Source organism: Arthrobacter sp. GAS37 (assembly GCF_044908325.1).
In the GTDB taxonomy this organism is placed as follows: Bacteria; Actinomycetota; Actinomycetes; order Actinomycetales; family Micrococcaceae; genus Arthrobacter; species Arthrobacter ramosus.
In genome coordinates this window covers 56,906-112,267 of sequence record NZ_JBIYDB010000013.1, presented here as the reverse complement: position 1 = coordinate 112,267, position 55,362 = coordinate 56,906, and the positions used below count along the sequence as shown (strand labels likewise).

Annotated in this window: 57 protein-coding genes and 1 pseudogene (2 of these 58 only partly in view); 17 read left to right on the top strand and 41 right to left on the bottom strand. The window is 63.9% G+C overall.

Annotated elements, in window-relative coordinates; translation table 11 throughout:
• The 4 genes in view from ABH924_RS12885 to ABH924_RS12870 are tightly spaced (each overlapping or abutting the next) and all read right to left on the bottom strand, a layout consistent with a single transcriptional unit that may run on beyond the window.
• On the bottom strand, nt 1-217 hold the beginning of the coding sequence (locus ABH924_RS12885) for an ABC transporter permease (protein WP_234753287.1). 512 nt of this gene lie to the left of the window's left edge; 217 of the gene's 729 nt are visible here — the first part of the coding sequence; the start codon lies at nt 215-217; its stop codon lies off the left edge, out of view.
• The gene (locus ABH924_RS12880) at nt 214-864 is read right to left on the bottom strand and encodes an ABC transporter permease (protein ID WP_059389395.1); all 651 of its coding nucleotides are present in this window, start codon (nt 862-864) and stop codon (nt 214-216) included. Before ABH924_RS12880 ends, ABH924_RS12885 begins: the two co-directional genes overlap by 4 nt.
• Nucleotides 861-1,967 (bottom strand): ABC transporter ATP-binding protein, encoded by a 1,107-nt coding sequence (locus ABH924_RS12875; RefSeq protein WP_404499326.1) that lies wholly within the window; start codon nt 1,965-1,967, stop codon nt 861-863. The genes ABH924_RS12880 and ABH924_RS12875 overlap by 4 nt, the downstream gene beginning before the upstream one ends.
• Complete coding sequence (locus ABH924_RS12870; RefSeq protein ID WP_372460972.1) at nt 1,964-2,695, bottom strand: IclR family transcriptional regulator; 732 nt, start codon at nt 2,693-2,695, stop codon at nt 1,964-1,966. Before ABH924_RS12870 ends, ABH924_RS12875 begins: the two co-directional genes overlap by 4 nt.
• A 201-nt stretch (nt 2,696-2,896) precedes the next feature.
• Between ABH924_RS12870 and ABH924_RS12865 the strand changes: the two genes are divergently transcribed.
• The 3 genes from ABH924_RS12865 (at nt 2,897) to ABH924_RS12855 (ending at nt 6,004) form a co-directional block, all read left to right on the top strand.
• Nucleotides 2,897-4,096 carry an allantoate amidohydrolase gene (locus ABH924_RS12865; protein ID WP_404499324.1) on the top strand — a complete coding sequence of 400 codons (1,200 nt, stop codon included), beginning with the start codon at nt 2,897-2,899 and terminating at the stop codon, nt 4,094-4,096.
• Complete coding sequence (locus tag ABH924_RS12860; RefSeq protein ID WP_404499322.1) at nt 4,093-5,439, top strand: formimidoylglutamate deiminase; 1,347 nt, start codon at nt 4,093-4,095, stop codon at nt 5,437-5,439. The genes ABH924_RS12865 and ABH924_RS12860 overlap by 4 nt, the downstream gene beginning before the upstream one ends.
• Before the next feature lie 142 nt (nt 5,440-5,581).
• The gene (locus ABH924_RS12855; RefSeq protein WP_404499320.1) at nt 5,582-6,004 is read left to right on the top strand and encodes an aldolase/citrate lyase family protein; all 423 of its coding nucleotides are present in this window, start codon (nt 5,582-5,584) and stop codon (nt 6,002-6,004) included.
• 10 nt (nt 6,005-6,014) lie between these two features.
• Here the strand turns inward: ABH924_RS12855 and ABH924_RS12850 are convergent, their stop codons facing one another.
• The 15 genes from ABH924_RS12850 to ABH924_RS12780 form a co-directional block, all read right to left on the bottom strand.
• The gene (locus tag ABH924_RS12850; RefSeq protein WP_404499318.1) at nt 6,015-6,734 is read right to left on the bottom strand and encodes an aspartate/glutamate racemase family protein; all 720 of its coding nucleotides are present in this window, start codon (nt 6,732-6,734) and stop codon (nt 6,015-6,017) included.
• A 124-nt stretch (nt 6,735-6,858) separates the two neighbouring features.
• Entirely contained in the window at nt 6,859-8,418 is a 1,560-nt protein-coding gene (locus ABH924_RS12845) for a helix-turn-helix domain-containing protein (RefSeq protein WP_404499316.1), read from the bottom strand.
• Nucleotides 8,415-9,482 carry a DUF917 domain-containing protein gene (locus ABH924_RS12840; RefSeq protein ID WP_404499314.1) on the bottom strand — a complete coding sequence of 356 codons (1,068 nt, stop codon included), beginning with the start codon at nt 9,480-9,482 and terminating at the stop codon, nt 8,415-8,417. Before ABH924_RS12840 ends, ABH924_RS12845 begins: the two co-directional genes overlap by 4 nt.
• Nucleotides 9,483-9,534: 52 nt before the next feature.
• Entirely contained in the window at nt 9,535-10,602 is a 1,068-nt protein-coding gene (locus tag ABH924_RS12835; RefSeq protein WP_404499312.1) for a DUF917 domain-containing protein, read from the bottom strand.
• A complete protein-coding gene (locus ABH924_RS12830) occupies nt 10,595-12,154 on the bottom strand; it encodes a hydantoinase/oxoprolinase N-terminal domain-containing protein (RefSeq protein WP_404499335.1) in 1,560 nt (519 codons plus the stop codon). The genes ABH924_RS12835 and ABH924_RS12830 overlap by 8 nt, the downstream gene beginning before the upstream one ends.
• Nucleotides 12,155-12,224: 70 nt before the next feature.
• Nucleotides 12,225-13,568: a purine-cytosine permease family protein gene (locus ABH924_RS12825; RefSeq protein WP_404499310.1), complete on the bottom strand. Its 1,344-nt coding sequence runs from the start codon at nt 13,566-13,568 to the stop codon at nt 12,225-12,227.
• 260 nt (nt 13,569-13,828) lie between these two features.
• Nucleotides 13,829-14,758, bottom strand: coding sequence for a carbohydrate ABC transporter permease (locus ABH924_RS12820; protein ID WP_404499308.1), 930 nt, complete (start codon nt 14,756-14,758; stop codon nt 13,829-13,831).
• A gap of 11 nt (nt 14,759-14,769) precedes the next feature.
• The gene (locus ABH924_RS12815) at nt 14,770-15,726 is read right to left on the bottom strand and encodes a carbohydrate ABC transporter permease (RefSeq protein ID WP_404499306.1); all 957 of its coding nucleotides are present in this window, start codon (nt 15,724-15,726) and stop codon (nt 14,770-14,772) included.
• Between the two features lie 31 nt (nt 15,727-15,757).
• Entirely contained in the window at nt 15,758-16,720 is a 963-nt protein-coding gene (locus ABH924_RS12810; RefSeq protein WP_404499304.1) for a phosphodiesterase, read from the bottom strand.
• Between the two features lie 44 nt (nt 16,721-16,764).
• Nucleotides 16,765-17,544, bottom strand: coding sequence for a tyrosine-protein phosphatase (locus ABH924_RS12805; protein WP_404499302.1), 780 nt, complete (start codon nt 17,542-17,544; stop codon nt 16,765-16,767).
• Between the two features lie 45 nt (nt 17,545-17,589).
• Nucleotides 17,590-18,945, bottom strand: coding sequence for an ABC transporter substrate-binding protein (locus ABH924_RS12800; protein ID WP_404499300.1), 1,356 nt, complete (start codon nt 18,943-18,945; stop codon nt 17,590-17,592).
• A gap of 67 nt (nt 18,946-19,012) precedes the next feature.
• The gene (locus ABH924_RS12795) at nt 19,013-20,164 is read right to left on the bottom strand and encodes an ABC transporter ATP-binding protein (RefSeq protein ID WP_234753302.1); all 1,152 of its coding nucleotides are present in this window, start codon (nt 20,162-20,164) and stop codon (nt 19,013-19,015) included.
• Between the two features lie 160 nt (nt 20,165-20,324).
• Nucleotides 20,325-21,215 carry a MurR/RpiR family transcriptional regulator gene (locus ABH924_RS12790; protein ID WP_404499298.1) on the bottom strand — a complete coding sequence of 297 codons (891 nt, stop codon included), beginning with the start codon at nt 21,213-21,215 and terminating at the stop codon, nt 20,325-20,327.
• Nucleotides 21,216-21,307: 92 nt separating this feature from the next.
• On the bottom strand, nt 21,308-21,781 hold the full coding sequence (locus tag ABH924_RS12785; RefSeq protein ID WP_234753304.1) for a sensor histidine kinase: 474 nt from the start codon (nt 21,779-21,781) through the stop codon (nt 21,308-21,310).
• A gap of 148 nt (nt 21,782-21,929) precedes the next feature.
• Complete coding sequence (locus ABH924_RS12780; protein ID WP_234753305.1) at nt 21,930-22,766, bottom strand: alpha/beta fold hydrolase; 837 nt, start codon at nt 22,764-22,766, stop codon at nt 21,930-21,932.
• Between the two features lie 164 nt (nt 22,767-22,930).
• On the opposite strand from ABH924_RS12780, the gene ABH924_RS12775 reads away from it, so the two are divergent.
• The 5 genes from ABH924_RS12775 (at nt 22,931) to ABH924_RS12755 (ending at nt 28,706) form a co-directional block, all read left to right on the top strand.
• Nucleotides 22,931-24,664, top strand: a complete 1,734-nt coding sequence (locus tag ABH924_RS12775) for an ABC transporter ATP-binding protein (RefSeq protein ID WP_404499296.1) — start codon at nt 22,931-22,933, stop codon at nt 24,662-24,664.
• Nucleotides 24,661-26,631 carry an ABC transporter ATP-binding protein gene (locus tag ABH924_RS12770; RefSeq protein WP_308193879.1) on the top strand — a complete coding sequence of 657 codons (1,971 nt, stop codon included), beginning with the start codon at nt 24,661-24,663 and terminating at the stop codon, nt 26,629-26,631. The genes ABH924_RS12775 and ABH924_RS12770 overlap by 4 nt, the downstream gene beginning before the upstream one ends.
• Before the next feature lie 171 nt (nt 26,632-26,802).
• Nucleotides 26,803-27,636: a DUF559 domain-containing protein gene (locus tag ABH924_RS12765; protein ID WP_404499294.1), complete on the top strand. Its 834-nt coding sequence runs from the start codon at nt 26,803-26,805 to the stop codon at nt 27,634-27,636.
• A gap of 226 nt (nt 27,637-27,862) precedes the next feature.
• Complete coding sequence (locus tag ABH924_RS12760) at nt 27,863-28,195, top strand: ArsR/SmtB family transcription factor (RefSeq protein ID WP_404499292.1); 333 nt, start codon at nt 27,863-27,865, stop codon at nt 28,193-28,195.
• Nucleotides 28,196-28,208: 13 nt separating this feature from the next.
• Nucleotides 28,209-28,706 (top strand): SRPBCC domain-containing protein, encoded by a 498-nt coding sequence (locus ABH924_RS12755; RefSeq protein WP_234753309.1) that lies wholly within the window; start codon nt 28,209-28,211, stop codon nt 28,704-28,706.
• A 95-nt stretch (nt 28,707-28,801) separates the two neighbouring features.
• Here ABH924_RS12755 and ABH924_RS12750 read toward each other — a convergent pair whose 3' ends face one another.
• The 12 genes from ABH924_RS12750 to ABH924_RS12695 form a co-directional block, all read right to left on the bottom strand.
• Entirely contained in the window at nt 28,802-29,014 is a 213-nt protein-coding gene (locus ABH924_RS12750) for a hypothetical protein (RefSeq protein ID WP_404499290.1), read from the bottom strand.
• A gap of 151 nt (nt 29,015-29,165) precedes the next feature.
• Nucleotides 29,166-30,050, bottom strand: a complete 885-nt coding sequence (locus ABH924_RS12745) for a BadF/BadG/BcrA/BcrD ATPase family protein (protein ID WP_234753311.1) — start codon at nt 30,048-30,050, stop codon at nt 29,166-29,168.
• The gene (locus ABH924_RS12740; RefSeq protein ID WP_404499288.1) at nt 30,050-31,129 is read right to left on the bottom strand and encodes a hypothetical protein; all 1,080 of its coding nucleotides are present in this window, start codon (nt 31,127-31,129) and stop codon (nt 30,050-30,052) included. The genes ABH924_RS12745 and ABH924_RS12740 overlap by 1 nt, the downstream gene beginning before the upstream one ends.
• Before the next feature lie 100 nt (nt 31,130-31,229).
• Nucleotides 31,230-33,335, bottom strand: coding sequence for a hypothetical protein (locus ABH924_RS12735; RefSeq protein WP_404499286.1), 2,106 nt, complete (start codon nt 33,333-33,335; stop codon nt 31,230-31,232).
• A 54-nt stretch (nt 33,336-33,389) separates the two neighbouring features.
• Complete coding sequence (locus tag ABH924_RS12730; protein ID WP_404499284.1) at nt 33,390-34,472, bottom strand: glycosidase; 1,083 nt, start codon at nt 34,470-34,472, stop codon at nt 33,390-33,392.
• 5 nt (nt 34,473-34,477) lie between these two features.
• On the bottom strand, nt 34,478-35,233 hold the full coding sequence (locus tag ABH924_RS12725; RefSeq protein WP_234753454.1) for a carbohydrate ABC transporter permease: 756 nt from the start codon (nt 35,231-35,233) through the stop codon (nt 34,478-34,480).
• A 217-nt stretch (nt 35,234-35,450) separates the two neighbouring features.
• The gene (locus ABH924_RS12720; protein ID WP_234753315.1) at nt 35,451-36,413 is read right to left on the bottom strand and encodes a carbohydrate ABC transporter permease; all 963 of its coding nucleotides are present in this window, start codon (nt 36,411-36,413) and stop codon (nt 35,451-35,453) included.
• Nucleotides 36,414-36,426: 13 nt separating this feature from the next.
• Nucleotides 36,427-37,737 (bottom strand): extracellular solute-binding protein, encoded by a 1,311-nt coding sequence (locus ABH924_RS12715; RefSeq protein WP_404499281.1) that lies wholly within the window; start codon nt 37,735-37,737, stop codon nt 36,427-36,429.
• 122 nt (nt 37,738-37,859) lie between these two features.
• On the bottom strand, nt 37,860-38,885 hold the full coding sequence (locus ABH924_RS12710; protein ID WP_404499280.1) for a LacI family DNA-binding transcriptional regulator: 1,026 nt from the start codon (nt 38,883-38,885) through the stop codon (nt 37,860-37,862).
• 193 nt (nt 38,886-39,078) lie between these two features.
• Nucleotides 39,079-39,858, bottom strand: a complete 780-nt coding sequence (locus ABH924_RS12705) for a type 1 glutamine amidotransferase domain-containing protein (protein WP_404499278.1) — start codon at nt 39,856-39,858, stop codon at nt 39,079-39,081.
• A gap of 152 nt (nt 39,859-40,010) precedes the next feature.
• On the bottom strand, nt 40,011-40,502 hold the full coding sequence (locus tag ABH924_RS12700) for an RpiB/LacA/LacB family sugar-phosphate isomerase (protein WP_404499276.1): 492 nt from the start codon (nt 40,500-40,502) through the stop codon (nt 40,011-40,013).
• Entirely contained in the window at nt 40,499-40,810 is a 312-nt protein-coding gene (locus ABH924_RS12695; protein WP_404499274.1) for a DAK2 domain-containing protein, read from the bottom strand. The genes ABH924_RS12700 and ABH924_RS12695 overlap by 4 nt, the downstream gene beginning before the upstream one ends.
• A 133-nt stretch (nt 40,811-40,943) precedes the next feature.
• Between ABH924_RS12695 and ABH924_RS12690 the strand changes: the two genes are divergently transcribed.
• The 3 genes from ABH924_RS12690 to ABH924_RS12680 all read left to right on the top strand — a co-directional run bounded on the left by ABH924_RS12690 (nt 40,944) and on the right by ABH924_RS12680 (nt 42,984).
• Nucleotides 40,944-41,150, top strand: coding sequence for an antitoxin MazE family protein (locus ABH924_RS12690; protein WP_234753327.1), 207 nt, complete (start codon nt 40,944-40,946; stop codon nt 41,148-41,150).
• On the top strand, nt 41,147-41,473 hold the full coding sequence (locus tag ABH924_RS12685; protein ID WP_404499272.1) for a type II toxin-antitoxin system PemK/MazF family toxin: 327 nt from the start codon (nt 41,147-41,149) through the stop codon (nt 41,471-41,473). The genes ABH924_RS12690 and ABH924_RS12685 overlap by 4 nt, the downstream gene beginning before the upstream one ends.
• A gap of 110 nt (nt 41,474-41,583) precedes the next feature.
• Nucleotides 41,584-42,984, top strand: a complete 1,401-nt coding sequence (locus ABH924_RS12680; RefSeq protein WP_404499270.1) for an MFS transporter — start codon at nt 41,584-41,586, stop codon at nt 42,982-42,984.
• A 17-nt stretch (nt 42,985-43,001) separates the two neighbouring features.
• Here ABH924_RS12680 and ABH924_RS12675 read toward each other — a convergent pair whose 3' ends face one another.
• Complete coding sequence (locus ABH924_RS12675) at nt 43,002-45,392, bottom strand: ATP-binding cassette domain-containing protein (RefSeq protein ID WP_404499268.1); 2,391 nt, start codon at nt 45,390-45,392, stop codon at nt 43,002-43,004.
• Between the two features lie 56 nt (nt 45,393-45,448).
• Nucleotides 45,449-45,808 (bottom strand): VOC family protein, encoded by a 360-nt coding sequence (locus ABH924_RS12670; RefSeq protein ID WP_234753331.1) that lies wholly within the window; start codon nt 45,806-45,808, stop codon nt 45,449-45,451.
• A gap of 215 nt (nt 45,809-46,023) precedes the next feature.
• Between ABH924_RS12670 and ABH924_RS12665 the strand changes: the two genes are divergently transcribed.
• Entirely contained in the window at nt 46,024-46,455 is a 432-nt protein-coding gene (locus tag ABH924_RS12665; RefSeq protein ID WP_234753332.1) for a DUF4440 domain-containing protein, read from the top strand.
• Here ABH924_RS12665 and ABH924_RS12660 read toward each other — a convergent pair.
• Both ABH924_RS12660 and ABH924_RS12655 read right to left on the bottom strand, forming a co-directional pair.
• Nucleotides 46,452-46,922, bottom strand: coding sequence for an NUDIX domain-containing protein (locus ABH924_RS12660; RefSeq protein ID WP_404499266.1), 471 nt, complete (start codon nt 46,920-46,922; stop codon nt 46,452-46,454). The two genes, ABH924_RS12665 and ABH924_RS12660, sit on opposite strands and share 4 nt — an antisense overlap.
• Before the next feature lie 19 nt (nt 46,923-46,941).
• Complete coding sequence (locus tag ABH924_RS12655) at nt 46,942-47,589, bottom strand: TetR family transcriptional regulator (protein WP_404499264.1); 648 nt, start codon at nt 47,587-47,589, stop codon at nt 46,942-46,944.
• Nucleotides 47,590-47,655: 66 nt separating this feature from the next.
• Here ABH924_RS12655 and ABH924_RS12650 point away from each other — a divergent pair, with 66 nt between their 5' ends.
• The gene (locus ABH924_RS12650; protein WP_404499262.1) at nt 47,656-48,435 is read left to right on the top strand and encodes an SDR family NAD(P)-dependent oxidoreductase; all 780 of its coding nucleotides are present in this window, start codon (nt 47,656-47,658) and stop codon (nt 48,433-48,435) included.
• Between the two features lie 23 nt (nt 48,436-48,458).
• Here ABH924_RS12650 and ABH924_RS12645 read toward each other — a convergent pair whose 3' ends face one another.
• From ABH924_RS12645 to ABH924_RS12635, 3 genes are all read right to left on the bottom strand, one after another.
• The gene (locus ABH924_RS12645) at nt 48,459-49,148 is read right to left on the bottom strand and encodes an ATP-binding cassette domain-containing protein (protein WP_404499260.1); all 690 of its coding nucleotides are present in this window, start codon (nt 49,146-49,148) and stop codon (nt 48,459-48,461) included.
• 27 nt (nt 49,149-49,175) lie between these two features.
• Nucleotides 49,176-51,122, bottom strand: a complete 1,947-nt coding sequence (locus tag ABH924_RS12640) for a hypothetical protein (RefSeq protein WP_404499258.1) — start codon at nt 51,120-51,122, stop codon at nt 49,176-49,178.
• A 151-nt stretch (nt 51,123-51,273) separates the two neighbouring features.
• Complete coding sequence (locus tag ABH924_RS12635; RefSeq protein ID WP_404499256.1) at nt 51,274-51,567, bottom strand: lactococcin 972 family bacteriocin; 294 nt, start codon at nt 51,565-51,567, stop codon at nt 51,274-51,276.
• Between the two features lie 292 nt (nt 51,568-51,859).
• Between ABH924_RS12635 and ABH924_RS12630 the strand changes: the two are divergent.
• A pseudogene (locus tag ABH924_RS12630) lies at nt 51,860-51,967 on the top strand (short-chain dehydrogenase); the annotation flags it as partial.
• Nucleotides 51,968-52,033: 66 nt separating this feature from the next.
• On the opposite strand, the gene ABH924_RS12625 reads toward ABH924_RS12630, so the two are convergent.
• Entirely contained in the window at nt 52,034-52,285 is a 252-nt protein-coding gene (locus tag ABH924_RS12625) for a DUF2630 family protein (protein WP_234753344.1), read from the bottom strand.
• Between the two features lie 159 nt (nt 52,286-52,444).
• Between ABH924_RS12625 and ABH924_RS12620 the strand changes: the two genes are divergently transcribed.
• Nucleotides 52,445-53,056 carry a DUF1992 domain-containing protein gene (locus tag ABH924_RS12620; protein WP_404499254.1) on the top strand — a complete coding sequence of 204 codons (612 nt, stop codon included), beginning with the start codon at nt 52,445-52,447 and terminating at the stop codon, nt 53,054-53,056.
• A gap of 7 nt (nt 53,057-53,063) precedes the next feature.
• On the opposite strand, the gene ABH924_RS12615 is transcribed toward ABH924_RS12620, so the two are convergent.
• Both ABH924_RS12615 and ABH924_RS12610 read right to left on the bottom strand, forming a co-directional pair.
• Complete coding sequence (locus ABH924_RS12615) at nt 53,064-53,867, bottom strand: SDR family NAD(P)-dependent oxidoreductase (RefSeq protein ID WP_404499252.1); 804 nt, start codon at nt 53,865-53,867, stop codon at nt 53,064-53,066.
• Nucleotides 53,864-54,625, bottom strand: a complete 762-nt coding sequence (locus ABH924_RS12610) for a hypothetical protein (protein ID WP_234753349.1) — start codon at nt 54,623-54,625, stop codon at nt 53,864-53,866. The genes ABH924_RS12615 and ABH924_RS12610 overlap by 4 nt, the downstream gene beginning before the upstream one ends.
• 94 nt (nt 54,626-54,719) lie before the next feature.
• Between ABH924_RS12610 and ABH924_RS12605 the strand changes: the two genes are divergently transcribed.
• A complete protein-coding gene (locus tag ABH924_RS12605; protein WP_404499250.1) occupies nt 54,720-55,205 on the top strand; it encodes a MarR family winged helix-turn-helix transcriptional regulator in 486 nt (161 codons plus the stop codon).
• Nucleotides 55,206-55,346: 141 nt separating this feature from the next.
• On the top strand, nt 55,347-55,362 hold the beginning of the coding sequence (locus ABH924_RS12600) for a DUF4193 domain-containing protein (protein WP_059389433.1). It continues 287 nt past the right edge of the window; 16 of the gene's 303 nt are visible here — the first part of the coding sequence; the start codon lies at nt 55,347-55,349; its stop codon lies beyond the right edge, outside the window.

Genomic DNA, 55,362 nt, shown 5'->3' with positions numbered 1-55,362 from the left:
TCAGCAGGCCAACGCTGGGGAGGGCGCGGAGGGCGTTGGCCAGGCCTGCGATCATGAAGACACCCTTGCCTGTGACTCCGATGTAGATGCCGAGCGGAACTGCGATGATGGCCGCGACGACGAGGGCGATGAGGGAATAGAGGAGGTGCTCCCCGATCAAGGTGGGGATGCCGTCGGCGCCGCTCCAGTGCGCGGGATTGAACAAATAGTTGATCATGATGCCACCACCTTGGGGGTCCACGGTGTCAGCCACCGGTTGAGGAGGATGATCAGTCCGTCAAGGATCATTGCCAGGACCACGCAGAGGATGATGCCGGCGATGATCGGGGTGAAGAACCGCAACTGGAAGCCTTGGGTGAAGAGCGAGCCGAGCTGCGGGATACCTAGCAACGCTGCCACGGAAACGAGGCTCACGTTGGAGACCGCCGCGACGCGGAGCCCTGCGCTGATGACCGGGACGCCTACAGGAAGCTCCACTTTCACCAGGCTCTGGTACCCCCGGTAGCCCATGGCCTTGGCGGCTTGGACTGTGTCTTCCGGTACGGAATCGAGGGCATCAGCCACGACGCGTACCAGCAGCGCCACGGTGTAGATGGTCAGTGCTGCCACGATGTTGAGCGGGTCCAGGATCTTGGTGCCAAGGACCAGCGGCAACAAGACGAACAGGGCGAGGGAAGGGACCGTGTACAGCAGGCCCGCCACGCCCACCAGAAGGGGATAGATCCGGCGGCTGCGGTGCGCCCACCAACCAAGGGGGAGTGCGATCAGCAGGCCCAGGATGAGGGGAGTGACGGCGAGCAGCACATGCCAGCCGAGGAGGAAGACGATGTTGTCGGACTGGCGGCCCAGCCATTCAAAGTTCATCGCGCCGTCTCCAAGTGTGGTTCCGCCTCGATCGCCTTGACGACGTCGGTGGCCGTCACTGTGCCGATGAGCTCGCCGTGTTCATTGACGACGACGCCGCGCCGGCTGGGGGAGGAAAGCGCTGCGTCGAGCAACTGGCGCATGGTCCCGGACGATGATGCGGAGGTGCCGCTGAGGTTAAGGTGCTCCCTGTTGAGTTCGCCCTTGATGAGGTCGGCTTGTGCCCAGCCGAGCGGTTTCCGGCCGCCGTCGACCACCAGCACCCAGGCTCCTGTGGCCTTGCTCTGTGCCTCGGCGGCGGAGGCGCCAAGGGCGACCACAGCTTCTTCGGCAACAGCTACCGTGCCGGCCGCGTTGGTGAAACCGAGGGAGCGGTAGCCACGGTCACGTCCGACGAAGTCGGCCACGAATTCGTCCGCCGGGGAAGTCAGGAGCTCCGACGGCGTCGCCATCTGGGCGAGCTTTCCGCAGACGCGCATAACGGCAACCTGGTCGCCGAGCTTGAGAGCCTCGTCGATGTCGTGGGTGACCATGATGATCGTCTTGCCGATCTCGCGCTGAAGCCGGAGGAATTCCTCCTGGAGCTGCGCGCGGACTACCGGGTCAACGGCGCTGAAGGGTTCGTCCATGAGCATGAAGGCCGGATCCGAAGCCAGGGCCCGGGCCACGCCCACGCGTTGTTGCTGTCCGCCCGACAACTGCCACGGGTAGCGCTTGGCGAAGCTCGCGGGGAGTCCGACGCGCTCCATGAGTTCGAGGGCTTTCATGCGGGCCTTCTGCCTGCTCTCGCCGAGAAGTACAGGCATTGTTGCCACGTTGTCGACGATGGTGCGGTGTGGGAAGAGGCCTGCATGCTGGATGACGTAGCCGATCCGGCGGCGCAGCAGCGCTGCGTCCATGCCCGACGCCGGCTGGTCATCAAGGTAGATGGTTCCGCTGGTGGGTTCGATGAGGCGGTTGATCATCCTCAGCGAAGTGGTCTTGCCACACCCGGACGGGCCAACCAGGATGGTCAACTTGCCGGTGGGCGCTTCGAGGTTCAGGCCGTCGACGGCGACCGTCCCGTCCGGGTACGCCTTGGTGACATTTTCGAACTTGATCATTTCTTTTCCATGCTTTCCTGGGGCACTTCATGGTTTCCGGAGGGTTCCACGAGGATGTTGTTCGCCACCCTCGCCAGTTCCTCGCCAAATGTCTGGGCCTTCGCCTCGTCCAAGCGGTAGCTCGGCACGACAATGCTGAGGGCTGCCACGGTGCGGCCGCCGATCACAATGGGTGCGGCGACGGCCGTGATGTCGTCTTCTACGCCGCTCCGCACGATGGCGAAGCCGCGGCCGTTCTGCCCGCCGGTAAGGACCTTCCCAGCGGCGGATCCTTCCAGCGGAATGCTCCTGCCGACCCAGCTGGTGTGCCGGACAGAGCGGGTTCCTTCGACTATGGCGATGTAGATTCCGGTTTCCCCAGGACCAGGAATGCTCAAATAGCAGGACTCGCCTGTTTCGGCCACCAGCCTCTTCATATGCGGCGCGCACAGAGATACGAGGGATTCCTGTCCCAGCGCGAGTGCTCCCAACTGGATCACGCTGGCACCGGGACGGAAGTTTCCGCTCGGGTCCCGCTTCACGAAGCCGCTGCCCTCCAGCGTGCGGAGAAGGCGGAGTGCGGTGCTGGCCGACAAGTCAACAACGCGTGCGGCGTCACTCAAGCTGATGGCGCCATCGGTACAGACCGCGCTCAGGAGGGCCAACGCCCTTTCGACCGTCCGGGTGGAAGAGTCTGCTGCCACTGACTGACCTGCTTTCAAGTGGTCTGGATCACCATGTCTTGCCACTAAGTAAAAATGAACTTTCATCGAATGGCAAGAGATTTCGTGAAATTACCTGAGATTCCGGGATTTGAGACGCCCAATGGGAACAAGCCGTTTCGGCCGTGTTTCAGGACTGTTAATTGTCCCGGTTCTACGCTCAGGGTCTTGTCATTGGATGACATGTGGTTTTTACTTGGTGGCAGTCTTCATTAATCGGAGGAACACGTGGAAACCGTCAATCAGCTCCTTGACTCAATCAAGGACGTGGGCCGCGATGCGGTGCGCGGAGGATACTCAAGGGCTGTCTACTCGACGCCCGAGCTCGACCTCAGGCACTGGTTCATCGAACAAGCCCAACAGCGCGGCCTCGGAGTCGAAACCGACCGCAACGGCATTATCTGGGCCTGGTGGGGAAAGCCCCGGGACGGTGCGCTTGTCACTGGCAGCCACCTCGACTCCGTCCCGGGAGGAGGGGCCTTTGATGGGCCGCTTGGCGTCGCGTCCGCACTCACCGCCGTCGATGTCCTCGTTTCCCGCGGTCTCGAGCCGGGGCGTTCCCTGGCCATCACGGTCTTCCCGGAAGAGGAAGGATCCCGCTTTGGCGTGGCCTGCTTGGGCTCGCGGCTCCTGACCGGTGCCATCGACGTCGACAAGGCGCTGAACCTGCGCGACGTCGACGGCAACACTTTCGCCGACGTCGCCCGGCGCAATGGTCTGGATCCCCGGCACGTCGGTCCAGATCCGGAAGCCATGGCCCGAATCGGCGACTTCGTCGAACTGCATGTGGAACAGGGAAAGGGGCTGGGCCAAGGCGGGCCGGCCATCGCCGTCGGAAGCTCCATCCTGGGCCACGGCCGCTGGAAGCTCAGCGTCAGCGGCCAAGGCAACCATGCCGGGACCACTCTCATGGCCGACCGCGCCGATCCGATGGTCGCGGCCGCGCAGATCGTTGTTGCCGTCCGCGACACTGCGGCGAGGCAACCGGATGCCAGAGCCACAGTCGGGCGCTTGACTCCGGTTCCCGGCGGCACCAACGTGATTGCCTCCCGCGTCGATCTGTGGCTTGACGCCCGCCATCCCGACGACGCCGTGACGGCGCAACTGATCGAATCGATTTACAGCGCGGCCCGGGAAATCGCGGCAGGGGAGGGATGCGCCGTTACCCTCACTGAGGAGTCCTACAGCGATACCGTGCATTTTGATCCCGTCCTCAGCCGACGCATCGGGGAGCTTCTGCCGGGCGCGCCGGTGCTGGCAACCGGCGCCGGGCACGACGCCGGAGTCTTGGCTGGACATGTCCCCTCGGCGATGCTTTTCGTCCGCAACCCGAGCGGAATCTCGCATTCCCCGGAAGAATACGTGGCCGACGAGGACGTCTCGGCCGGCGCCGCTGCCCTCGCGGACGTTCTGGAGGGACTCCTGTGAGCGGGTTCTGGTGTGAGACCGCCTTGGTGAACGCCGACGGCGGTAGCGCTGTTGTAGCCGCCGGTGTTCGGCTGGAAGTGCACGAGGGCCGCATCTCTGCGATCTCCACCGCGGTCCAGCCCGAAACCGGTGACCAGACATTGAACGGCGTCGTCTTCCCCGCCGCGGCCAACGCCCATTCGCACGCTTTTCACCGGATCTTGCGCGGACGGACGCATGACGGGCGCGGCGACTTCTGGGTCTGGCGGGAGCAAATGTACCGGAGCGCTGCGGAACTGACACCAGAGAAATACGAGAAGCTCGCCACGGCAGTCTTCACCGAAATGGTGGTCTCGGGCTTCAGCAGCGTGGCCGAGTTCCACTACGTCCACCACCGGCCAGAAGGAACGCCGTACCGGGAGCCGCACGCGATGGAACTGGCATTGGCCAGGGCAGCCGTGGCGGCAGGGATTCGTCTGACATTGCTGGACACCCTGTACCTCGCGGGAGGCATTGGGACGCCGCTCAGCCCGGAACAAGCACGGTTTGGCGACGCCGATGCCCAAGCCTGGTTGGATCGGCTCGCGTCACTGCGGGCCGAGGTGGTGCGGACCTTTCCGCCGGAAATGGTTGGTGTGGGGGCCGCACTGCATTCCGTCCGCGGGGTGCCCGAGGAGGCGCTCAAGACCGTCGCACAGCAACTGCCTGCCGATATCCCGCTCCACATCCACCTCAGCGAACAACCGGCCGAGAACGAGGCGTGTCTGCAGGCCTATGGCGTCACCCCTGCTGGACTCCTTGACCGGCACGGCCTGGTGTCCCGGCGGCTCTCCGCCGTCCACGCGACCCACCTGACGCCGGAAGACATCCAGCTCCTCGGGGATGCGGGAGCCACGGTGGTGATGTGTCCCAGCACTGAAGCCGATCTCGCCGACGGGATCGGACCGGCACGCGCACTGTCCGACGCCGGCTCGACCATCGCGTTGGGCACCGACCAACACGCCGTGATCGATCCCTGGGTTGAAATGCGCACCTTGGAACACGGAGAACGCCTCGGCTCCGGCCAGCGGGGCAGGTTCTCACCCCAGGAACTGCTGCACGCGGCCACCATCGGCGCAACCGCATCCATGGCCACGCCCATTGCGTCGGCGCTGGAAGTCGGCGCAATCTGCGACCTCATGGCCGTGGCTCCGGATTCGGTGCGGACCGCCGGTTCCATGCCCCAGCAGTTTGCGTTCAGCGCGACGGCGAGCGACGTCACCGCCGTCGTGATCGCTGGCGAACTGGTGGCTTCGAACGGCGTCCATGTTCGGCTGGGTTCTCCGGGGAGCCTGCTCACCGAGGCGTTGAAGGAGTTCTCCTGAGGCGCTTTCCTCAGGCGCCACGCCTGGGCGTCACGCTGAGCAAGTTTTTGGAGGCGCCGCCGGCGCTCCACCCCGGAATTCCGGGGCGCTTGGATGCCGAAGCCGCCAAAAGATTGCGTGGCGTGACAGCCACGCGGCCCCTATGCCCAGCCAACTGACGAACCGCCTTGGCGCTTGGCTCACTTTTCTGGATGCGCACGGCATAGAAGGCTTGTCCGGCAGTGGATTCGACTGGATCGGCATCGACCTGCAACTCGGCACTGCCACCCTGGACGGACTTCCGGGGTTGCTCCGCGCGTGCGAACTCAACCGGACGCCTGCTCTGGTGCGCACGTCCGGGCACAGCGCGGCGGAGATCGGCCGTGCCCTCGACGCCGGAGAGGCCGGCGTCGTCGTCCCCATGGTCGAGTCCGCGGCCCAAGCCGCGGCGATTGCCGCTGCCTGCACCTTTCCGCCAGCGGGTGTCCGCAGTTCCGGGGCTTCACGATCTGCGATCGCGGCGCCTTCGCTGCTTCAGCCCGAAGGGAAAGTGCTGTGCCTGGCGCTTTCGCTCGGACCGGAATAGGCTCACCGACTCAGACGCTGCGGGCCTTCACCGGCGGACGCATGTATGTGGTGCGGCTTGGCCGCACGCCCAGCCGGACGCTGCTTTCGAGCCAGGTGACAGCGGCACCGGTGGGATCCACCACCGGTACGTACGTGCCGTTCTCTTCCAGCCGACGCTGAAGTGCAGCAGCCACCCCAAGCATTCCGGTGCAACCGAGCACAATGACATCGGCCTCGCCCTTGGCCACGGCCTCGGAGGCCTCCGCATGGAGGCGGTCCAGGAGCAGTTCGTGGTCCTCCAGACCGAGCACCGGCAAGTCCACAACGCGGATGCAGCCGATCCGCTCGCTCAAGCCGTACCGCCGGGTGAGGCTGCGCAGCATCGGCAAAACGTTGGGGAGCACAGTGATGATGCCGACCCTTTCGCCCAAGCTCAATGCGTGGAGGACTGCCGGTTCGAAGCCGCCAACCACCGGGTAGTCCGCAATTTCCCGCGCCGCGTGCACCGCCGGATCGCCGAAGCAGGTAACAAACACGGCATCGACGCCGTCGATGCTTGCCTCGTCGATCCGGTCGAGGATGCCCGGTGCGGCGAGGGCTTCGTCGTACTCGGACTCGATGCTTGCTGTACCGCGGGCCAGGGCGACGACGTCGAAGGTCGTCCCGTGAGAAACCCAGGCGGTGATCTCAGCCCCGACCGACTGGGCAAAGGTGTCGCCGATGACGGGAACTATGACTCGAAGATGCATGACAGATCCTCCTGTAGGGGTACATGTGCTGGCAACACTAGGTCCCCCGTTCACAACCCGGAACGGGCAGCGAGCACTGCGAATACGGGATGACTGTGCGGGTTGCCCTGAACTGTCGGAGCCCTTAACCGTGCTCGGTCTCGATGCTGCGGCAGGCCAATTGAAGTGCCAGCCGCTGGTTGGGATCATCCAGATCCACGCCCAGGCGCTCGCGGAGGCGGTGCAGGCGTGCCGTGACGGTGTTGCGGTGTAGGCCCAGAACGATGCTCGTGGTGGACACCGAGCCCCCGGCCTCAAGGTAGGCCTGCAAGGTGCGCAGGAGTTGGCCGCCGTCCACGCCTTTGAGCGGGGCCAACGCGGTCTCGGCGAAAGCCCGCAAGATCTCGGAATCCTGCCACGCAGCCAGGAGCCTCGCGACCCCCAGTTCATCAATGTGTTCGGCCGCAGGACGGTATTCGTGCGTCCTTGCCAATGTTGCTGCGTCGCGTGCTTCCAGGAGGGTACTGGCCAACCCGCCGGGTCCGTGATGAACGCGCCCCACTCCGGCCACCACCTCCCAGTGCGCGGGCAGTTGAGCCAGCATGAGGCGCACCGAACGCAAGACCCGGCGGCCATCCGACGACGGCGGTTCGGTGGCGCTGCTGATCCAAACTGTCCACCCATCACCGCGGTCCACCACGGGGCCAATGAGTTTTTGGGCCTCAAGGGCGTTCCGAAGCTTCCTCATCGACGTGACCGGATCATCCCGCAAAGGATCCGACACCCTGGCGGTCCGGACCAAATGAATTCCCACGTGCCAGTCCTGGAGCCGCCAACCTGCGGACAGCGCGCGTTCCACGACATCCTGGCTGACTACGCCTTGCCCAGCGATCAGGTCCGCGAGAAGGCGGCCGTGGAACACGGAATCCCTTTCGGCTGCTACCCGCTGGCTAATGAGCCATGCTCGGACATAAGGTTCGGCAACCGCCAGGGCACTGGCGGTGGCAATGCGCTCGTGTTCGTTGCTGCCGGCTGTGTGGGACGCGAGCCAAGCGGCGGCCTGAGTGGAGCCTGGCTCGGTCACGGGATGGATCAGAATCTGTCCGTCGGCGGAGGGATCGCTGTGCTGCGGGACGGTCAGGTCCAGCCTGAGCGTGGAAGGCAGGCTGATAGGTTCGCCGTGGATCGCACTCCCGTCTGATGAGAGCAACCAGACCGATTGGGACAACGCCAAGCCCAACGCGGCCAGAATGTCTTCTGCCGTTGTCTTAGTGCTGAGGCGGCGGACCACGTCCTCGATAAGCCTGGCCCTCTGCACTTCCGGTGCACGGACCCGGATGGTGAGCCGGTGGAGCAGGTCCACGAGGTCGGCTCCCACAACGGACAGCACGGGGATGCCAAGACGGTCGGCAAGGCGGAGAGTGGAGAGCAGGGGTGGTTGTTCCTCGGAGGCGATCAGCAGGGCGGCGACTCCAGCCGATTCGGCCCGCCGGACGAGGGCCTCCAGGCGGTAGGACGGCGTCACCGCTGCCGCGGCGCACACCATGAGGTGACCGTTCGCCGTCGTCGGGAGCTCCCCGCTGTACCAGCTCAAGTCCCGGACGGGACGATCGAGTCCTTGCCTGCCGGCGACGACGACGGCGGCGGCGAGCACCGTTTCGGTGAGGAGATCCCGCACGCTGACCGGCGCGTACCCGGCGGTCATCGGGTGGCCTCCGGCTGGCCGGCGTCGATCCCGAAAGCGGTGAGTCCGATCAGTCCTTCAGCGCCGTCCGGCCAACCCGGAATCGGCGGGAGCCGCAGCAGGGCGATGGATTGTCCCGAACGGAGCCTGTCCGGCGGAACGGGAACAAAGGTCACGGGGTCCAGCACCGCCAGGACGTCGGGTGCGGACGCTCGGGAAACGCCGTCGATGGCCACGTTCAGGTATTCGTCGAGCATGTCCAGCCTCAGGATGTGCCCGGCTGAGCGATCCGTGAGTGTGAGGCTGCCGGGGACGTCGCCGCGCCGGGGCCGGATCTCGTCCACCCTGCCCTCGCACAGCAGCTCGCCACCCAGCCGCTTGGCGAGCTGCGAAACGCTAAGTCCGGCCGAGGCAACCAGGGCCTGCCCAAGGGCAAGGCAGCCGCTGAGCGAGCCGGGGAGGCCAAGTGCTGCCAAGGTGCCGGCCCGGCACGGGTAGAGAGCCACCGCGGCGGCCCCACCGAGGGCGGCAACGTTGGCGCGCATGATCCGGTCCGCCGCATCGATGGAAGCGGATTCAATAATGACGGAGTCTCCAGCCGGCCCCACCACTGCCATGGGCGTGGCCGGGTGGCCTGCGGCGGCGAGGGTTGTCTGGCTGATCCGGGGGAAAGCCCGGCCCATGAGGTCGCCGTCCACCACGGGAAGCCCGAGCACTTGCGCGGCAACCAAAGGGATAAGGGCGTTCAGTCCGCCAATTTCGATCACGCCAATGGCACCAACGCGTTGGCGCAGGGCACCTGCCAGCGCGGTAACAGCGTTGGCAAAGTCTTCCCCGCCCGGTGGCCGCTCCGCGACGACGTCCGGCGCCCCGGCGAGCCCGACATGGACCACCACCGTGTCCGGCGGCAAATCACCGGCCGCCACCAGGCGGGCGCGCCCTCTGCTTTGGAGCGCATGCCGCAAAAGCCGGGCCCCGACGGCGACGTCCCCGCCGCCGCCGGACCCCAGCAGACCTGCTCCCGCGGCCAGCGCGGATACGTCGTCCGCGCTCAGATAGCGTTCCACCGGTACTCGTTGCGTCACGGCAGAACTGGCACGGGATAGGTCCTCATGGTGATCATTGTGGCACGCTGATTCAGCCGATTGCCACGTACTCGTGGTCGTAACCGAAGTAGCCCGGTCCCACCAGATCGAGCGCAGCATCGGTGCGCCAGCGGGGGTCGCACGGGGCAGCGAGGACCGTGACCCGGACACCGTAGCGGAGCATCTCCGTGGTGACTGGTTCGCCGGAATCCGTGTCCAGGACACAGATGAGATCCGGGACGCTGGCTACCATTTCGCCGTCGCGCCGCGCCACGAGGTGTTCGTTTTGGAAGGCGAGTTCGAAGCGCGAGCCTAGGTCCTCGCCAACGCCATCCAAGTGTGCCTCGCCTCGTGCGAAACCGGCCTCCGTCTTGCGCTGGATGTTCACGATCTTGCCGGTGAACAGCTTCTTGCCGCGCAGCAGCTCCGTGGCCACCGCGACGGGATCCCGGTGCTGCTCGCGGGCTTCTCGGATGCCGGTTCCCAGCCGTTCGCACAAAGTGATGGTTCCGGGAACCATGAGCTCCTTGATTTGCCTACCGGTCAAAACATAAAGGCTGACGGCGGCCGTGCAGCCCATCTCCACTGTGATTGCGCGGGCCAAGCGCTCGGCCCAGGCATTGTCAACGGTCTGCAAGGTAATCGCGTTGCCGCGTTCGTCCGCCATGGTCATGGGGCTGGCATGAACGCCGCTCAGCGTGGGCAGGACCATCTGGAGCTCGGGGAAGGCTCGGCCCATGGCATCGGCGTCAACCAAGGGCAAACCCAGTTCTGCCGCGGCAATAAAGGGAGTCACGGAGTTCAGGCCGCCAGCCTCGATGGACACGGTGTGCGTGACGCGCTTGCCGATCAACTGCTCGACGGCGCGGAGGGCGTTGGTTGCTTCGTCGCCTGCTGGCATTTTCTCCAGCATCACGGTGGGAGCGCCCATGAGGGCAACAGGGACGACGACGGCGTCGTCCGGCAACTCGTCGACGTCGAGCAGGGTCACCGGACCGTGCTGGCGCAGTGCCTGTTCGGCCAGGAGACGGCCCACATAGGGATCGCCGCCCCCTCCCGTGCCCAGCACCGCGGCACCGCGGGCGATATCCGACATTTGGGTTTCATCAATTTCACGCATTGTTGCCTCCAAGAGCCAGGTTGCCGACTGCCTTGACCCGGATACGCGTGGCGTTGCCGGGCAAGTACGCCAGGGGAACTTCTTCGATGTCCACGATCGAGACCGAATCGGGGCGCGCACCGGCGGCGATGGCACGGTCGGTGGCTTCCTGCCGCGCGGCGTCGAGCACTGAATCGCGGCTGCCGGGATCCACGGAGAAGACCCGGTCCACTTCGCCGCCAACCTGCGCAATAGCCGCACCAATCGCATTGGCAACGGAACCATGCTCGGGCCGCAGGACTGCCGAGGCACCGGCCAGGTTGTCCGGAACCAGGAAACCACCGCCGCCGACGACCACCACGGGCACAGGTTCGGCCGAGGTCCGCATGCGGTCAACGGTTTCAGCAGTCCGCGTAGCGATGCTTTCCAAGGCGGCCCGCACCATTGCGGGGTCAAGCCCTGCCACGCGGTCCTGGTCGCCGAGCCGGATCAGGCCAGCGGCCGCGGCAACGTCGGTGGCCGTCAGGGTGTCTCCGCCGAACAGCAGGGCCCGTTCGGTCAGCGCGTAGCCGACGCTGCCCGGACCCACTTCGACCTTTCCGTCGAACGAACGGACCAGGCTGCCGCCGCCGATCCCAATGGACAGCACGTCAGGCATGCGGAAGTTCGTCTGGACCCCCGCGACTGCGACGTCGGTGGATGCCTCGCGGGGGAAGCCCGACTGGAGGATGCCGACGTCGGTCGTGGTGCCGCCGACGTCGACTACCGCGCAGTCCTGCTCTCCGGAGAGGAACGCGGCCCCGCGCATGGAGTTGGTGGGACCGGACGCGAACGTGGCCACCGGGTACCTGCGGGCGTAGTCGATGTCCATCAGGGTGCCATCGTTCTGGCTGAGGTATACCGGAGCGCTGATGCCGGCTTCGGCAACGGTGCGGCTCAGGCCCGACGTGACGTGATCCGCAAGGTCGCGGAGTGCCGCGTTGATGATGGTGGCATTCTCGCGGCCGAGCAGGCCCATCCGTCCGATCTCGTGGGAGAGGCTGACGGACAGTTCCGGGTATTCGCTGTCCACGATCTGTGCTGCCCGCAGCTCGAACTCGGCATTGATGGGGGAAAACACCGAGGACAGGGCGATGGAGCGGGCCCCCGCATCCGCGACCTTGTCCAGGACTTCCCGGAACTCGCGCTCGTCGAAGGGGCTGATCTGGCGGCCGTCGTACTCGTGGCCGCCGTGACAGAGGTAGCTGTGTCCGCCGAGGACATCCACCAAGCGGCGCGGCCAGTCCACCAGGGGCGGCAGAGCCCGGGTAGCCGGAAGTCCGAAGCGGATGGCCGCCGTCGGAGTCAGGTTCTTGCCCTCCACGAGTGCGTTGATGAAGTGCGTCGTGCCGATCATGACGGCAACTACGTCGGCGGGATCGAAGCTGGCCGCTTCTCGGAGTTGCCGCAGGGCGCTGACGATTCCGCTGGTGACGTCTTCGGTGGTGTGGGTCTTGGTGGCAGCCAGGACGCTGCTGCCATTCATGAGGACGGCGTCGGTATTAGTGCCGCCGACGTCTATGCCGATGCGCATCATGGTTGATTCTCCTTTGATTTCAGGTTCAGGTTCAGGGGCAGCCGGGTCCGACGTCGGGGGGGCGGCCCTAGGAGGCGGCAGGTTCCGGGACCGAAGCGGGTTCGTGGTCCGGGTAGGTCTTGGTGCTGCCGATGCCCCGGATCAGGCCAAGTCGCCCTGCGACGGCGTAGAGGATGAAGGCTATGAAGAGGGAGTTGATGGACGGCAGTCCCCAAGCCGCGAAGTATCCGATGACGGAGGCGAGTACCCAGATCACGATCGTGGCGGGTACCCAGGCGGGGGCATGCTCAGGCAAACGGCCGATCTTGTGGCTGGATTCTAGTTCAGGGCGCCATTTTCGGACCACGAAATACTCGGCCACCATGATGCCCGCGATGGGCGGGAAGACTACGCCGAGCAGGATAAGGAAGTCCGTGAAGTGTCCCAGGATTCCGGCTGCGCCCAAGACCGTGCCGATGAGGCCGACCGTGAGGGTGACGGCACCGCGATGCAGTTTGCGTTTCATGGTGCGGTCGGCAAAGTTGACGATGCCCAAGGACGCTGCGTAGAGGTTCCAGTCGTTGATCTTGAGCGTCGCGGTGATGACGATCAGCGTGCCGATGAAGCCCGATGTCGATGTCACGATCGCTACGACGTCGTTGGTCTTGAGTGCCAATGCCAGGAGCACGCCGATGAGGCCGATGACGTACTCGCCCAGGGTGATGCCGAGGACGGTCTGTTTGACGACGTCCTTGGCGGAGCGGTTGAAGCGGGACATGTCCGGCGTAATGACCGCGCCAACGATGAAGCCGCCTGCTACGATCGTCGTCCCCTGGATGAGTGTGAGTGTGGGTCCCCCGGGTGGTGCTGTGAGGAGATCGCCCAGGCTGTGCTTAGACAATTCGGCAATGATGGACCAGCCTGCGAGCAGGAGGAACGCCGGTACTGCGACGTACGCGGTCCAGGCCATTGAAGCCATTCCGAACATGACGATCAGGGTGACCAGCACGCCGAATACCAGGGCCCATGCCCACGCGGGCAGGACTCCGACGAGGTTGGCCAACCCCTGCGCGGAGACGGCGTTCTGGATGCCGAACCAGCCGATGGCGCTCAGGCTGATGGCGATGCCGATCAGCGATGAACCGGCTCCGCCGAAGCCTGTCCAGCGGGCAAGCACCGACGTCGACAGGCCTTCGCGCTGTCCGGCGATACCCGTGAAGATGGTGACGATTTCAAGGATGACCGAGCCAAGCGTGATAGCGAGGACCGCGCTCCAGAAGTCCATGCCGAAGCCGAGGGTGGCGCCCAGCAAGAAGCTCGCCAGGGAACTGAGCTGGCCGAAGCGTTGGGTCGCTACGGAGAACCAGTGAAAGCGTGCGGATGCGGGAACCCGTTCAAGTGCATAGTCATCGTGGCCGACTGCTGTTGCCATCGGGACCTCCAAGGATTGTGGTTGGGGAGGTCTTCAAGATATGCCTGAATGTGGGACGCATCACTGGGCGTGATGCCCTGTTTACGAATGGTAACAGGGCATCGCGCATCTGCCGCCACCAAGACGCCCGCTCACTTTTGTGGCCGTTTGTCGAATCCCCCGCTCACTTCTAGTGAGCGAGGGATTCCGAAATTGGCCTTATTTGTGAGCGAGCGTCGGCCGAAACGGCGGCATATGTGAGCGAGCGTTCCGGGGGCGCGCTACTTCAACCCCGAACGGACGAAGGCATCCACCACGTATCGCTGCAGGAAGACGTAGATCAGGAAGATCGGCAGGCACGCTAGCGAGGACGCTGCCATGATGGCGCCCCAGTTGTTGCCTTCGGCGCCAAGGAACCCGCGGATGCCTACCTGGATGAGGGCATCGGACTTCTGCATGATCAGTGAGGGCCACAAGTATTCGTTCCAGGCGCTGATGAACAGCATGATCCCAAGGGCCGCCAGCGCTGGACGGAGGTTCGGAACCACCACTTCCCACAGCGTCCTCCATGACGACCGCCCATCCATCTGGCTCGCGTCCAGGAGGTCCTTCGGGAAGGCCTCGAGGTGCTGGCGCAGCATCATCACCGCGAAGGCCGAACACAACTGCGGGATGACGACGCCGGTGATGGTGTTCAGAAGGCCCATCTGGGACACCAACAAGTAGTTGGGAATCATCGTGACCTGGAAAGGCACCAGCCAGGACCCCACAAACAACAGGTACAAGGCCTTCTTTCCGACAAAGTCCCAACGCGCGAAGCCGTATGAAGCCAGGATGGCCACGAGCAATTGGGACACCGCCAACGTCAGTGCCATGCCGAACGTATTCGCCAGCATGCCCGCGATGGGGATGGTCTTCAGGACGTACTGGAAGTTCTCAAGACTCAGCGGTCCCGGCAACGGGTTGGTGGACAGGGCGTCCGACGACGGCCGGAATGCCGTGACGAACATCCAGTAGATGGGGAAGATCGAGACGATCGCCAAGGCGATCAGGAGAACGTGGCTGGGTACTAACCGCAAAAACCCAAGCCGCATGCGTCCGCGCCCGGCGGCGGGGGCCGTCGTCGTCGGCCCTGAAACTTTCCTCGGCCCTGAAAGCGGAGCATCAGCGGAACCAGGCTGGGCCGGCGGGGCGATGGTAATGAAGGCCATGGTAGTTCTTTCTAGTTGTCGTAGAAGCTGAGTCGCTCCGAGAGTTCCACGAAGACCAGGGCAATCAGCCCGAATCCGAGGAAGAAGAGCGTGCCGGCCGCGGAGGACAGGCCGGCGTCGAAGTTCCTGAAGCCGAACTGGTACAGCAGGTAATAGATGTTGGTGGACGAATTGCCCGGACCGCCCTGCGTCACGAGGTCGATGATGGGATATGTCCACTGCGCGGACAGCAGGATGGTCATGAGCGAGAGGAACACCAGGCTCGGCGAAAGCAGCGGGATGATGATCCGCCACGTGATCTGCCTGCCGCTGGCGCCGTCGATCGATGCGGCGGCGGCATAGTCAGGACTGATGCCAGCCAGTCCGGCAGAAACCACCAGCACGCCGAAGCCGAGCATCTGCCAGCCGACAATCACGATCACCGCGATCATCGAACTGTCGGGATCGCGGAACACGTTGCCCATCGGTGCGCCCAGGGCGGCGGCGATCGCGGGAATAGTTCCGCCTTCAGGAGCGAACAGCCAACGCCAAATGGCGCTGCTGGCCACAGGCGTGATGAGGAAGGGAACGAAGATCAGTGCCTGGTAGGCAGTGCGGGCCTTGCCTTGGACCTTGCGCGACAGCAGCGCGAATACGAGCGGCAAGGCAACGGAAATTCCCAGGAACGCCAGGATGTACAAGCCGGTGTTCATCAGCGCCTGGTGCAGTTCGGGCAGGCTCAGGACCTTCGCGTACTTCTGCACGTCAACATATTGTTTGGGCTTGGTGGGGATCAGGTTCCAGTCGTTGAAGGACAGGTTGACGGTCTGTCCCAGCGGCCAGTACGTCCACACGAGAAGCAGAACCACGGCGGGCAGGATGTAGAGGTAGGGGCTCAGGGCGCGGCGCTTGGGGCGCCGATTAGCCGGGAGCCCTGCCGGGCCGGCAGGGGCTATGCCCGTTGCCGGCCCGGCGGTCTCGATGAACATTCTTTCGGCTTCCTTCCGGTGCTGTGGCTGGTTAGCGAACGCTGCCGGCGAGCTCGCCGTCGGCCGTTTCGGCAACGGTGGAGGGCTCGACGTCGGACTCCTCGCCTGGGGCGGTCATCGCGGCTGTGGCCTCTTCAAGGGTCATCTTCTCGAAGGCGGCCATCTGCTCAGCCGTGACGGAGTACACGGTGGAGAATTCGCCGATCGGCACAACGGTACTGAGCATCTTGTCCTGGTAAAGGTGGATCAGGTTGAACGCCTGCGCGCCGTTCTGGCCGCGCATCGACTTCGGGGCGACGTTGAGGTCCTGCGTGTAGCACGTGGCCGAAGCAACCGTCACGGGAGCGCCGCCGAAGGTGCTGAACGTGGAGTAGTGCAGGTGGCCGGCCAGGATGCCACGGACGTCGGTGCCTTCGATGACCTTCTCGAAGCGGCTCTGCTCACGGAGTTCGAACATGGCCATCATCTCCAGCGGGCTGGGAACCGGCGGGTGGTGCAGGGCGATGAGGGTGCCGTGCGGGGCCGGGGTGGCGAGGACATCGGACAGCCAAGCGAGCTGCTCGTCGGAGATTTCGCCGTGGTGCTTGCCCGGAACCGTGGAGTCCAGGGCGATGATTCGCAGGCCGTTGACGTCGTGGACCATGTCCACGGATTCCTCGCCGGCGTCGGAGTCGAGGAGGCCCGAACGGAAGGCGGTGCGGGCGTCGTGGTTCCCCATGACCCAGATGATCTTGGCGCCGAGTTCCTCGGCCACGGGCTCCACGATGTTGCGGAGGCGGACGTAGGCGTCCGGGCGGCCGGTGTCGGCGAGGTCGCCGGTGAACACCAGTGCTTCGGGCTTGACCTGGGCCTTGACCAAGTCGCGGAACAGCTGGCGCAGGTTCTCGTCGCTGTCCACGCTGCCGTGCAGAAGGTCGTTGTCGGCCACGAAATGGGTGTCGCTGATGTGCAGGATGAAGTGCTCGGGGGCGGGGTGCTGGAGTTCGGTGTTCACGGTCTTGTCTCCTTGTAATTGTCTGCAGTGGGTAGCGGTGGTTCTTAGCGGGTGGAGCTGATGGTCAGGACGTCCCTGAGCCGTTCGAGGTCGGCGTCGCTGAAACCGTGTGCCTGGAGCAGGCCGGTGGCGCTGCCGTACATTTCGTCTACGAGGTCCAACGTGGTTTCCAGGACGGTGGCGGGGCTCGCGGAGATGATTTCCCGGAGTTCCTCGCCGATGCCCGCAAGGCCCGGGTGGCTGGAGGCGGCGGCCATCATGGCCTCGCTCCATTCGCCGCGCAGGTTTTCCTCGCTGGCTGTGTAGTCGAGGATCACCTGCTCGCGGTCCACGCCCGCCGCCAGGAGGGCCAGGGCGATCACGACGCCGGTGCGGTCCTTGCCCGCGGTGCAGTGCACCAGTACGGGGTCCGTTCCGGAGTCGGCAATGAGGCGGACGGCGTCGGCAAGGCGCTGGGCGTGGCTCTGGATCATGAGCCGGTAGATGTGCGCAAGCGTGGTGATCTCCGCGGTACCGGGGACGTTGCCCTCTTCGAAAATCGGGTTGTGCCTCATGTCGACGACGAGTCCGTCAAGGTTGCTGGGCGACTTCGCCAGCTCGGTGCGGTCACGCAGGTCGATGACCAGACGGATGCCGAGCTCGGAGAATTGGCGGCGTCCGGCGTCGGTCAGTCCGTGCAGCGCGTCCGAGCGGTACAGCTTTCCCTCGCGGATGGTCCGTGCGGCGGCGGCATAGCCCGCCGTGCTCCGGAAGTTGTAGGTGCCCTCCACGGGGTAGGGGCGGTTGCGGGTTCCGAAGACTGCGTCCTCGGTAGTGGTTGTCACAGCTGATGTCCTTCCGGATGGGCAGGAGAAAATGGGGCAGAGAAGTTAGGGAATCAGGTCCTGGGCGCGCTTCTGGGCGTCGGCCATGGTGGTTTTTGCGTCCTTGCCGTAGTAGACGACGTTCTCGATCGCCTTGCCGAGGATGTCGTCGATCTGCACGTAGCTGTTTCCCGGGTAGGAAACCCAGGGCTGGAGGCGGTCAAGCTGGGCGAGGTTCGGGGCCAGGAGCGGATTCTTCTGGGCCCAGTCGTAGAGGGAACCACCCGGAGCGGTCAGCGAGGTGCGCAGCGGCAGGTAGCCGATCTTGGTGGAGATCTGCTCGTAGGCGTGGTCGCTGGTCATGAACTTGATCAACTCCCAGCCGGCGCGCTGCTTCGCTGGATCCTGTGAGAGGACGAACAGGGCCGAGCCGGAGTTGGTGGGCACGGCAGGCTTGCTGCCGAAGGAGGGCATCCCCGCTGCCTTGAGTTCCCAGCCGCCCTTCGTGGCTGCCGACATGAATGAGCCTTGGAGCGCTGAGGTAGTAAGGATGAAGGCGGTATCGCCCTTCGGGAGGCCTTCGTATTGTGCGTTGCTGTCTGCGTTGCGCAGCACGCCGTCCTTCGTCAGCTGTGCGAGCTTCGTAACGGTGTCAACGGCCGCGTCCGAGCCGAATCCGATGGTCTTGCGGTCATCGGAGAGAACCTGGGCCCCGTTCGACTTGAAGACGCCCTGCATGCACCAGTTGCCCCCGATGCTTGCGCACGAAATGTCCAGGGACGGCTTTCCGGTCTTGGCGGAAACGGCCTTTGCGGCCGCCTCCACCTTGTCCCAGGTGGAGAGGTCCGGGTTGGTGATTCCGACGTCGGCGAGCTTGGTGGCGTTGTAGAAGAGGACGGGGGTGGAGAAGACGTAAGGAATGCCATAGGTCTTGCCGTTCCAGTCGGCCAGGTGCTTCGCGTTGGGGTGGAACGGGTGGGCGCCGCCGAGGGCGTCGTCGACGGCTTTCTGGCCGACGAGATCGCTGATCGGCTGGGCGCCAAGCTGGGTGGCGGCGAAGTCGAGGGAATCGAACGTCAACTGCGCGACGTCGGGTGCGTGTCCGGCGAGGAGCTGCGTCTGGACGCTGCTGACCGTGTTGGATCCGACGGCGCCCCCGCCCTGCGGTGCCTGCGCGGTGACGTGGATGTTCGGGTGGGCCTTTTCGAAGTCGGCTACCAGGCCTTTGACGGTATCGGTCCAGACGCCGGCTTGGGCCAGGTTGTAGCTTTCGAAGGTGATGTTGACTTGCTGGTCTGCCGTGAGTTCCGGGATGACCTGGTTGCTCACGGTGCTGGCCTGCGAGGTGCCGGAACAGCCTGCGAGGGCCAATGCGGCGGTGCCAGCGGCGATGGTTAGTGCAATTGAACGGAGAGGGCGCACAATATTTCCTTGATTGCTGGGTTGGGTGGGTACTGCAGGTTCCGGTTTGGGGCCGGAGTGTGGGGTGCTAGAGCGAGGCGGCGGGCTGAGCTGAGCTCGCAGTGGAAGGGTGCTTCGCGTCTGCGTGCCATTCGAGGCGCCTGCCGCTTTCGCGGTCAAAGAGGTGGAGGTTTTTGGCGTCGGCACTGAGTACGACGGCGTTACCCGGCCCCCAGTATTGGCCCCGCGGGGCACGGACGGCCACGCGGTTCTCGCCGACCCGGCAGTAGATGACCTGTTCGCTGCCGAGGTTTTCGCTCAGGTCAACGATGCCCCGAAGGGCTGCCCCGGAGTTCGGCGCGGCTGCTGAAGAGCCGGGTGCGTGGATACTCAGGTGCTCGGGGCGGATGCCCAGCACGACGTCCCGCTGGGGTGTTTCCCCGTCCCATAGCACCGCTTCCAGGGAGGGTGCCATGACGGTGATGGAGCCGTTGCTGGTGGAAAGTTCGGCGTCGATCAGGTTGGTGGCCGGGGATCCCAGGAAGCCTGCCGCGAACACGGATGCCGGCTTGTCGTAGAGCTCTTCCGGCGTGCCGAGTTGCTCGAGCTGGCCTCCGTTGAGCAGCGCGATCTTGGTTGCCATGGTCATGGCTTCCACTTGGTCATGCGTGACGTAGATGAAGGTGGCACCGAGGCGCTTGTGTAGTCCGGCCAGCTCTTGCCGGGTCGCGGTGCGGAGCTTGGCATCCAGGTTGGACAGGGGTTCGTCCATGAGGAAGGCCTTGGGCTCGCGCACCAAGGCCCGTGCCACGGCGACTCGTTGGCGCTGGCCGCCGGACAGTTCCTTCGGCTTGCGGTCCAGGAGGTGGCCGATCTCCACCATTTCGGCCACGGCCTCCACGCGCTTCTTGACTTCCTGCTTGTCGGTGCGCCGCACGTGGAGCGGGAAGGCCAGGTTTTTCGCCACGCTGAGGTGCGGGTACAGGGCGTAGCTCTGGAACACCATGGCCAAGTCGCGCTTCTTGGACGGGGCGGTGGTGATGTCCGTTCCGTCCAGTTCGAGTGAGCCCGACGTCGGTTCCAGCAGGCCCGCGATCATGCGGAGCAGGGTGGTCTTGCCGCAGCCGCTGGGGCCGAGCAGGACCAGGAAATCACCGTCTTCGACGGTGAGCGATACGTTCTTTACCGCCGACACGTTCTTGAATGAACGCGACAATTGGTTGAGCACTAGTCGGCCCACGAGCACCTCCGGGGAAACGATGTTTCCTAAATCGAATTATTTAGGAAACGTCTTACCCTTGAAGGGTGGGGCTCGATTATTAACGGTCGGTGCGGAGTTGATGAACTCCCCGTGCGCGGACAGGAAACAATTGAAACCGCCCGCGTTTCATGCCAAAAAGCTATTCGGGGTTTTCCACCATGTGGAGGACTTCTTCGAAGACGGCGGAGCGGGCGCGCTCAACGTCGGGAGAATCTGCCGTCACCGCGGCGTGCAGGGCGGACAGCACCAGCATCTGGACGATATTCCCGATGGGCAGCTGGTCGTTCCACGAATGGAATTCAGCCCCGGCCACGAGCGTGTGGGTCGAGAAGTCGGCGAGTTCGGATTTCGCATAGCTGGTCACCCCGATCACGGTTGCCTTGCGTTCAGCCGCGATCCGCGCAGAACCAATCGTGAAGGAGTTCATTCCGCTGTCACTCACGGCGATGCAGACATCCCCCGCTGAGAGGAGCTTGGCGGAGATGTGCTGCGAGACAATGTCGGATGGCGCCTCGCATTGCACTCCGGCCGACAGGAACCGCAGGGCGAGGGATTGGGCGGGAGCGAGTGATGCTCCGTTGGCCACCACCAGCAGGCGTCCGCCCTGGCGAATCGCTTTCACAGCGGCGTCGAAGGCCTCGAAGTCCAAAGACCCCAATGCTCCGCGGATGTCCTGGGAGGCCCGGGAAAAGATCCCTGAAACCAGGTGTTCGGAGGATCCGGGTTCGCCGGTTGCCCCGGACTCTTCCTGTTGGATGCTGTCCCGTGCCGCGGCGCCCAGATCGCGCAGCAGGACCTGGCGCAGGTGCTGGAATCCGTCAAAGCCCATGCTCTTGCACGCGCGAACGATCGTCGCGGGCGACGTCCCCGTCTGGGTGACCAGATCCGCTACCGACATCCTGGCCACGGTCTCCGGGGAATCAAGGCACAACTGCGCCACCCGCTGTTCGCTGGGAGCCAGCGAGGGGAAAATTGACTTGATATGCGCGCGGGAACCGCCCAGGGGCGGTTCGGATTTGTACGGGGTCATTCGCCTTTCATACCAGATTCACTTGAATAGCGAACCAGCAGCGCCGAAACCGACGACGGCGGGTGCCTGCCGCCGTCGGGCACCGACACGTATCAGTCGAGCGGCAAAGTGACGGTTACGCAGGTTCCGTTGCCTGGACTGGAGACGACGGAGACCTCGCCGCCCACTTCGCTGACGGCGATGGACATGAGGCGGAGCCCGAACCCGTGGTGTGCGCCCGCAGGCGTTGCCTGGCTGTCGAAGCCGCCGCCGTTGTCCGTGACTGTCAGCCGGATCCCGTGGTAGACGGCGGCGAGCCGGACGGTGATGTCGTGGGCATGAGCGTACTTGAACGCGTTGCTGAGTACCTCCTTGGCGGCGTGGTAGAGCAACGAAGCGGAGCCGGACGAGATTTCGACGCCATGGTGCGGCGTCTCCCAGTGGATTTCGGTCCCCTGGCGGCGGAGCGGTGCGGCCAATCGGTCGATGCAGCCAGCGAGCCCCAAAGTGTGGAAGTCCACGGGTTGCTGATCGGTGATCACGCCATTGATGGCGGTAACCTCGTCCAGGGCTGTTGTTGTCTTCATGGCCGGTCCTGCTCCCCTTGCAGCTTTGGTGCTTTCGCCGGCGGATGGGTTCCGCCTGTGCTTGCATTAAGACTGGACCCGAGGAGTTAAGGTTCCCGCGATATTTAGTTAGTTTCGTCCTAATTTTTTGTCAGGAATCTGGATCGCGCTACTTCGCGAGGAAACCGAGCAAGGCCTGGTTGACCTCGGCGCCATGCGTCCACAGCAAGCCGTGCGGGGCGCCGTCGATCTCCACGTACTCGGCGCCGGGGAGCGCTTCGGCGAACCTCCGGCCGGTGACGTCGATGGGGAGGATGTTGTCCGCGGTGCCATGCACAATCAAGGCAGGCACATCGATCTTGGGGATGTCGGCCCTGAAATCGGTGAGCCACGTGGGCTGCGCGGCCACCGAGGCATAGGCGCCTGAATGCGCTGCCAGGTTCCAACTGGCGGTGACTGCTTCGTGGCTCAGGCGATGCGTTCCGAGGAAAGTGGGAGCGTTGAAGAAGTTATTGAAGAATTCGGTGAAGAAGGCGTAGCGATCGGCTGTGACTGCCTCGGTGAGTCCGTCGAACACGGACTGCGGGACGCCTCCGGGGTTGTCCGCGGTCTGCAGGAGGAACGGTTCTAAGGATGCGAGGAACACGGCTTTCGCGACCCGGGCCGAGCCGTAAGTGCCAAGGTAGCGGGCCACTTCGCCGGTACCCATCGAGAAGCCCACCAGTACGGCGTCGTTGAGATTCAGTGCTTCCAGCAGGGTGTTCAGGTCCGCGGCGAAGGTGTCGTAGTCGTAGCCGGCGGTCGGCTTGCTGGACTTGCCGAAGCCGCGGCGGTCGTAGGTGATGACGCGGTAGCCTGCGGCGAGCAGTGCGGCGGTCTGCTTCTCCCAGGACGAACCATCCAGGGGATAGCCGTGGATAAGGACCACTGCCTGGCCGGTCCCGTGGTCTTCGTAGTAGATTTCGATCTCGGTGCTGTTTTCATTTCCGACGGTGATGTAAGCCATGACTACGGTCCTTTCGTAGCGGATCTTGCCGAGCGTTTCCAGCCTACTGTCCGGGCACGACGGCGGCACTACCCCCGCCACGCTTCGCCCTGAGGGGAAGCCCTAGTTGCCCCCAGCAACCAGTCGTAGACTGGCCTTCGAATCACTACGCGCGTTGGAGAACGATGCTCTGGAAACTTCTCGTTCAGTACCTGCGGCCACATCGGCGGCTGCTGATCGCCGTCGTCATTTTCCAGTTGGCGCAGTCCATCGCGTCGCTGTACTTGCCCACACTGAATGCCGACATCATTGACGAAGGCGTGGCCAAGGGGGATACCGGGTACATCCTGGGCACCGGCAGCCTCATGTTGCTCATCACCCTCCTGCAGATCGCGTGTTCGATCACGGCCGTGTACTTCGGCGCGAAAGCCGCCATGGGCTTGGGGCGGGACCTGCGCGGCGCTATTTTCACCAGGGTGGGGGAGTTCTCCGAGCAGGAGGTCACCCGCTTCGGTGCGCCCTCGCTGATCACGCGTTCAACCAACGACGTCCAGCAAGTCCAGCAGCTCGTCCTGATGTCCTGCACGCTCATGGTTGCGGCGCCCATGCTCAGCATCGGCGGGGTCATCATGGCCGTCCGGCAAGATGCCCAGTTGTCCTGGCTGATTGCCGTGAGCGTCCCCGTGTTGCTCGTTGCGGTGGGCCTCATTGTTAGCCGGATGGTCCCGCTGTTCCGCAAGATGCAGGTCCGGATCGACACCGTGAACCGCGTGCTCCGCGAACAACTGGCCGGCATCCGCGTGGTGCGCGCGTTCGTGCGCGAGGACATGGAGACGGAACGCTTCGCCTCGGCCAACCAGGACGTCACGGAGATGGCGCTGCGCGCCGGGCGGCTCATGGCTCTGATGTTCCCCGTGGTGATGCTGGTGCTCAACGTCTCCAGCGTCGCCGTGATCTGGTTCGGGTCGTTCCGGATCGACGACGGATCCATGCAGGTAGGCACGCTAATCGCTTTCCTGAGCTACCTCATGCAGATCCTCATGTCCGTCATGATGGCTACGTTCATGGCCGTCATGATCCCGCGTGCGGCTGTTTCGGCGGACCGCATCGGACAGGTGCTGGAGACCCAATCGAGCGTGCGGCCGCCTGAGAACCCAGTGACGGAGACCGCCGGACGCGGCGAGCTGGAATTGCTCGACGTCGGATTCGCCTACCCGGGTGCCGAGCAGCCCGTCCTGAGCGGCATCAGCTTCCGGGCACGCGCAGGGCAGACGACGGCCATCATTGGCAGCACGGGCGCGGGCAAGACTACCTTGGTGAACTTGCTGCCACGGCTCTTCGACGCGAGCAGCGGCTCGGTGCGGATCGACGACGTCGACGTCCGCGAACTGCACCCTGACCTCTTGTGGGGGCACATCGGACTGGTGCCGCAGAAGCCCTACCTCTTCTCCGGCACGGTTCGCAGCAACCTTCTTTACGGCAAGCCCGACGCCACCGAGGAAGAACTCTGGAGGGCGCTCGCCATTGCACAGGCCCAGGACTTCGTCGAGGAGATGGAGGGCGGGCTTGACGCTCCGATCTCCCAGGGTGGCACCAACGTTTCCGGCGGTCAGCGCCAGCGTCTCGCCATCGCCCGGGCACTCGTGAAGCAGCCCGAGCTCTACATCTTCGACGACTCCTTCTCATCGTTGGACACCGCCACGGACGCCAGGCTCCGCCAGGCGCTCAAGCGCCACACTTCCGGCGCCACCATGGTCATCATTGCGCAGCGGGTATCCAGCATCGCGGATGCTGAGCAGATTCTAGTGCTCGACGACGGGCGGCTGGTGGGGCGCGGAACCCACGAGGAGTTGTTGGAGACTTCAGAAACGTACCGGGAGATAGTTTCCTCGCAATTGGCAGCGGAGGAGGCAGCATGAGCAGCGCACCCAGCACCGCCAACCGCCCGCAGCGTCCCCCGATGGGGCCAGGCCGCGGCGGACCCTTCGCGGGAATGAGCATCCCTGCCGAAAAGGCCATGAACTTCCTGCCCTCCGCCAAGCGGCTCCTGGGCACGCTGCGGCCCGAGCGCTTGTGGCTCACCCTGGTTCTCTTCCTCGCCGTCGCGAGCGTGACCCTGTCCGTGATCGGCCCCCGGCTTCTGGGCCAAGGCACCAACCTGATCTTCTCCGGCGTCGTATCCAAGCAACTTCCCGCCGGGGTGAGCAAAGAACAGGTCATCGACGGACTGCGTGCTTCCGGCCAGGGCTCCAAAGCCGACATGTTGAAGGGCATGGACCTGACTCCCGGCGTCGGAATCGATTTCGGGGCGTTGTCCTCGATCCTGCTGTGGGTGCTGGTCTTGTATATCCTGGCCTCAGCGTTCGGCTGGATTCAGGCCTACGTGCTCAACGGCGTCGTGCAGCGGACGGTGTACCGGCTCCGTGAGCAGATCGAAGCGAAAATCAACCGGCTTCCGCTGCGCTATTTCGATTCGGTGCAGCGCGGCGAGCTGCTCAGCCGCGTGACCAACGACGTCGACAACATTTCGCAAAGCCTCCAACAGTCCATCAGCCAGGCGGTCACGTCCCTGCTCACGGTGGCCGGCGTCATCTTCATGATGTTCCTGCTCTCGCCGATTCTGGCGTTTATCACCCTGGTCACGGTGCCGTTGACGCTGGTGACCACCGTGCTGATTGCCAAGCGGTCGCAGAAGCTGTTCGTGGCGCAGTGGAAGAACACTGGCGAGCTGAACGGCCAGATCGAAGAAACCTACACCGGCCACGCGCTCGTGAAGGTGTTCGGCCGCCAGCGCGAAGTGGAGGAGCGGTTCCGCGAGAAGAACGCAGAGCTGTTCTCAGCCAGCTTCGGCGCCCAGTTCATCAGCGGCTTGATCATGCCGGCACTAACATTCATCGGCAATCTGGTCTATGTCGGGATCGCCGTGGTGGGTGGCCTGCAGGTAGCCTCTGGCGCCATGCAGTTGGGCGATGTCCAAGCCTTCATCCAGTACTCGCGGCAGTTCACCCAGCCGCTCGCGCAGCTTGGTTCAATGGCCAATCTGCTCCAGTCCGGGGTGGCGTCCGCGGAACGCGTCTTCTCGCTGCTCGATACCGAAGAGCAGAGCGCTGATCCTGAGCCCTCGGCTGTTCCCGAAGTGACACGCGGGCGCTTGGTGTTCGAGAACATTTCCTTCTCCTACTCGGCAGACAAGCCGTTGATCCAGAATCTGAGCCTGGTGGCCGAGCCCGGACAGTCTGTGGCGATCGTCGGGCCCACAGGAGCAGGCAAGACCACCCTTGTGAACCTCATGATGCGCTTCTACGAGCTCGACGCGGGGCGGATAACGCTCGACGGCGTCGACGTCGCCTCGATGTCCCGCTACGAGCTGCGCTCCCGGATGGGCATGGTGCTGCAGGATACGTGGCTGTTCGGCGGCACCATCCGGGACAACATCGCCTACGGACGGCCCGACGCTACCGAAGCCGAGATTCTGGAGGCCGCACAAGCAACGTACGTGGACCGCTTCGTGCACTCGCTCCCGGAAGGGTACGACACAGTGCTCGACGACGAGGGCAGCAACGTTTCCGCGGGTGAGATGCAGCTACTCACCATCGCCCGGGCGTTCCTGGCCCGTCCGTCAGTCTTGATTCTTGACGAGGCCACGAGCTCCGTGGACACCCGGACCGAGGTTCTGGTTCAGAAGGCCATGAATGCCCTGCGTTCTGACCGGACGAGCTTTGTGATCGCGCACCGCCTGTCCACGATCCGCGACGCCAACCTCATCCTGGTGATGGAAGCCGGCCAGATCGTGGAGCAAGGGACGCATGCGGAGCTGCTGGCCGCTGGAGGCGCGTACTCGCGGCTGTACGAAGCGCAGTTCGCGGCGCCGGTGGCGGAGGTCTAGGGGTCTGTCACGCCGGGCAACTTTTTGGCGCCTTGGGTCAGGGAGAAGCCCGGAAATCCGGGGTCTTGGTGCTAGCCGGCTGCTAAAAATGTGCCAGGCGTGACGTTTGTTTCTCCACATAGGGCGTGCCGGGGGTGACGCAGACGCGCCGCGGCCCGGCACGATGGCTACATGGATGTCGAAAAGGCGCTTAATCTCTGTGGGGGTGTGGCGCGAAGGCCTGTGCTGGCCCGTCTTGGCATCAACGACGGCCAGCTGAGGAAGGCGGTCCGCCGCGGTGTGGAACAACCCGCGCGCGGCGTTTACGCGCTGGCTTCGGCATTCGTCGATGATGTGGCCCTGGTCCGGAACCGCCAAATACGGACCTGCGTCAGTGCCGCCTCATTCTACGGGTTGTGGGTCATTAACCAGTCCGGCCCGCTGCACGTGCACCACAGGCGCAACCAAGGCGCCTGCGATGTCCTACATCACGGCGGTTTGCTGCTTCCCGCGCATCCGCACAGACCAGTGGCCGCCTTGGCAGATGTCCTGATCCACGCATTGCGCTGCCTGCCCTGGCAGGATTCCTTGGTGATGGTGGAGTGTGCTGTGGCCCGGGGTGACATGACGGTGGGATTCCTGCGGGAGCGGCTGCCGGGAAAGCGAAACGGCAAGGCACGCGAGGTTCTACGCTGGGTGGATCGCGGGGCTGAATCGATGTTGGAGACGCTGGCCCGGACCTACTTCCGGAGGGCCGGAATCCATGTCCAGCCGCAGTTCTATCTCGACGGCGTGGGCTACATGGACCTGTTGCTGGACGATTGGCTGTTGGTGGAACTCGACGGCCGCAGCCATGCGGATTGGCGGCAGGTAAAGAAAGACCATCGCCGTAACAACTCGTCCGTGGTTCAGGGCTATACGGTGCTCCGCTACTACTACTCCGACGTGGTTCATGAAGCAGAAACCATGGTTGCGGAGGTTCTTGCGGTGCTTGGGCGCGGGAACATTGCCCGTCCCGCAGCGTAACTGTGTCACGCCGGGCAACTTTTTGGGTTCCTGGGTCAGGGAGGAGCCCGGAAATCCAGGAGCTCGGATGTCATCCGCGGCCAAAAACCTGCCTCGCGTGACACTCGCTGAGCGGGCACGAGTACGCGGCCCGGTTCCGTTCGGTTGGACTCCGCTGAAGTTCGACTGAGTGCGAAGTATCCATACCCGTTGACTCCGCTCCGCCATCGGCATATCCTACAACCAAATGGTTGTAGATCAGCTCAGTGAAACCGAACTTGACCGCCTCTTCCAGGCGTTTTCCGATGCCACGCGCCGGGACATCGTCCGTCGGGTGACGGTCGGGGAGTATTCGGTGTCCGGTTTGGCAGCCCTCTACGCCATGAGTTTTGCCGCCGTTCAGAAGCACGTGGCGGTGTTGGAGCGCGCCTCCCTTGTAACAAAGGAGAAGCGTGGAAGGGAGCAGATCGTGCGGGGCAACCGTGATGGCTTGCAGAAAGCCCGTCAGCTGCTCGATGAGTACGAGGCGATCTGGCGGCAGCGCGTCGAGCGGATCGCAGACATCCTCGCCAAAAAATAGGAAGGGTTCCGCAATGTCGGTTATCAGTTCCACCAAGAATCCCGAAGCGTTGAGCTTAACCCTCGTCGCCGAATTCGATGCCAGCCCTGAAGAGGTCTGGCAGATCTGGGAAGACCCACGCCAGCTCGAGCGCTGGTGGGGTCCACCCACCTGGCCAGCTACTTTTGAGCAGTTCGAGTTCGAACCGGGCGGGAAGGCCAGCTATTACATGACCGGTCCCGACGGCGAGAAAGCTGGCGGTTGGTGGCGCATCACGGCCATCCAAGCCCCGAACCGCTTGGAGTTCGACGACGGCTTTGCCGACGAAAACGGAGCTCCCGTCGCGGAGATAGGGGCCGGCCATGCGACGGTGACCCTCGAAGAGATCGGCGACCGCACCCGCATGACCATCCTGTCCACCTTCGAATCAGAAGAGCAGATGAAGAAGATGATCGACATGGGTATGGAAGAGGGAATGCAGGAGGCAGCCGGCCAGATCGACGCGCTCCTTTCCGAGCACTCCCGAGCCTGACATGCCCGGCGCGCAGTGACCGCACCCTGGATACGCGAACGACGGCGGGAGGTGACTCCCGCCGTCGTCGTCGCGTGGCGTCCGAAACGGCGCTGTTACAGGGACTGCGCGTCGAAGGAGGTGGCCTTGGCCGCGCTGCTGTTGAGGCTGACAGTGAAGGTGTTGGGCCCGCTGCAGGTGACCGCGATGCTGGCCTTGGAGGTGTTGTGGCGCACCGAGAAGTCGTGCACCAGCGCGTCCAGCGTGTGGTGGGTGGTTGAGCGGTCCCAAATCTTGAGGGTTACGGAGTCGGCAGTTTCAAACATCATTGTTCAGTGCTTCCATTCATGAATCCGGATATCCGGCCATCGCGCCAAAGCGAAAGCCGCCGTACGACCTTTCCATAGTGCACAGTGAGGCACGGATGGCTCAAGCCAAGACGCCGTTTGTTGCTAGTGAGTCTCATCACAGCCGGTGGCGCTAGTGGGATGCAAGTTGCAGTGCGCCGAAGACCGGATCCTGGGTGAGGACCTGCAAAGTGTCGAGGCCTCGGCTGGCAAGGGCTATCCGCATGGCCGTCTGCAAGGTGGGCTGGTTCATCCCGAGGCCACCGCCGAGGACAATGGGCCCCTCGATGTTCAGTTGCCCGGCGCATCTTGCCGCCAACGAGGCAAGATCTGCACCCGCTTGGAGAATCATGTCCAAAGCACCTGTGTGCCCCGCTGCCGCGCACTCAAAGACAATCGGTGATTTGGAAGCCCAAAACTCGCGTCCCGCGTCGCCATGGAAAAGGGCAATCAAACCCTCCGGGCCGAGGAGTCCACAAGATTTCAAGAGCGCTTTCGTCAGTTCGTCGGCGCGCAGCCCATCGTTCATGCGCTCGAGGCTGTACCTCACCGCTTCACGAGCAAACCAGTAACCACTGCCTTCGTCGCCAAGCAAGTAACCCCAGCCGCCCGCACGTGCTTGGTCCTCACCGTTGGTGCCCCAGGCCGCCGATCCAGTGCCGGCGATCACGGCGATTCCAGTGCTGCATCCTGCCGCAGCCAGGAGAAGGCGCGTGTCATGGACAACGGAGACGACGGCGTCGGGAGCCAATGGTTGGATCAGTTCCCTCAGTGCGTTCGCGTCTTCGGCCGTGTCGATCCCGCCGGAACCAACCACCACCCGCGCAACGGACCCGCCCTGGAGGGTAGCGAAGACACCCTCCAGGTTGCTGCGGGCTTGGGCGCGGCTCACGTTCTGGACATTGGCGCTGCCGCCGGAAGTATCGGCAACGGCGGTGCCATCCAGCCATTTGATGCCGCGTGTCTTTGAACCTCCGATGTCCAAACCTACGACTGTGCCGATGCCGCCTGGTGCCACTAGCTCGGGTCCGCGCGGTAGAAGTACATCTCCCGAGATCCCGAAGGGGCATCCCAGCCTTGGGCGAACATCCAGGTTCCGCCGAATTTGAGCAGGCCGCCCCAGGCCAGTGAGCCTCCTCTGTGCATCGCTTTCTGGGTGAACGGTTGGTTCACGTTATAGAGCGCCTGTGCGGCAGAGAATTGGCCGTCTGCGTCGCCGTAGAAGAAGTCGAGCACGAGCTTGCCGCCGTCGCTCCCGTCGCGGTCGCCGTCGTCGACAATGGCGCAGGCCACTTCGTGCAAAGAGCCGCCCAGCGGCCCAAGGTCCAGGTACTCCTGCGGTTCAAACGTCCAGTTCACCATGTCGGTGGACCGTCCCACATGGGTGGTTCCGCCGCAGCCCTCGGACAGATACATCAGGTAGTGACCACCGATCTTGACGGCGTCGCCCTGGGCGTTCCGGGGGATGACGGCCCCCTTGGCCCAGAACCGCGAAACCTCGTAAGGGACAGCGAGGCCGAGCTTTTCCCAATGGATCAAGTCGTCGGACACCGCAACATTGATGTCGCAGCCGACATCGCCAAGGGGATAGACATCCGGGTCCTGGCCAGCCTGCTCCTCGCTGCGGTCGATCGTCCAGATCCCGTTGTAGAACATGTAGTAACGGCCATTGGCCTGGTACACCTTGGGATCTTCGCAGCCAAGGATCTCATTGTCCTGGGTGGGGTAGATCACGGGATTGGACGGGCTGTCCTGCCACCCCGTTTCGGGATCGTAGATTGCGACGCCGATCCGGCTGGAAACTGATTCCTTGCGCGGGGATGCGCGGTAGAAGAGGTAGAGCTTGCCGTCGCGCTCCATGACGGAGGGATTGAAGATTGAATCCGCGGTCCAGCCGATGCCGGTTGGATCGGCCCAGTCCTGCACTTGCCGGAACGTCAGGGAATCGTCCTTGCGGAACGGACCCACAGCCCATTCCGGGTGCTCGGGATACTCGGCGGAAAACTGGTCGGTGGAAATGGTGTCGGTCAGCGGATTGCTGAACGTGAGTGCTCCCTCGTAGCTGTGGAACAGGGCTTCTTTGGTGATTTTCTGCATGGGTTCTTCCTGTGGGGACTTGCGAAGGCTGGGAGCCGGTGGCGTGGGCCCACACCGGCGAGGGCCCCGGCCTGTGGCGGTGGCTGGGAGCCGGTGGGGACTAGTAGCGGACCAGGGTCACCCAGGTGAACCCACCAGGGTATACAGTGACGCGGCCGGAGTGGTCTGCGCCGTTCTGGTCTGGACCTGGTGTGACGGGCTGGCCGGAAGCGTCAAAGGCCTGCTGGCTCAAATGGAACCCTTGGGGCATGTCCACTTTTCGATCGGTGATTCCCGACGCGGCGCTGATGTACAGGGTTGATTGGCCTCCGGGGCCGGAGACGGAAACCGAGGAGATCTGCGGCTGTAGCAGCACGCCGTCGATCGACACGTCGCTTGCGGTCTTGGCGGTCAGGCTATCTTGGCCCGCGGGTATTGCATGGTGGAGGGAGAAGGGGAAGAGCTTGCCCGGAGCTGCCGTGATGCCTTGCTCGCCGGCGCCACCGTTGGGCGTGGTGCCGAGGAAAGTGCTCCCGGATGTCCACGACGTCGTTCCGGCGGCTTCCGGGCGCTGGTTCACGATCGGGTAGGCATTCCGTGCCTGGTCCGAGACCGGGACTGGTATCTTCAGGGTGCCGCCCGCGTTGAGGGCGACGTATGCGCCGCCGGACCAGTTCGCCTCACCGGTCCATGCGGAGGCAGGCTTGACTACTGCGCCGCCGGTGATGGTTCCGGATTCGGCTTCGGCCACCTTGAGCCCGTCTGTCCCCACGGTGCTGCTGATCCCCAGGGCCTTTGCCTTGAGCTCCGGATTGGCGTCCAAAGCGAGCATGGACAACAACGTGTGGATGGTGGATTCCGCCCCGGAGTTGGGGTTGACGCGGCCGTCCGTTTCGATGCCGTCGATCGCCGTGCCGCTTGCCGGGTTGTAGGCGGGCTTTCCACTGCGGTTGGCACCGAAGTACCAGCCGGCAGCAACTGCTGCGACGTCCAGCAGGCCGGGAGCATTCGCGGCCTTGGCGGTCGCCACAAGTCCTTCAACCCGCGAGTCCACGCCGTAGGCTATCTGCGCCTCACCCGGGGTCGGGCTCCAGGCATTGTCCGGTCCGCCCGCGGCGAGGAGCTGCGGAGTGAATTGGGCGGAGTCCTTCACGGCGGCGGTCAGCAGGTCAGGCCGATGCAGTACCGGGGACGCATTCGCTACGGCGGCCGCGGCCATTCCGCCCCAAGCGTGCCACAGGGTTCGGGACTGGCTCCACGGAAGAATCGCGCCGAAGGGCCACTGCTGAACCGATCCCGAGGACATCGCGGCGATACCCTCGGTGAGCTGGCTCAGGGCGGTAGCGGCAGCGCCGTCGTCGGGCGCGGCCTTTGAATAGGCGGAGAGTCCGAGCACGGCTTCGGCGGAGGCGTCCGCCCCTCCGATGATCAGCCAGGCAGGGACCTTGGCGCCGTCGGCAATGTCGTACTTTCCGTACTTGGCGAGGGACTGCTTGTTCAGGGACGCGACGGCGAGGTCCATCCTGGACTGCAGGAACGCGGCAAACTGGGGATCGGCGGACTTGAACGCCGCATACCCTTCGCCCAGCGCCCACACGGTCCGGGCCAGCCAGTACGACTCGGCTGAATCGCTGGGGTCGGGAAGTTCCACCGGCTTGGCACTCGGGGTGAGTGTGCCGTCGGCCTGCTGCCACAAGACCACGTTTCCGGCGTTGGGGCCGGAAGCCGTCTGCAAATATGTCAGCTCTCGCAGCACGTCGAAGGCACGGGTGCGGCTCGAGGCGTCGCCGGTCTGCTGCCAATGGCGCAAGTAGACGACGGCGGTGCGCGCAACGTCGTCCGCGTTGAAGGCCCCCTGGCTCCAGTAGCCTGTGGCCGGGTCCTTGGAACCTCCTCCTACCCGCGTGTAGCTGCCGTCGGCATTCTTGTTGGCGTAGGTCCACGGTGCTTGAGCTGCGGGATGGTCACCGATCTGGTACGTCGTGTGGCCATCCACAGCGTGAAGGGGAACCGTATCCAGCAGGAAATTCAGGTGGGACAGATTGGTCAGCGGTGCCTGCGATACCGACGCCGGTGCCAGCGGCACAGCGGGCTGCGTCACCGGAGCTTGGGCCGGCTGCGTCGCTGACGCCACTCCCGCCCCGGCCCCGGCCAGGAGCATCGACAACGTTGCAATAACTGCGACCGGGGCGGATTTCAGCCGTGCATTAACAAGGGGAGGTGTCATGTCTAACTCCTATGGGCGTGGAAGAAGGGCAGGACTACTGAAGCAGGGTGGTGCCTAGGCGCGGTCCAGCCGCGCCACGCCGATCTTCGAATCAGCCATGCCATAGAAGACGAACAACTGCTCGCCGATTTTCTCTATTGCGGTGGGGAAAACGACGTTGGGGACGATGCCCGAAATCTCGTCTTCCGTTTCCGGCGCGAGGAGCGGCTTGTCGCTGCGGGCGATCACGATCGAGGGATCGTCACTGTTGAGGATCATCGCAGCGGCCGAGTAGTTGACGTTCTGCTGGTGGTCGAAGGCAGACTTTTCCATCGACCCGGTGACGCCGTGGTAGATCAGGAGCCAACCCTCGTCGACGCGGATCGGTGCGGGTCCGCCGCCGATCTTGAGTTCTTCGAAGGGGAACTCGCTCAGGGCTACGAGCTTGTGCTTGCGCAGGTGAACGAGGTTGCGGATGTCCCTTTCGACGTCGGCAACTGCGACGTAGGAAATCCAGATACCCGGGCGGTTGTCATCGAGGCCGGCCGGCAGGTGCTCGCCTTCGCCCTCGCGGATCCACCCAAGGTCCCACATGGGGCGGTGCAGCAAGGCATAGGAAGGAACGCCGTCGGGATCGTTGACCGGTTCCGGGAAGAACACAGCGTCCTTGTTGGCGAACAAGTTCAAGTCCATGGACAAGTCCGCCTGGTACTCGAAATGGCAGGGCCCCAGGCGGTCCCACGTGCGCAGGTCTTCGGAATGGGCGAAGGCCAGGCGGGGACCAAGCGGTCCGTAGGCAACATAGGTCATCAGGTGGCGGCCGAGGGACGGTACCCAGGTGACGCGGGGATCTTCCGTTCCTGCGTTGTTGAGGCCGCGTTCCCACCCTTCGTCCGGTGCCAGGACAACGCCCTGGCGTTCGACGCCGGACGGGACGCCGTCGTCGCCGATGATCACTTTGGCGAGCCCGACGCGGGAGACATTGCCCTTAGCGACCAGGCGCGGCAGCAAGTACAGCTCACCGTCCGGTCCGCGGCCGCTGGCCGGGTTGAGGACGCCTTCGGCTTCGAACTCGTTCCCGTCCTCCGGGGTCATGATGACGCCGGCGCGGGTGAGGGTGAACGGGACAGTGGGGAGTGCTGAAGTCGAGGAAGTCATAGAGCTTAGCCCTTTACGCTTGATCCGATATTGGTGGAAATGAATTGGCGCTGGAAGAAGATGAACAGCGCGACGGCGGGGGCCGCGAGAACGCAGGCACCGGCAAGGATCGCGCCGAACGGGTTGGATGCCGTGGCGGCAATGTTCGAAATGTAGTTCGCCAGTGAGACGGCGAGCGGCTGAATGGCTTGGTCCTTGGTGACGAGGAACGGCCACAGGAACTCATTCCACGGGCCGATGAAAGTCAGCAGAACTGCCGTGACAATGGCGGGCCGGACCAGGGGGATCGCGATCTGCCAGAGGATCCTCAGCTCGCTGGCTCCGTCGATGCGGGCGGCCTCGAACAAAGTGGAGGGCAGCTGCATGAAGTACTGACGGAAGACGAACACTGCGGTGGAATTGATCGCGAACGGGAGGATCATGCCGAGATACGTGTCCGCGAGTCCGTAGTCCCGGACGATCATGACATACAGCGGGATGAGCAGGAGTTGGAACGGAATCATCTGCACCAGCAGCATCATCCCGAAGACAAACCCTTTACCGCGGAATTGCATCTGGGCAAGCGCGTAGCCCACCAGGAGCCCGAACACCACCGTGAAGAAAATGACGCCACCGGTGAAAACACCCGAGTTGACCAGGCCTTTCAGCAGGTCGATCGAGTTGTTGATGTTGCTGTAATTCTCACCGGTGATGTTTGCCGGACTAGGGAAGGCGCCGCCCACGGAAGTGTCCGGGGAGGTCTGCAACGAGCCGATGAACATGTAGTAGAACGGGAAGAGGAAGACGAACGCTCCAAGGGCCAGCAGCACGAAGCTGCCCACGCCCAGGTTCTTGCGCTTCGCCACGGAACTGCCCTTGCGGGGAGCCTCGGAGCCCGGTGTCGGGGCTTCGGAAGTCGTTCCTTCGGGAGCGCCGGCACGTGGCCGGCGGGCGCCGTCGTCGTCGTTCCTGAGGGGCGTCTTGTTGAAAATAGACACGTCAGTCCTCCTTCCCGCCTACGAGGCGTTTCTGGATCAGGGCGATCAGCAACACGCCGATCACCAGCACCACACCGAGCGCTGCTGCCACATCGGGATTCCCCTGCAGGATTCCCTTCTGGTACATCAGGAACACCGGCGACGTCGAGGCTCCATCCGGGCCGCCTCCGCCAGTGAGCAGATAGGGCTCCGTGAACAGATTGGCTCCGGTGATGGTGGCAAGCAGGGTCACCAGCACGCTGGCCGAGCGCACTCCCGGAACGGTGATGTTCCAGAACTGGACCCATTTGTTCCCGCCGTCCACCGAGGCGGACTCGTAGAGCTCGTCCGGGATGTTCTGTAGAGCCGCCAAGTAAAGCAGGATGAAGAATCCCAACTGCTTCCACGTCACGTACAAAGCAACGGTTGGCATTGCCAGCCAGGAGTTCGTCAACCACGAGGGGTTCGGGGCCAGCGGCCCCAGAATGGCGTTGACCAGCCCGTCCTGCTGGAACAGGAACAGCCAAACCCCGACGACGGCGACGCTCGCCGTGACGTACGGCACGTAGTAGCTGACCCGGAAGAAGGTCTTGAGCCGCGTCACGCGGTTCAAGGCGTTGGCCAGGACCAGGGACAGCCCTACGGTCAGCGGCACGTTGATGATCAGGAAGATGCCGATATTGGCGAAGGAACGCTGTACTTCAGGATCAGACAGGACGGTTATGTAGTTGTCCAACCCTACGAAGGGCCGGTCAACCTGGACGCCCGGAGCGGTGAAGAAGAACTGGTGGAAGGAGATGTAGACGGCGTACCCCAGGGGATATGCCAGCACTCCAAGGACGAAGATGACGTAGGGGGCGCTGAACAGCAGTCCCAGCGGCTGGCGGCCCAGGAAGTTCTTGCGTTTCCTGGGCGCCTGCCGCTGGTCCACGGTCCGCCCGGCAGTGTCTCCCGTGGCGGGACCCCCAGCTGAGCGAAGTGACATGGGGATTCGCCTGCTACTTCTGGGCTGCCAGTTGGTTGATCTTGTCAGAAGCACCCTTGAAGGCGTCATCGATGCTCTGGTTGCCGAAGATCACGGACTTGCTCCAGGCGTCACGGAAGGTCTGCCAGATCTGGACTGAGTTGGAGACGTTGGGGACTTCCACGGTGCGTGCGGCTTCGTCGGCGAAGGTCTTGTAGGCCGGGTTCTGGCTGAAGTAGTCCGCGTACGTGGTGGCCAAGTCCTTGCGCATCGGCATCTGGCCGGTAGCGGAGAGGAGCTTGCCGTCTTGTTCCTTGCTGGTGGCGAACTTCATGACCTCCCACGCGGTGCCCTGGTTCTTGCACGAGGAGTACATGGCGATGTTCTTGGCGTCAGAGAAGGTGGAGCCGTTGGTCTGGGCTTGAGTACCCGGGACCGGAACCGTGCCCCAGTTCACCTTGCCCTTGTAAGCGGCGACAGCCCAGGGGCCGGCGAGGGACATGCCGGCCTTGCCGTCCGCGAAGGAGTCTCCCTTGTACGCTTCCTTGGATGCCAGGTTCTCCTTGTAGAGGGTCTGGAACATCGTGGCGACCTGCTTGCCTTGATCGCTGTCAAAGGTGGACTTGCCATCCTTGAGCAGTGTGGTCCCGCCCGAATTGGCTGCATAGAACGGGTAGAAGTCGAACCAGGGCTGGTAGAAGTCACTCGTGGGCGAAGGCCACACGGCATTGGCGACTGCGCCGGACTTCACGAGGGTGCGGGCAGTGTCCAGGAACTCAGACTGCGTGGCAAGCTTGGGGTTTGCCGGGTCCAGGCCGGCCTTCGCGAAGACGTCCTTGTTGTAGAAGAGGACCACCGGGTTGGACTTCCAGGGAAGCTGGTACGTCTTGCCGTCGGATGACTTGTACTGATTGGCGAGATCGCCGGTGCGGTCCTTGATGTACTGGGCGCCGTCGGGGAAGGAGTCCAGCGGGACCAAACCACCCTGCTTCTGGAACTGTGGCACCGCCACCGGGGCAGTGTTGAAGACCAGGCAAGGAGCATTGCCGGCGGTAATTGCTGCCCCGATGACCTCTTCGGAGCTCTTGCCTGCCGGGATTTCCTGAGCATCGACTTGCTGGTCCGGGTGGGCTGCGTTCCATGAGGCCACCATGTCCTTGCCCCACTTCACCTCGAACTCGTTGTTGGAGTACCAGATCTTGATGGGACCCTTGGCCGTGGTGGCAGAGTTCGCTCCAGAAGCTGTGCTGCTGGAGGCGCCTCCACCGCATGCTGCCAGGCCTGCTCCGATAACTGCAATAGCGGTAAGGGAGAGGACTCTCGAACTAATTTTTCCGTGCTTCATTGCAGCTCCTTTTGGGGTGAAAACTGAAAATGCGGCGGCGAGATTGCCTTCAACGGGAATGGCAAATAACCCCACCCAATTGCGGGTAAATCGGTATTCGTAAGACTGGACGTGGGAGGCGGCTAGTTTTTCGGCATGCTGGGGGCTGGCCCGGTGGAGGCGCGGACTACCAGTTTGGGAGACGGGAGATAGACGTCTTCCGCAGGAGCTCCGCCGAGGAGGCTCAGCAACTGCTGGGCGGCAACACGCCCCCAGAGCAGCGGATCGGCGGGGACAGTGGTCAACGGAGGGTTGAGGTACCTGGCGAGCTCGGTGTCGTCGTAGCCCGTGATGGATAGATCATCGGGAACAGTCAGTCCGAGGGACTGGGCGTAGGACTGTCCGGCAGTGGCCATCAGGTCGTTCGCGTAGATGATCGCGGTGGGCCGTTGGGCCGAGCGAAGCAGTTCCGCAGTAGCCGCCAATCCGCCGGCTGCGGTGAAGTCCGCCTCAATGAAGGAGCCGGCCTCGAGCCCGGCTTTGGACATGGCGTTTTGCCAAGCCAAGCGACGGCTTCGGCCGTGAATGTAAGTCTGCGGTCCGCCCACGTGCCCGATTCTGTTGTGTCCCAGGGAAACCAGATGCTCGACGGCGGCCGCAATGCCTTCAGTGTCGTCCATGCAGACAGCAGGGAACGGCGAGGAGGTTTCGGGCCGATTAAGGGTGACGGCCGGAATCTTGAGGCTCTTCAACAGAGCAATCCGGGAGTCGTCAACCCTCATGTCCGTAAGGATGACCCCGTCCACGCGGCTGCCGGCGGCCAGCTTCCGATAGCCCAGTTCCTCGGCTTCGGCGCTGGCGGCGACCGTCAGGACCAATGCGTATTCGTGCTCAACCAACGTGGTCTCGATCCCGGCGATGAACGCGGGGAAGAAGGGGTCTGTTCCCAAAAGGCGGGGATCCCTTGCCACCACGAGCCCGACGGCGAAGGCTTTGGCCGAAGACAGGCTCTTGGCGCGAAGATTCGGCTTCCACCCCAGTTCCCGGGCTACCCTGAGAATGCGTTCCCGGGTGTCATCACTGACGCCGGGCTGCCCATTCAACGCGTACGAGACGGCACCCTTGCTCACTCCGGCTGCCTGCGCAACGTCGTTGATGGTCACTGTCATGTTTGCCTCATTGCCACTTGGTGATTGGGGTCACTGAACCGGTTTTGTTATATCTACTGAACCGGTTCAGGGAACTCTTGTCAAGAGCAAACAAGAAGTTGGTAAGTATTTGCGGGTCGTTCATTAGTGCCCGCAGACACTGGCGGCCGCGCCGTCGTCGGGGCGGCCTCCAGTCTCAGGGCGCTACGGGTTGTTAGTGCTCGGAACCTGCCGCGGCAGCTTTCTTGGCGTCCTTCTTGGCGTCCTTCTCTGCGCGCAAGGCCTCCGCCTCGTGCTGTTCCTCGGCCTTTTCCTGGTGGATGACCTCCGCGAGGAGCTTCTCCATCTCCTTGGCCACGCCCGCGGCGGAGGCCGGGTTCTGCCCGGTGACCAACCGCTCGGAGACAACGACCTTCTCTTCGAAGACTTCGGCGAAGAGGTGGATCGCACCCTGTTCCTTGAGCCGGTCTGCCAGGAAGAACGGGATGATCTTTTCCATCCCTGCGGCAACTTCTTCGTCGTTGGTGAAGGCGGCCACCTCCCGGCCCCCGACGAGCCGGAACCCGTCGGCCAGATCCGCGTTCACCAAACCCGCGGGTCCGTGGCAGACTGCGCCCACCACACCGCCGGCGTCGTAGACGCTGGCAACCAGGTTCTGCAAACCTTCGCTGTCCGGGAAGTCCCACATGGCGCCGTGGCCGCCCACGAGGAAGACTGCGTCGTACTGGCCCGGATCAACGATGTCCACGCGGGCAGTGTTGTAGAGGCCGGCGCGTGTGGCCTCGTCCTGGGTGAAGGCAACCTGGATGGGATCTTGCGAGTCCACTTCATCGCGCGGGGGCTGGCCGCCCTGGATGGATGCGAAGTCGACGAAGTGCCCGGAATCCTTGAAGACCTTCCAAGGATGTGCAGCCTCGGCCACGTTGTAGCCGGTCTTCTTTCCCGTATCGCCGAGCTCGGAAACGCTGGTCAGTACCATGAGGATTTTCTTCATGAAGTGCTCCTTTCGTCCCAATCCACCCTACGCCTGACCCAAATTCAGGCCCACCCCCGGCGCTGGGGGACCCAAGTAGCTCGCAGTTGTTGTCGTTATGAGGCCTCTGAACGACAACAACTGCGAGCTAGTTGGGACCTAGAGGCGGAGACTCAGCAGCCCTCGAAATCCGTGAGCACCTTGACCTTTTCGGCCGACGCCGAGGCCGGGTCGAAGGCATAGCCGAGCCATTCCCGTGCCAGCCTGCTGGCTAGTTCCACCCCGACTACGCGCTGGCCCATGGTGAGCACCTGGCAATCGTTGGACAGGATGGAACGCTCCACGGAGAAGGAATCGTGGGCCGTGGTGGCGCGGATACCGTCCACTTTGTTCGCTGCGATGGCCACGCCGATTCCTGTGCCGCAGAACAGGATGGCCCGGTCTGCGTGGCCGTCCCGGATGAGCTCGCCCGCCTTGATCCCGACGTACGGATAGGGGGTGGTGAAGTCTTCCATAGAGTCGCTGCGGTTGACGCCGATGTCGATGATTTCGCTGACCCGGGGATCGTCCCGCAGGTCCGCCATGATCCGGTCTTTGTAGTCCACGCCTGCTTCATCGGCGCCCAGGATGAGTCGGAAACCCATGGTCTGTCCTTTCGCGGTCATGCGATGGCTCCGGCGCGCTTGCCGGTAGTAGAGCCAGCGCCCGCAGCGGAGCCCGCATTCTCAGGGCGCACAAGGTGCGGTCCCATGACTGTGAAGATCATCGCCAAAGACGTGGCTCCGGGGTCGGCTGTGCCCACGCTCTTTTCGGCGAGCGGCCGGGCCCGTCCTTTGAGCGGACGGAGCGAGGCTGTGGCTTGCGCAGCCGAGGTGGCCGCTGCGGCAGCTTCAGCCCAGGCAACATCCGGAAGGACACCCTCGGAGACGCGCTTGCTGAAGGTTTCGGCGAAGGGGAGCAGGGCATCCACCATGGTCTTGTCAGCGCTGCCGCGGTGCTGGTGGCTTAAGCACCCGACGGCGAAAGGCGGCCTTGCGCTCGCCGCGCTTCCGTTGGGGCATCTCCGTGCTTGTCGCCAAAATCACGTTACATGTAACATTGATGCTATGGCAGTCAGAGATCGGGTTAGTGAGTACCGTAAGCGGATGCGCGAACACGGCTTCCGCCCAATCCAGGTGTGGGTTCCAGACGTTCGAGCCGATGGATTTGACGCCGAAGCACATCGGCAAGCTGCCGCCGCCGCAGCTGCTGACCGTCACTCCGATGACCAGGAGTTCATCGAGGCTGTGTCAGCGCCCTGGGACGAAGTGTGAACCGCGGCGAACTCTGGACCGTGGCCGGCGGCGTCTACGCTTCCAAGCCACGGCCAGCGCTGGTCATCCAGGATGACCGATTCGACGTCACCGATTCCGTCACGGTTCTTCCCCTGACAACAACCCTGATCGATGCACCCCTCCTGCGGGTCAGTGTCTCAGCCTCGGAGTTGTCCGGCTTGCGGCAGGAAAGCCACGTGATGATCGACAAGTTGACGACGGTACGCCGTTCAAACGTGCAAAGCCGAGTCGGCCGCTTGACGGCCGCTCAGCTCGTTGAGATTGAAAGGGCTTTGCTGGTGTTCCTCGGACTTGCCGGCTAGCACATCGTCGGGGCCCCGACGGCGCTTGCTGCGCTTACGATGGGGGTCACTGCCAGTACCCCTCAGGACAGAGACTCCCTCGTTTTCTTCGTAGGCTGTTTCCTTAAACCATGACTCGCCCCGAAACCACCTTGCCGGCTCCGGTTCCGCCCTCGGCCATGGCCGATGCGCCACGGGCACGGCTCACGCTCATGATTGCGTCGCTTGGGTTCTTCCTGATCACCCTCGACATCCTGATCGTCAATGTCGCGCTCACCAGCATCGGCAAAGAACTCGGGGGCGGAACGTCAGGCCTGCAATGGGTGATCGACGGCTACACGCTGATGTTCGCCGCGTTGTTGCTGTTCGCAGGGAACCTGTCGGATCGGATCGGCGCGAAAAGGGCGCTGGGATGGGGTAGCGCACTGTTCCTCGTGGCGTCCGTTGCCTGCGCACTCGCGCCGACCTCGGCGGTGCTCATTGCCGCCCGCTTCCTCCAAGGAGGTGCGGCATCGATCATGCTGCCGGCGTCGATGGCGCTGATTCGGCAAGCCTTTCCCGATCCCCGCCGTCGCGCACATGCCCTCGGGATCTGGGCAGTCGGCGGTGCCGTGGCCGGAGCCGTGGGACCCCTTGTCGGCGGCCTCCTCACTACGCTGGACTGGCGGCTCGTGTTCGGCATCAACCTTCCCGTGTGCATCGCGATGCTGGTGCTCCTGGCTTCTGTTGCAACATCGCCCCGGCGGCCGACTCCGTTCGACTGGGCCGGTCAGGCAGCGGCCATCGTTGCCTTGACCGCGTTGATGTACGGCCTCATCACAGGAGGGACCGAGGGCTTCGGAACGGTACCCGTCATAGCCAGCCTGGCGCTCGCAGCCATCAGCCTCGCGGCCTTCCTCTTGATCCAGGCGCGCGGCCGGCACCCGATGATGCCGCTTGAGCTGTTTCGATCCACCGGCATGAGAATCTCGCTCTCGGTCGGTTTCGCATTCATGGTGGGACACTTCGGCACCGTCTTTGTTGTCAGTCTTTTCCTCCAACAGCACCTCGGGCTGACACCGCTCCAGGCAGGTTTCACGTTCCTTCCTTCCGCGGCGTTCAGCATCGTCGGCAACATCGTCAGCGGAACCCTATCGAACCGCTTCGGGACGCGGGTGCCGGTGGTCGTCGGATTGACTTCCATGGTCGTAGGACTCACCGCGATGCTTCTCACGGCGCCGCTTGGATCGCCGCTACTCGTCGGTACCTTCCTGATTTTCACGGGTTCCGGTGGATCAATCGCGATGCCGCAGGTCACCGCCGTCGTGCTCGCGAGCGTCCCGAGCGAAAAGGCAGGCACGGCAAGCGCCGTCTTCAACACCTTCCGCCAGGTGGGCGGCGCGGTCGCCATCGCCGTCTTCGGCGCCCTCATCGCCGACCGCAGCAACTTCGTCCACGGAATGCAGACCAGCTTCATCATCGCGGCGTCGCTTCTCCTTCTCACCGCGCTAGCCAGCCTCTTCATCCACTCACCGGGCGCCGCCAAGAGCTAGCCAGCCGTCCCGTTTAGTCACCCGCCCACGTAAGCCGCCAGGTGCTCGCCGGTGAGGGTGGAACGCCCGGCAACCAGATCTGCGGGCGTGCCCTCGAAAACGATCTGGCCGCCGTCGTGACCCGCGCCCGGGCCGAGGTCGATGATCCAGTCGGCATGCGCCATGACGGCCTGGTGGTGCTCGATGACGATGACCGACTTCCCGGAGTCCACGAGCCGGTCCAGCAAGCCCAGCAGCTGTTCGACGTCGGCGAGGTGCAAGCCCGAGGTGGGCTCGTCGAGAACGAGCACGCCGCCCTTTTCGCCCATGTGGGTGGCGAGCTTGATCCGCTGCCGCTCGCCTCCGGAAAGGGTGGTGAGCGGCTGGCCGAGGCTGAGGTATCCGAGTCCGACGTCGGCGAGCCGCTTGAGGATCGCGTGGGCTGCCGGGATCCTGGATTCGCCCGCGGAGAAGAACTCCTCGGCCTCTTTCACCGACATCGCCAACACCTCCGCGATGTTGCGCCCGCCGAGCCGGTACTCGAGCACCGATGCCTGGAACCTCTTGCCTTCGCATTCCTCGCACGGAGTGGCGACGGTGTCCATGAATCCGAGATCCGTGTAGATGACGCCCGCGCCGTTGCAGGTGGGGCATGCTCCCTCGGAGTTCGCGCTGAACAGCGCCGGCTTCACGCCATTGGCCTTCGCGAACGCCTTGCGGATGGGCTCGAGCAGGCCGGTGTAGGTCGCGGGGTTGCTCCGCCGCGAGCCCTTGATTGCCCCCTGATCAATAGAAACGACGCCGTCCCGCTTGGACAGTGAGCCATGGATCAATGAACTCTTCCCCGAACCGGCGACGCCCGTGACGACAACCAGGACCCCGAGCGGAACGTCGATGTCGACGTCGCGCAGGTTGTTCTCGCTCGCGCCACGGATCTCCAGTGCGCCGGCGGATGTGCGCACCGTCTTCTTGAGGGTTGAGCGATCCTCAAGGTGACGTCCGGTCAGGGTGCCGCTGGCCCTCAGCCCTTCGAGGGTGCCTTCGAAGACCACTTCTCCACCGGCGGTGCCCGCGCCGGGACCGAGGTCGACGACGTGGTCGGCGATCGCGATCGCCTCCGGTTTGTGTTCCACGACCAGCACGGTGTTGCCCTTGTCCCGCAGTTGCAGCAGCAGCTTGTTCATGCGCTGGATGTCGTGCGGATGCAAGCCGATGGTGGGCTCGTCAAAGACGTAGGTGACGTCGGTGAGCGAGGAGCCCAGGTGCCGGATCATCTTGGTGCGCTGTGCCTCGCCGCCGGAGAGCGTACCCGCCGGCCGGTCGAGCGAGAGATAGCCGAGCCCGATCTCCGCGAAGGAGTCGAGGAGGTGCCGCAGCCCTTTGAGGAGCGGTGCCACCGACGGTTCGTCGAGACCGCGCACCCATTCGGCGAGGTCGCTGATCTGCATCGAGCATGCGTCCGCGATGCTGATTCCCTTGATCTTCGACGAGCGGGCCGCTTCTGTGAGCCGGGTGCCATCGCAATCGGGACACGTCGTGAAGGTGATGGCCCGCTCCACGAAGGCGCGGATGTGTGGCTGCATTCCCTCCGGGTCCTTGGAGAGCATGGACTTCTGGATCTTGGGAATCAGGCCCTCGTAAGTCAGGTTGATTCCCTCGACCTTGATCTTGGTGGGCTCCTTGTGCAGCAGGTCGTGGAGTTCCTTTTTGGTGTACTTGCTGATCGGCTTGTCCATGTCGAAGAAGCCGGAGCCGCTGAAGATGCGGCCATACCAGCCGTCCATGCTGTAGCCGGGGATGGTGAGTGCGCCCTCGGCGAGCGATTTGCTGCCGTCGTAGAGTGCGGTGAGATCGAAGTCGGTGACCGAGCCCCGGCCTTCGCAACGCGGGCACATGCCGCCGGTGATGTTGAAACTCCGCCGCTCCTTCGTCGTCGTGCCACCGCGCTCGAAGGTGACCGCTCCCGCGCCGGAGACTGAAGCGACGTTGAACGAGAACGCCTGGGGCGACCCGATGTGCGGTTGGCCAAGCCGGCTGAAGAGCATGCGAAGCATGGTGTTCGCATCGGTGGCAGTACCGACAGTGGAACGGGTGTTCGCGCCCATCCGCTCCTGGTCGACGATGATCGCCGTCGTGAGTCCTTCAAGCAGGTCCACATCCGGCCGCGCCATGGTCGGCATGAACCCTTGCACGAAAGTGCTGTACGTCTCGTTGATCATGCGCTGCGACTCCGCGGCGATCGTGGCGAACACGAGGGAGCTCTTGCCCGAACCGGAGACGCCCGTGAACACGGTCAACCGGCGCTTCGGCAGCTCGATGCTGATGTCCTTGAGGTTGTTCTCCCGCGCGCCCTGCACGCGAATCAGATCGTGGGTGTCGGCAGTATGCAGCTCAGGCGACTGCGTCTCCGTGCTCGTGGCCGTGCTCATTGTGTCTCCATCTTTACGCGGGGTCGTCTTCGCGGTCTTCGTCGGTGCCTGGTTGGCTATTGAGGATCCTGAAGCAGCCCGAGGACGTTGCCGTCGGGGTCGGTCACGGTGGCAACCAGACGGCCGCCCCCGACGTCGCGGGCTGCTTCCTTCAGGGTAGCGCCGGCGGCAGTCACCTCGGCCAGCTTCGCCTCGATGTCCGAAACGTGCCAGTAGGCGACGGGCGAGGTCATGGCCTGCGGTCCGCCTCCCGGGACGAGCCCGATGTGTTGGCCCGCGACGTCGAAGCCGACGTAATACGGCCCGTCGGCCTGCGGCGGTGTCCCGAGCAAAGCGGTGTACACCGCCTTCGCCGCGGCGAGGTCGGAAACGGGATGCAGCACGGTCTTGATTCCCTCGTTGGAAGAGTCGCTCATGATCACTCCTGAAGTCATTAGGGGACGAAGCTGGCGTGGACGGTGTTGTCCATGACCGCCATTCTAGGCGCGGCCCGGGAGCGGCGCTTCTCCATTCCTGACCGGTCTGGGGCCGGGAGATTCCTTGTATGGACATCCCTGTCGAGCGGTGCCACGATGGCCGAACATGGCCCCTGGCGTACCGTGCCAGGGCAAAAGCGAGGCTGGAGGAACCAATGTCGGATTCCGATCTCGATCTGATGGTGGAGAAATACCATCGAGCGCTTGATGCGTTCGTCAAGGGAGACCCGGAGCAGCAGAAGAAGCTGTTCTCAAAGCGGGACGACGTCACGCTCGCCAATCCGCTCGGGCCGCCTGCGCGGGGCTCGAGTGCGGTCGAGGCGACCATGGATCGGGCGTCTTCCGGGCTGAGGGAGGGTGAGCCCATCAGATTCGAGCGAATCTCCGGGTACGTCGGGACGGAGCTTGCGTACATCGTCGAAATTGAATGGGCACGGGCCAAGGTTGGCGGGTCTGATGAGGTGTCCCCGATACCCCTTCGGGTGACGACGATCTTCCGCCGGGAAGAAGGTGAGTGGATGGTCCTCCACCGTCATGCGGATCCCATACTTTCCCCGCGGCCAATCGAGTCGATCGTCCAGGCCTAGGCGCTCCCGAGGTGCCGGATCAACGCGTCGAGGATCGGCACCTGCCCGCCCACCAATTTGGCGCGGGCCTCGGTCTCCATGGCCCACATGGCGTCGTCGATCTCCGGGTAGCTCCGGACAATGCCGGATCCTCGCGGCCACTCCAGCTCGAAGGTGTTGCTCACGATTCTCTCGGGGTCGAAGTCCGACTCCGCCGTGAAAGCCGCCACGAGTTTGCCCGACGGTTGCCGGAAGATGCCCAGCTGGTGATATTCGACGGCGGGCGGGGGAGTGCCCATCTCCTCGGCGAATTCACGCTTGGCGGCCACCAGGGGATCCTCGTCTTCGAGGTATTCGCCTTTGGGAATGGACCACGCGCGTGCATCCTTACGGGCCCAGAACGGGCCGCCCATGTGGGCTATCCACACTTCCAATTCCGCGGTGGAGCTCCGACGGTACAACAGAATGCCCGCGCTTCGAACTGTCATTTGCCCTCCCAGGCATAGGTTATCCGCCGGGTCGGACGGCCGGAACCCGCAGCACTCCCAGGGCCTCGATTAAGTAGGGGACCGGATCCGCATCTGTCCCCGCGGCCCACTGCATCCACGCCTCGAACGTCGCCCCGAGATAGGCGGCGCACAGATAGCCTGCCGCGCTTTCGCTGATGCCTTGCGCCACGAGGTAAAGCCGCGCCCGCTCCCGCTGTGGAGCCAGGGCATCGTAGCTTCTGCTCGCCAGCTCAGGGTGCTCTGCGATCAGGCGCAGGCGCCCGCGCGTGACGGAAAGGTCCGGGATCGCCGAAACCCCGGCGATGGCAGCCGCCCGCAGTCCTGCGAGGATGCCGCCGTCGAAAGTGTCGCCGTCGGACGGGTCCGCTGTGCGAGCGCTCTCCAGTACCTGTCCCGAGGCTTCCACTACCGGTTCCATGCCACCCCAGACGAGGTCAGCCTTGCTGGGGAAGTAGCGGTACAGGCTCTTTCGCCCGATTCCAGCCTCGCGTGCGATGTCCTCCATTGACGTCCGCTCGTAGCCGTTCTCGGCAAAAAGCCGGAGCGCGACGCCGGCCACGACGTCCGGATCAATCGTCGCCGGACGTCCGGTAGAGCGCGCGACGGCGTGCTTCGCATCGCCCGAGGGCATCTCTCCAGTATCCACTCTTACATAATGACACGGAGTGTCATAAGGTGATTGGAACGACACCAAACGTTCGGGAGGAACAACATGGGCAACGAAACCCCATGGCAGGAAGCCGCCGTCAATGGCCGTTTTGCCGGGAAGACAATCATCGTCACGGGAGCGGGCTCGGGCATTGGCCAGGCCACGGCCCTGCGCGTTGCGAAGGAAGGTGGCCGGGTCATTGCCGCCGATATCAGCAAGGAACGCCTGGACGCCTTGGTGGAGGAAAACGGCGGCCTGGACCTGGTGCCCGTGGCCGGCGACATCTCTACCGAGGAGACCGTTGCCGCCGTCGTTGTTGCCGCGGGCGGCCGCGTGGACGCCCTCGCCAACATCGCCGGCATCATGGACAACTTCGCCCCGATCCACGAAGTAGACGACGCCATGTGGGAGCGCGTTTTCCGGATCAACGTCACGGCCCTCATGCGCCTGACCCGAGCTGTGGTGCCGCTGATGCTGGAGGCCGGCACCGGCTCCGTGGTCAACGTCGCCTCCGAGGCAGGGCTGCGCGGCTCCGCGGCTGGTGCCAGCTACACGGCGTCGAAACACGCCGTGGTCGGGCTGACCAAGAACTCGGCCGTGATGTACGGGCCGAAGGGACTCCGCTTCAACGCCGTTGCCCCGGGGCCCACCATTACGAACATCGAGGCGGTGTGGGGATCCCAATTGGCCGCCGAACGCCTCGGTCCGCTCATGCAGGCCACTGTCCCCACCCCGGCGACGGCCGCCCAGTTGGCGGCGTCGATCACCTTCCTGCTCAGCGACGACGGCACCAACGTCAACGGCGCCATCCTCGCGTCCGACGGCGGCTGGTCGGCGCTGTAGGGAAGCTCTTCGCGAGGAGGGGTTCAGTCGCTGTAGCCCTCCGCCGGGTTGGCCAGCCGCGGCTTCGCCACGACCGCAGAGCCAAGTCGGAGCGACACGTCGCATGCCTTGATGAGCGCCTCGTCGTGGGTGGCTATGATGACGGCGGCGCCGCGGGCTGCCTCTTCCTGCAGGAAGAGTGTCACGAGATTGCGGTTGTCGAGGTCGAGGGACGCGGTCGGCTCGTCCGCAAAGATGACGTCGGCGGAGCGGAACATCGCCCGGGCTAGGCCGACGCGTTGCTTCTCGCCGCCGCTCAGAGTTGAAACCTTCTCGCCGGACCGGCCTACAAGTCCCACCCGGTCCAGCGCACTTTCAATGCCCGCCCTGTGGCGCTTCACAAGTCCGAAGATTGGCATCTGCGAGAGGGCAACGTTGTACTCGACAGATTCTTCATCGATGAGGCCGTAATCCTGGAAGACAAAGGCGGCGTGCTGCTGCCAGAACCGACGACGACGCCGGTCGTCCCACCGCGTGGCGTCCCGGCCCCCGACGTGGACCTGCCCGCCGTCGACACGGCGCAGGAGCCCCAGGACATTGAGGAGAGTTGTCTTCCCGCACCCGCTGGGCCCAACAAACGCCAGGGTTTCCCCGGGGGTCGCATGGACGCTTTGTCCTTTGAGAACGTCCTTGCCCTCGATGGTCACTGTGATGTTCTCTGCTTTGATATCCATTGAGTTCCTCCCGGTGCCGTGGTTGACCTACGCTCGCCGGGCGAGTAGTTGTGCGAAGACCCCGCTGGCAAAAGTAATGTGCAGGATGCCGCTCATGAGCGCGTAGAGCGGGACGGCGGCCAAGGCCCACCAGGAGTCACTCTGGCCCGTACCACCGAGCGCAAGGAACATTGCGATGGCGACGACGACAGCCAGCGTCCCTTCCCAGGCGAGCCGTCGCGCGAGCGACTTGGCCCAGGGCCACCCGGCTGTGCGCTGTACGAAATGACGACGGCCCTTGGCAACGGCGTATACGAGCGCCGAGACGGCGGTGCTCATGGTCAGGGCCAGTAGGACCAGCGTAAAGGAGAGAGTTTTCATGCCCGCAGACTGGTTCTGAAGCTGGCTGTTGTACAAGCCAGCGTCGGAGATGCGATCCACCGAAAGGACGACGTTCCCCAACGGGTGGCCAGCGAGGTAATCCCGTACCCAGCGGGCATCGCTGAATGTGAGGTTTCCGCTAGTGAGGAAGCTGCCGATCGTGTCGTCGTCGAAGGTCTCCGCCGGATCATCGACGAGAACGATGAGCGGGTTCTGGAAGTGCGCCAGTTCTCCCAGTTTAGGTGGCAACCCGGGAAAGTCTTTCTGGCCGGTGTAGCGGTAAGTCTTGAACGTGTCCGCGAATCGGTCAAGAGTGCCCACCCTGGTCCAGAGCGGGTACTGACCCTCCAGATGATCTTTGAGGGCGGCGGGCAGCTGAACCGGGGAAATCCGTTCTGCCCGAGTGCCTAACGGATTCCCGGCTGAGGGCGTTGAATCAATGAGGGTTGAAATCACCCTCAGGTAGCTAGGGTTCACCAGGACTGTGCCGTCATATCCGCCAAGGTCGGTGGACGCTCCTTCGTTCAGCGAAATGATATTCGCGGGTTTGAAGGAATAGGAGAATGTCAACTTGCCGGCGCGGGATGCTGCGACGGCCAAATCGCGCATTTCCGCTAGCCGTCGTTCGAATTCAGTCTCTGAGCCAGTGCTGATCCGGACCGAGACATTGTTCTTCAGGACCTCCCACTGGGCGTTTTTGTTTGAAAGATTCGTCGCTTCGGCGATCGATGCCCCGACGATCGGCAGCGTGACTGTGACGAGGACGAGTGTTGCGCCCTTGAGTACCTCGCTAATCCACTGGAAATGCTTCTCCGGGGGCTGGCGGGAGGCGATTCCGGAGACAGAAGGCCACGTCATGGCGCTGGCAATCAGGGCGCAGAGCAGCATCACACCCAAAGCCGACGCGAGGAAGGACGCGCTCGTGAGGGCGAACGGCGGCAGGTAGGACGCCTTGCCCTGGGCCGCAACCACCACGAGGGCCACGAGAAGGCCGCCGATTGCGGGGAGAGCCACGGCCCGCACCAGTGAAAGGAGGTCCTCGCCAACCACATTGCCGGTCGTGGCTCCGCACAGGAGTTTGAGCGAGCGGGCCCGCGCTCTCAGGACGTACCACGAGATCACGAGCGCAATGAGCAGCACGAGGCAGGTCAGGAACGTCAACCATGCTCCGGTAGTAAAGAGAGCATGCCCTAAGACCTCGACGTTGCTCTTGGCGGAGACTGTGCTCTTTACGCCATGCGTTTCGAGCCACTGCGTCAGCTGCGTCTTTGCGGACGCCGGCCCTGAATAGACGTAGGCGCCGTTGAGGTTGGCTGTGCCGAGTTCGTGCGCGGAGCGTAGCTCGCCGTGCATGCCGGGTTTGAACCACTCGAGCTTCTGCGCCCTGCTTGGCGCGTGCTTACCGAACACGTAGAGTGAACGCGCGTTGAAGAAGTCTTCGGGATCGGCCACGATCTTGGCCAAGTGGAGTCCCGAATCGTCCACGAGCGCGTCAAGCTCCGATTTGACCTGGGCCTTCGGCGACTGGACCTGGGAGAAATCGAAACTTGCCCTGAACTCGGCACCGCGAGGGAACGCTTCTTCAGCGGTCTGCATGTATATGCCGGCCAGCACTGACAGGAATATAGCGATTCCAAAGGAAGTGACTCGCACCAAGATTTTCAGCATTTGAGATGGGTCCTCGGAGAGCGGGATTGAGTCCGCCCAGTGGGCTTGGAGGGAAGCCCACTGGGTGGAACTCAACTGGATTGGCGCGGTTGAGGTGCTAACAGACCCGGTAGTAATACTTGTTATGTGTCCAGGGCGTTGCCCCGAGCCAAGAATTTGACCACTGCCCGGCGGCGATATCGGCGCTCCTATTGTTTCCCCAGTCGTTCCAAACCGAAGATCCGTGGCACTGCGAACCATGGAAGTAGTCGGAGTAAATGCCGACGCCATTGAAGCCGTAGTTCCACTGGCCGCCCTGGACCGGGTATTGCGTGGCCGCGACAGCGGTTCCGGCGACGGAGGACAGCGCTCCGGTGAGCGCGAGTCCGGCCAATGCTTTCTTCATGTTCATTGAAATCCCCTCAATTCGAATAAGAGATGTCTTTCCACATCTCTGCTCGGCGTCCATTGAGCAGCCGAGCACCAGCGACCGGACAGGTCTCAAACCGAAAGAGAGATAACCGGCGTGTGAGCAGGCTACAGGCGGAATAGGCCATTAGGAGGTTGATGTCCCCGAATTGAGTGGCCCGAAGAGGGAAATTGAGTGGTCCGAAGGGGAGAATTGAGTGGTCCGAAGGGGAGAATTGAGTGGCCCAGAGGAAAATAAGCATGGTGCCACCGTCACCGTCACCGTCACCGTCCCCGCGACAGCCGCGCAGTTGGCGGCGTCCATCACCTTCCTGCTCAGCGACGACGGCACCAACGTCAACGGCGCCATCCTCGCGTCCGACGGCGGCTGGTCGGCGCTGTAGTGCTTCTAAAGCAGGACGACGACGGCGGGAGCGTCCCGCCGTCGTCGTCCTGTGTTCGCTGCGGCTTCAGCCGGTGTAGCCCTCCACCTGTTTTGGTGGCCGTGGTTTGGCCTCGTTCGGGTTCTCCCCGTACTGCCTCTTGGCCCGCCGTTGCCGCAGCAGGTCCCAGCACTGATCCAGGTCCTGTTCGATGCGCTCCAGTCTTGCGCGGTCAGGTGCATGCGCAGGACCCGGCGGGGCCGCTTCTGCTTTCTCCCGGAGCTCCCGCTCCTCCTCCACCAGCGATTGGATGCGGTGCAGAATGCCCTGTTCGTCCATGGTGACCCTCTTCCTGAACTAGCCGTTACCAGTCAGGTTAGTGAGGTGAGCTGGGCGTGAACAGGGGCCGTGTTCGCGGGAGCCATCCCGGCAGTCTCCCGTTTGCGGAATACTTGGACGCAGATCCAGGATTTCCGCAGGCGAAGGCGGTGATTGACCGTGAACAGCGAAAACAATGCATTCAAGCACCGGCTGGAGCGAGCCATGGAGCTGAGGAACGTCCGCGCGACCGGCATGACGGCCGAGGAAGAGGCCGAACTTGAAGCCGTCGAGGAACAAGAGCGGCGGAAGCGCAAGAAGGTGGACGACGCCGCGCGGGTGGAATACCTGATCCGCGACGCCATGGCGCAAGGGAAGTTCGACAACCTGAAGTACGCAGGCAAGCCGATCCCCGGGCTGGGGGAGCGCTACGATCCGGATTGGTGGGTCAAAGGCCTCATCCAGCGCGAACATCTCAGCGGCCTTGGCCCGAAGGCCATTCTGCTCCGCACTGAGGATGCCGAACTGGATGCGAAGCTCGATGCGCTGTACTCGGAAAAGCAGGTGCGCGATCTGGTGGAGGACTTCAACGCCCGGGTCGTTGACGCGCGGCGCCAGCTCCAGGGCGGCCCGCCTGTGATCACGAAAACCCGCGACGTCGGCGTCGAGCTGGAACGCTGGCGCGAGCGCCGGGCGGCGGCGTTCGAGGCAACCGCGGCCCAGGAAGCCGTGAATCAGGAACTTGCCGGCAAGCGGCCGTGGTGGCGTCGCATCTGGAACGGTTACGGATAGGCCGGACTCAGCGGCTCGGCTTGGTGTTGAACGCTGGCGTTCCAGCCAGCCGGCCGCCGTCGACGGCGAGAACGGTTCCGGTAACGAACGAGGACTGGTCCGAGCAAAGCCAGAGGGCGGCGGCAGCAACTTCGGATGTGGAGCCGATCCGACCCAGTGGCACGGCCGCGGCCACACGGTCTTGGGCGGCTAGGCCCGCCACGGCGAGTCGCTCGGTGAGGATCGGGCCGGGAGCGATCGCGTTGACCCGGATCCCTTGTGAGGCGTAGTCGAGCGCGGCCACCCGGGTCAGGCCGCCGACGCCGAATTTGCTCGCCACGTAGCCGCTCATGCCGGCGACGCCTTGTTCGCCGGCCGTGGAGGACATGTTGACGATCGCCCCGCCGTTCCCGCTTGCCAGCATGAGATCTATTTCGTATTTCAGGCAGAGGAACACTCCGCGCAGGTTGACCGAGATTGCGCTGTCGAACTCCGCGCTCGCCCACTCGGCCAGGGGTGCCGGGATCCGCCCGCCGCCTGCGGCGTTGTTGACCGCGGCGTCGAGCCGGCCGAAACGGTCCCGGATCCGGGCCATCAGGGCTTTCACCGAGCCCTCATCGCCCACATCCACGGACACGGCCACGGCATTCCCGCCGCCCGAAGTAATGGCGGTGACCTGCCCGGACAGGCCGGCACTGTCACGAGAGGCAAGGACGACGTCGGCACCGGCGCCAGCCAGCGCAGTTGCGATCGCTGCACCGATTCCGCGGCTCGCTCCGGTGACAAGCGCGACCTTGCCGGACAGCGGCCGGGTGAGATCCGGCGTCGTCATGGCGCTGTCCGGCTTGTGCCGTGCGTTTGGCTTGCGCCGGGCGCGTGCGCCCGGGGCTCTTGGTTCGCGGCAGCCCGGGTGCGTGGGAGCAGGAAGCCTGCAGCAACCAGCCAGAGCAAGCCGCCGAAGCGCCCGATCGGCAGCAGGAACTGAAGAGGCTCGATCGCCATCGACAGGAAGCTCAACTCGGACAGTGCGGCAATGACCAGTCCGGTCCAGGCCAGCCAGCGGGGCATAAAGCCCAGGATCAGGGCCGGGACGGCGATGCCCGCCATGAGGAGGCCGATTCCGACGACGAAACCGACCCCGCCGGTGATGAACGCGAGGAACGCGAGTGCGTGGGTGAGCGTCACATCCGTGGTGATTTCCGGCCGGCTCAGCAGCCAGGTCACCGAACCCGACAGCATCAGGAAGATGGCCGCGCTGACGCCGCCGAAGAAGCTGATGGCCGGTCCGGGAACGCGCACGCCGAGCCGGAGCTGCCGGGCGTAGACGGTGGCCGCGTAGATCCCCAAGGGCACGGCGGAGCCGAATTGGAGCATTCCGCCGACCCGCATGGCAGTGACGTTTTGCTGGAAGAATGCGGCCACCTGCCCCGTCGAGGCAAAGGGCGAGACGAACGTTTGGCCGCCCGTCAGGATTGCGGACGTGATGAGGCTGGCGAGGAAGATGCCCAGGCTGACGAGGGCAAGAACGCCGGGGTGTGGGCCGCCTGACCGGGCTGGACGGCCTTCATCGGGAATCGAACGACTACTCATGGCTGGACCTTTCTAGTAGTGGCTGAACGTAATTGCGTCACTACTGAAATAGTTCACCTATGGAATTGTTCTGTCAAGCATGTATTCTGAATCCATGGACTTAGCCACACCGGGCCGGCCGAAACGGACCGCTTTTCTCTTGTCGCAGCTTGGTGCCGTGGCGTCGTCGCGTTTTGCCGACCGCACACGGGAGATCGGCCTCACGCCGGGCGACGCCGGTGTCATCCGCCTGCTCGGACGCGCCCCCGGGTTGAGCCAGCGCTCCCTCGCGGACAGGCTCGGTGCCGTCCCCAGCCGGGTGGTTTCACTCATCGACTCGCTTCAGGAGCGCGGCCTCGTGGAGAGGGTGCGCAGCAGTACGGACCGGCGGAACTATGAACTCCACCTCACGAACGCCGGCAAGCGCGTGCTGGGGGAACTGCGCGGGATCGCAGAACAGCATGAAGCGGAGCTTCTGGCCCCGCTGACAACGGAGCAGATTGCCCAGCTTGACGTGCTTCTCGCGCAGCTCGCCAGCGGCCACGGGCTGGACAGGGACCTCCACCGCGATGTCGGACGCGACGGCGGACGTAGCGCCTGATCGGGCGCCCGCGCCTCGTGCCGTCGTCGGGAGCTATCATGACGATCGGGCCACGATTTTCGCCACTATGTGGGGAATAGCAGCTGCATGGTGTATGTTGCACATTCGCCAGCAAATATACAAGAGAAGAGATAACACCAGGTGGCAACCGATTACG

What these genes read in the sequence shown, in the direction of transcription:
- ABH924_RS12880 (WP_059389395.1), bottom strand. Translation starts at nt 864, where the DNA reads ATGAACTTTGAATGGCTGGGCCGCCAGTCCGACAACATCGTCTTCCTC.
- ABH924_RS12875 (WP_404499326.1), bottom strand. Translation starts at nt 1,967, where the DNA reads ATGATCAAGTTCGAAAATGTCACCAAGGCGTACCCGGACGGGACGGTC.
- ABH924_RS12855 (WP_404499320.1), top strand. Translation starts at nt 5,582, where the DNA reads ATGCCCAGCCAACTGACGAACCGCCTTGGCGCTTGGCTCACTTTTCTG.
- ABH924_RS12850 (WP_404499318.1), bottom strand. Translation starts at nt 6,734, where the DNA reads ATGCATCTTCGAGTCATAGTTCCCGTCATCGGCGACACCTTTGCCCAG.
- ABH924_RS12845 (WP_404499316.1), bottom strand. Translation starts at nt 8,418, where the DNA reads ATGACCGCCGGGTACGCGCCGGTCAGCGTGCGGGATCTCCTCACCGAA.
- ABH924_RS12835 (WP_404499312.1), bottom strand. Translation starts at nt 10,602, where the DNA reads ATGCGTGAAATTGATGAAACCCAAATGTCGGATATCGCCCGCGGTGCC.
- ABH924_RS12830 (WP_404499335.1), bottom strand. Translation starts at nt 12,154, where the DNA reads ATGCGCATCGGCATAGACGTCGGCGGCACTAATACCGACGCCGTCCTC.
- ABH924_RS12825 (WP_404499310.1), bottom strand. Translation starts at nt 13,568, where the DNA reads ATGGCAACAGCAGTCGGCCACGATGACTATGCACTTGAACGGGTTCCC.
- ABH924_RS12820 (WP_404499308.1), bottom strand. Translation starts at nt 14,758, where the DNA reads ATGGCCTTCATTACCATCGCCCCGCCGGCCCAGCCTGGTTCCGCTGAT.
- ABH924_RS12815 (WP_404499306.1), bottom strand. Translation starts at nt 15,726, where the DNA reads ATGTTCATCGAGACCGCCGGGCCGGCAACGGGCATAGCCCCTGCCGGC.
- ABH924_RS12790 (WP_404499298.1), bottom strand. Translation starts at nt 21,215, where the DNA reads ATGACCCCGTACAAATCCGAACCGCCCCTGGGCGGTTCCCGCGCGCAT.
- ABH924_RS12785 (WP_234753304.1), bottom strand. Translation starts at nt 21,781, where the DNA reads ATGAAGACAACAACAGCCCTGGACGAGGTTACCGCCATCAATGGCGTG.
- ABH924_RS12780 (WP_234753305.1), bottom strand. Translation starts at nt 22,766, where the DNA reads ATGGCTTACATCACCGTCGGAAATGAAAACAGCACCGAGATCGAAATC.
- ABH924_RS12775 (WP_404499296.1), top strand. Translation starts at nt 22,931, where the DNA reads ATGCTCTGGAAACTTCTCGTTCAGTACCTGCGGCCACATCGGCGGCTG.
- ABH924_RS12770 (WP_308193879.1), top strand. Translation starts at nt 24,661, where the DNA reads ATGAGCAGCGCACCCAGCACCGCCAACCGCCCGCAGCGTCCCCCGATG.
- ABH924_RS12765 (WP_404499294.1), top strand. Translation starts at nt 26,803, where the DNA reads ATGGATGTCGAAAAGGCGCTTAATCTCTGTGGGGGTGTGGCGCGAAGG.
- ABH924_RS12760 (WP_404499292.1), top strand. Translation starts at nt 27,863, where the DNA reads ATGGTTGTAGATCAGCTCAGTGAAACCGAACTTGACCGCCTCTTCCAG.
- ABH924_RS12755 (WP_234753309.1), top strand. Translation starts at nt 28,209, where the DNA reads ATGTCGGTTATCAGTTCCACCAAGAATCCCGAAGCGTTGAGCTTAACC.
- ABH924_RS12750 (WP_404499290.1), bottom strand. Translation starts at nt 29,014, where the DNA reads ATGATGTTTGAAACTGCCGACTCCGTAACCCTCAAGATTTGGGACCGC.
- ABH924_RS12740 (WP_404499288.1), bottom strand. Translation starts at nt 31,129, where the DNA reads ATGCAGAAAATCACCAAAGAAGCCCTGTTCCACAGCTACGAGGGAGCA.
- ABH924_RS12735 (WP_404499286.1), bottom strand. Translation starts at nt 33,335, where the DNA reads ATGACACCTCCCCTTGTTAATGCACGGCTGAAATCCGCCCCGGTCGCA.
- ABH924_RS12730 (WP_404499284.1), bottom strand. Translation starts at nt 34,472, where the DNA reads ATGACTTCCTCGACTTCAGCACTCCCCACTGTCCCGTTCACCCTCACC.
- ABH924_RS12725 (WP_234753454.1), bottom strand. Translation starts at nt 35,233, where the DNA reads ATGTTCATCGGCTCGTTGCAGACCTCCCCGGACACTTCCGTGGGCGGC.
- ABH924_RS12720 (WP_234753315.1), bottom strand. Translation starts at nt 36,413, where the DNA reads ATGTCACTTCGCTCAGCTGGGGGTCCCGCCACGGGAGACACTGCCGGG.
- ABH924_RS12715 (WP_404499281.1), bottom strand. Translation starts at nt 37,737, where the DNA reads ATGAAGCACGGAAAAATTAGTTCGAGAGTCCTCTCCCTTACCGCTATT.
- ABH924_RS12710 (WP_404499280.1), bottom strand. Translation starts at nt 38,885, where the DNA reads ATGACAGTGACCATCAACGACGTTGCGCAGGCAGCCGGAGTGAGCAAG.
- ABH924_RS12705 (WP_404499278.1), bottom strand. Translation starts at nt 39,858, where the DNA reads ATGAAGAAAATCCTCATGGTACTGACCAGCGTTTCCGAGCTCGGCGAT.
- ABH924_RS12700 (WP_404499276.1), bottom strand. Translation starts at nt 40,502, where the DNA reads ATGACCGCGAAAGGACAGACCATGGGTTTCCGACTCATCCTGGGCGCC.
- ABH924_RS12695 (WP_404499274.1), bottom strand. Translation starts at nt 40,810, where the DNA reads ATGGTGGATGCCCTGCTCCCCTTCGCCGAAACCTTCAGCAAGCGCGTC.
- ABH924_RS12690 (WP_234753327.1), top strand. Translation starts at nt 40,944, where the DNA reads ATGGCAGTCAGAGATCGGGTTAGTGAGTACCGTAAGCGGATGCGCGAA.
- ABH924_RS12680 (WP_404499270.1), top strand. Translation starts at nt 41,584, where the DNA reads ATGACTCGCCCCGAAACCACCTTGCCGGCTCCGGTTCCGCCCTCGGCC.
- ABH924_RS12675 (WP_404499268.1), bottom strand. Translation starts at nt 45,392, where the DNA reads ATGAGCACGGCCACGAGCACGGAGACGCAGTCGCCTGAGCTGCATACT.
- ABH924_RS12670 (WP_234753331.1), bottom strand. Translation starts at nt 45,808, where the DNA reads ATGAGCGACTCTTCCAACGAGGGAATCAAGACCGTGCTGCATCCCGTT.
- ABH924_RS12665 (WP_234753332.1), top strand. Translation starts at nt 46,024, where the DNA reads ATGTCGGATTCCGATCTCGATCTGATGGTGGAGAAATACCATCGAGCG.
- ABH924_RS12660 (WP_404499266.1), bottom strand. Translation starts at nt 46,922, where the DNA reads ATGACAGTTCGAAGCGCGGGCATTCTGTTGTACCGTCGGAGCTCCACC.
- ABH924_RS12650 (WP_404499262.1), top strand. Translation starts at nt 47,656, where the DNA reads ATGGGCAACGAAACCCCATGGCAGGAAGCCGCCGTCAATGGCCGTTTT.
- ABH924_RS12645 (WP_404499260.1), bottom strand. Translation starts at nt 49,148, where the DNA reads ATGGATATCAAAGCAGAGAACATCACAGTGACCATCGAGGGCAAGGAC.
- ABH924_RS12635 (WP_404499256.1), bottom strand. Translation starts at nt 51,567, where the DNA reads ATGAACATGAAGAAAGCATTGGCCGGACTCGCGCTCACCGGAGCGCTG.
- ABH924_RS12625 (WP_234753344.1), bottom strand. Translation starts at nt 52,285, where the DNA reads ATGGACGAACAGGGCATTCTGCACCGCATCCAATCGCTGGTGGAGGAG.
- ABH924_RS12615 (WP_404499252.1), bottom strand. Translation starts at nt 53,867, where the DNA reads ATGACGACGCCGGATCTCACCCGGCCGCTGTCCGGCAAGGTCGCGCTT.
- ABH924_RS12610 (WP_234753349.1), bottom strand. Translation starts at nt 54,625, where the DNA reads ATGAGTAGTCGTTCGATTCCCGATGAAGGCCGTCCAGCCCGGTCAGGC.
- ABH924_RS12605 (WP_404499250.1), top strand. Translation starts at nt 54,720, where the DNA reads ATGGACTTAGCCACACCGGGCCGGCCGAAACGGACCGCTTTTCTCTTG.